This window comes from Streptomyces tendae (genome assembly GCF_008632955.1).
Taxonomy (GTDB): domain Bacteria; phylum Actinomycetota; class Actinomycetes; order Streptomycetales; family Streptomycetaceae; genus Streptomyces.
Genome location: NZ_CP043959.1, coordinates 6,446,445 through 6,503,517, shown reverse-complemented (window position 1 = coordinate 6,503,517; position 57,073 = coordinate 6,446,445). Strand labels below are relative to the sequence as shown.

The window sequence follows — 57,073 nt, the reverse complement described above, 5'->3', positions numbered from 1 at the left end:
CCACTACCGGCGCCAGCCGGTCAACATCGCCTGGCAGCTCGGCTTTCCGATCCTCTCCGTGCTGCTGTACGGCTATGTCTTCGGCAGTGCGATGCGGGTGCCGGGCGGCGGGGACTACCAGGACTTCCTGATGCCGGGCATGTTCGTGATGACCATGGCCTTCGGCTTCATCAACACGGCGACGGTCGTCGTGTACGACTCCACCAAGGGCGTCATCGACCGCTTCCGCTCGATGCCGATGGCGTCGTCGGCGGTGGTGGCCGGGCGCGGGGTGACCGACCTGATCGTCGCGTGCGCGGAGCTGGCCATCCTGATGCTGACGGCGCTGGTCATGGGCTGGCGCCCGGACGGCGGCTGGGGATTCCTCGCCGCGTTCGGACTGCTGCTGTGGCTGCGGTTCGCGCTGATCTGGCTGGGTGTCTGGCTGGGACTCCTCGTCCCCAATCCGGAGGCGGCGGGCGGCCTCTTCGCGGTGGCCTTCCCCCTGACGATGATCTCCAGCATCTTCGTCGCCCCACAGCTGATGCCCGACTGGCTCGGCCGGGTGGCAGCCTGGAACCCGATCTCCTCCACAGCCGCGGCGACCCGCGAACTCTTCGGCACCCCGGTCGGCGGCGGCGACGCGTGGGTCGAACGGCACGCGCTGCTGATGGCGGGCGTGTGGCCGGTGATCCTGACGGCGGTCTTCCTGCCCCTGGCGGTACGGAGGTTCCGGCGTCTGAGCAGGTGAGACGACGTGACAGGGCGCCCGGGGAGATCCACCGGGCGCCCTGTCCGTGTCGGGGGAGGGTGTGACTACAGCTGGTCGATGACGTAGTCGACGCACTTCGTGAGGGCCTCGACGTCCGCCGGGTCGATCGCCGGGAACATCGCGACGCGGAGCTGGTTGCGGCCCAGCTTGCGGTACGGCTCGGTGTCGACGATGCCGTTGGCGCGCAGCACCTTGGCGACGGCGGCGGCGTCCACCTCGTCGGTGAAGTCGATCGTGCCGATGACGGCCGACCGCTTCGCCGGGTCGGCGACGAACGGGTTCGCGAACTTCACGTCCTCGGCCCAGCCGTACAGGGTGCGCGCGGAGGTCGCGGTGCGGCGGACCGCCCAGTCCAGGCCGCCCTGGCCGTTGATCCACTCCAGCTGCTGGTTCAGCAGGAACAGGGTCGACAGCGCGGGGGTGTTGTACGTCTGGTTCTTGCGGGAGTTGTCGATCGCCGTCGGCAGGGAGAAGAACTCCGGGACGTGCCGGCCGCTCGCGTGGATCCGCTCGGCGCGCTCGATCGCGGCCGGGGAGAACACGCCGATCCACAGACCGCCGTCGGAGGCGAAGGACTTCTGCGGGGCGAAGTAGTAGACGTCCGTCTCGGCGATGTCGACCGGCAGGCCGCCCGCGCCGGAGGTGGCGTCCACCAGGACGAGGGAGCCCTCGTCCGCGCCGGCCACGCGCTTGATCGGCATCGCGACGCCGGTGGAGGTCTCGTTGTGCGTGAAGGCGTACACGTCCACGCCCGCCTCGGCGACCGGCTCCGGGTGCGTGCCCGGGTCGGCGGAGATGACGTCCGGCTCGGCGAGCCACGGGGCCAGCTTGGCGGCCTTGGCGAACTTGGAGCTGAACTCGCCGAAGCTGAGGTGCTGCGACTTGTTCTCGATCAGGCCGTGGGTCGCGATGTCCCAGAACGCGGTCGAGCCGCCGTTGCCGAGGACCACCTCGTACCCGTCGGGGAGCTGGAACAGCTCGCCGATGCCCTCGCGCACCTGGCCGACCAGGTTCTTCACCGGCGCCTGGCGGTGGGAGGTGCCCAGCAGGGACGTACCGGTCGCGGCCAGCGCGTCCAGCGCTTCCGTCCGCACCTTGGAGGGACCCGCACCGAAACGACCGTCGGCGGGCTTGATGTCAGCAGGAATCCGGATCTCAGCCACGACCCGGAGCCTAGCGGCTGGAGGAAACCCGGGCGCAACATCGTCCGTCCGCTGAGACGAGCCGCCGAGACGTGTCACCGAGACGTGTCACCGGGACGTGTCACCGGGACGGGTGGCGGACGGACCGGGGGGAGGTCCGTCCGCCACCCGCGTCACTCACCCGCCGAGCGTCACCGGCAGCTCGTACAGGTCGTTCTGGGTGACCACCGGCTTGTTGCGCAGCTCACCCGCCGGGACCGCCAGGTCCAGCTTCGGGAAGCGGGCGTACAGGGCCGGCAGGGCCACCCCCGCCTCCAGGCGGGACAGCGCGGCCCCGGGGCAGACGTGCGGGCCGTGCCCGAAGGAGATGTGCCGGTGGGGGCTCTCCCGGGTGATGTCGAAGTCACCGGCCGTCGGACCGTGCTCCTGCTCGTCCCGGCCGATCGCCGCGTACGACACGATCAGCGCGTCCCCGGCGGGCAGCACCTTGTCCCCGACGGGGACGTCCTCCGTGGCGAACCGGATCAGCACGTGCGACGTCGGCGTGGACCAGCGCAGCGTCTCCTCGATCACCGCCGACCAGTCGGCCTGCCCGGACAGCACCAGCTCCCGCTGGTCCGGGTGGGTGGAGAGGTTGACCACCGCGTTGACGATGAGGGAGATCGTCGTCTCGTGGCCGGCCGCCACCATCAGCTGGAGCGTGGCGACGATCTCCTCGTCGGTGAGCCGGTCCCCGTCCTCCGACGCCTGGATCAGCGCCGAGGTCAGGTCGTCGCCCGGGTGCTCCCGCTTGTACGCCACCGTGTCGCCCATGATCCCGGCGAGTTCGGTGAGCGTGGCGAGGACCTCCTCCGGCGGGGTCTGCGTGGAGAAGAACTTCTCGAACAGCTCCTTCAGCCGCGGCAGCCGCTCCTCCGCCAGCCCCATCAGGTCGGCGATCACGTACATCGGCAGCGGGTAGGCGAAGACCGCCTTCAGGTCCACGGTGTCGCCGGGCTGCGCGGCCACCTGGTCCAGCAGGGACCCGGTCAGCTCGGTGATCCGCTCCCGCATCCGCTCCACCCGTCTCGGGGTGAGCGCCTGGGCGACCAGCGTGCGCAGCCGCCGGTGGTCGGCACCGTCCACGGTGAGCATGGAGCGGGGCGGGTTGGCCAGCCCGATCAGCGGCCAGTCCGGGGCTATCTCCCCGCGCTGCCAGGCGCCCCAGACGTTGATGTCCTTCACCAGCCGCGGGTCGGTGAGCAGCTTCTTCGCCTCGGCGTGGTGGGTCACCGCCCACACGGGCACGTCACCGGGGAGGGTCACGGCGGCCAGCGGCCCGGCGGCCCGCAGCGCGGCGCTCTCCGCGTCCAGGTCGGAGACGAACGGGTCGAGGGGGATGCGGGTCTGTTCCGTGTCGGTCGCGGTGAGGTCCGTACCAGCCGTCATGCGAGCGAGCCTCCAAGGGCGGGAGTGGGTGTGAAGATGACCGGCAGCTCGGACAGGCCGCGCAGCCAGGGCGACGGGCGGCGGGAGAGGGCACCGGCCGGTACGGCCAGGTCGATGTCCGGCAGCCGGTCCAGGACGACCTCGATGCCGGTCCGGGCGATCACCTCGGCGATCTCCTGCGCCGGGAACGGGCAGCGGTGCTCGCCGTGACCGAAGGAGAAATGCGCGCTGTTGCCGCCGGTGAGCGCCGATCCGTCGGTGCGCACCTGCGGGTCGGAGTTGGCGCCCTGGAGCCCCAGCAGCACCATGTCGCCGGCCCGGATACGGCGCCCGCCGAGCTGCGTGTCGCGCGCCGCCCAGCGCGCCGCCACGTTCTGCGTGGGGGTGTCCTCCCACAGCACCTCGTTCATCGCCTCGGCGATGCTGTTGCGCCCGCCGAACAGCGAGGCGGCGAACCGGCTGTCGGTGAGCATCAGGTGCAGCGAGTTGCCGATCCAGTCGGCGCTCGGCTGGTGCCCGGCCGCCATCATCACCATCAGGTCCTGGACGATCTCCTCGTCCGTGAAGCCCGAGGTGTCGGCGAGCATCCGGGAGGCGACGTCCTGCGCGGGCTCCTTGCGGCGCTCCGCCACCAGCTCCGTCATCGACGTGAACAGGTGGGTCTGGCCCGCGAGCGCCCGCTCCCGCCCGTCGATCATGTCGTTGAGCGCGGTCACCAGCGCGGGACCCTTGTCGTCGGGGAACCCGTAGAGCCGGGCCAGCACGCGCACCGGCAGCAGCATCGCGAACTCGCCGATGATGTCGGCCGACCCGCGCGGGCAGATGGCGTCGATCAGCTCGTCCGCGAACCGCTCGGCGTGGCCGCGCAGTTCGGTCGGGTCGACCGCCTCCAGCGCGTTCACCATCATCGCGGCCCGCTCCCGGTGCCGCTCGCCGACGGTGTAGAGGATGGACGGCTGGCGGCGGCCGATCATCGGCAGCAGCGGCCAGTCGTCGGGGATGTTCTCCCACTGGTTCCACAGCTCGGAGTCGCGGCTGAACAGCACCGGGTCGCCGGTGATCTGGTGCAGCTCGCGGTAACCGAGGACCAGCCAGGCCGGGGCGTCGCCGTCGAGCACCACCGGCACCACGCTGCCGTGCTGCCGGCGCAGCTCGCGGTAGACGCGTGCCGGGTCGTCCTGCAGCAGGGGGCCGCTGAAACGGACGGCGTCGGGGACGGAGGCGGGACTCACACCAGCTCCTGACGGGGGGCTCGGGCCGGATCGGCGTACAGGGCCTGGATGTGCTCCACCAGCGTGATCAGCACGATCTTGCTGGACTCACGGGACCGCGCGTCGCAGTTCACCAGCGGGACGTGCGGGTCCAGGTCCAGGGCCTCGCGGATCGCCTGCGGGGTGAAGGTGGGCCCGCCGAAGTCGTTGCAGGCCACGATGAACGGCGTGCCGTGCCGCTCCAGCCGGTCGATGGCGTACCAGGAGTCGTCGATGCGCCGGGTGTCGACCAGCACCACCGCGCCGAGCGTGCCGGAGAACAGCCGGTCCCACAGGAACCAGAAGCGCTCCTGCCCCGGCGCGCCGAACAGGTACAGCACGTTGCGCTCGTCGAGCGTGATGCGGCCGAAGTCGAAGGCGACGGTGGTCGCGGTCTTGCCGCGCACCCCGCTGACGTCGTCGACGCCCTCCCCGGCCTGCGTCATCGTCTCCTCGGTGTTGAGGGGACGGATCTCGCTGACGGAGCGGACCATCGTCGTCTTGCCGGCGCCGAAGCCGCCCACGACCACGATCTTCAGGCCGTTGTCGGCCGACGCGCCCAGCGGGGTGCGCGTCTCGGACGCCGTGTGCGTCTCAGAGGTTGCGGAGTCCAACGAGCACCTGCTCCAGGATGTCGGGGTCGGGTACGGCGGCTCTTCGGGGGTGCCGGGCGCTGACCCGGCCCGCCGCGAGGAGGTCGGACAGCAGGATCCGGGTGATGCTCACCGGCAGCTTCAGCTCGGCCGCGATCTCCACGACCGCGGTGGGCCGTCCGGTGAGCCGCAGGATCGCCGCGTGCTCGGACTGCATGCCGGGCACCGGGTCGCACTCGGCGACGACCAGGGTCACCAGGTCGAAGGGGTTGTCGGGCCCGGACCGGCTGCGTCCTCCGGTGAGGGTGTACAGCCGGTCGGGGGCGTCGTCCCTGCCGGGCCGGCTCATGAGCTGCGCGGCAGCGCGGTCAGGTGCTCGCCGAGCTGCTCCACCAGTTCGCTCATGTTGTGCCCGATGAGCCCGGCGTCCGCGTCCTCCGTGGTGACGACGGCCAGGTGCGCGCCCTCGCCCGCCTCCACGATGAACAGCACACCGCCGTAGAACTCGGTCATCGCCGACCGCACTCCGCCGGTGCCGTCGCCGAACTCCACGGAGGCCCCGTGGGACAGCGACTGGATGCCGGCCGCGATGGCGGCGAGCTGGTCGGCCTGGTCGGCGGAGAGCTCGGGCGTGCGGCACAGTTTCAGGCCGTCACGGGACAGCACGAGCGCGTGCCGCGCGCCCGGCGTGCGCTCCAGCAGGCCCTCGATGAGCCAGGTGAGCTTCTCGTCCGCGGTGGTCGTGCCGGTCATGAGGTGGTGTCGCCTTCCGAAGTCACGGGGGTGGGTTGCGATACGGGGGTCGGGTCGGGGGTGGGGGCGTCCGAGGCGGTGACGAGGTCACGGGCGGCCGGTGTGCTGCCCGCGTCCGGGTCGGCCGTGTCGTCCGGGGTGGGGGTGCGCACGGCCTGGCGGAAGCTGTTGAAGCGGGCGGTGCGGGCCCGGGTCTCCTCGGCCGTGGGCGCCGGACGGGGCTCCGCGGCACGGCCGGCGGCGCCGCCCCGGCGCTCCGCCTCGGCGAGGGTGCGGCCGCGGCGCCGGCGGGGCAGCACCAGGGGAGGTGCGCCGTCCTCCGGGGACGGGGACTCGTGGGTGGGCACCGGGTCGGTGTCGAGGTCGCCGCCGGAGCGGGCCGCCGCGTAGGAGGGCGCGGGGCGGGTGGGGTCGGACGTGGGGGCCGTCGCGCGCTCCGTCTCCGTGCGGCCGGCGGGGGTGCCGGGAGCGGTGGTGGTGTCGTCGGCGGAGCCGTGACTGGTTTCGGGTTCGGCCGGGGGTACGACGTCGGCCTCGGGGCCGGCGTGGGTTCCGGCGTCGGCCTGGGTACCGGCTTGGGTTCCGGTGACGGCCTGGGGCCCGGTTCCGGCCTTGCTACCGGCCCGGGTCCCTGTCTCGGCTTGGGTTCCGGTGACGGCCTTGGTACCGGCCTGGGTTTCGGTTCCGGCCTTGCTGTCGGCCCGGGTCCCTGTCTCGGCTTGGGTTCCGGTGACGGCCTTGGTACCGGCCTGGGTTTCGGTTCCGGCCTTGCTGTCGGCCCGGGTCCCTGTCTCGGCTTGGGTTCCGGTGACGGCCTCGGTGCCGGTCTGGGTTCCGGTCTTCGCCTCGGGCGCGGTCCGGGACGCGGGCCCGGCGTCGGACGCGGCCTGGGTTCCGGTTCGGGCCCCGGCCCCTGCCTGGGTGCCGGTCTCGACGTCGGATACGGCCTTGGGCGCGGGTCCGGCGTCGGACGCGGCCCGGGTCCCGGCCCCGGTCCCGGTCTCGGGCCCGGCGCCGGTGTCGGGTCCGGCCTTGGTCTCGGGTCCGGCGTCGGTCTCGGTGTCGGCTTCGGGCCTGGGCCGGTCCGTGGGGCCGGTCCGGGACCCGGCTGCGGTCGCGCGTCCGGCCGCAGGCTGGGCCTGGGTTCCGGTTCGGGCCCCGGCCCCGGCTTCGGCCGGGGGCGCGGCCTGGCCGCCGGCCTCGGATCGGGTCCCGGTCCCGGCCCTGGTCGCGGACCCTGCCTCGTCGGGGCGCCCGCCGCGGTGCTGGGGCAGCTCCGAGGAGTCCGGGGCCGCCGCCCCGGACGCCGGGCGGCCGGCCTCGTCCTTCGTGACCTTCGTGCCGTTGACGGCGGCCGTGAGCGTGCGGGCCGCCGGGGCGGAGGCGCCGGCCGGGACCGCGGCCGCCCCCGGCTTCGCGGGCGCCGCGTCCGCCGGGACGAGGATGTCCTGCGGCAGCAGCACCAGGACGCCCGTGCCGCCGCGCGCCGACGGCCGGTACGACACCCGCAGCCCGTACCGCCGGGCGAGCCGGCCGACCACCGCGAGGCCCAGCCGGGTGCCGGTGAGGCCGCCCAGCCCGGTCGACTCGCCGGAGACGGCGCTCTCGGCACGGCGCAGCTGTGCCTCGCCCATCACGAGGCCGCTGTCCTCGACGGACACGATGACGCCGGCCGGGACCTCCTCGACGTAGACGTGGACCTCGGCGGTCGGCGGGGAGAAGTTCGCGGCGTTGTCGAGGAGCTCGGCGAGCGCGTGCATGACGCCCTCGGCGGCGTGCCCGGCGACGGAGGTGTCGCTGGCGGAGTGGACGCGGACCCGCTGGTAGCCGGCGATCCGGCCCATGGCGCCGCGCAGGATCGACTCCATCGGGATGGGCCGGGCCCAGCGGCGGCCGGAGCGGGCACCGGTGAGGACGGCGACGGAGTCGGCGAGGCGGCCCGCCTGGGCGGTGCGGTGGTCGAGGTGGAGCAGGTCGGCGAGGACCTCCTCGTCGTGGTGCTTCTCCTCCATCGCGCGCAGGTCGGCGAGCATGCCGGTGGCCAGCGCCTGCATACGCCCGGCCGCGTTGGCGGTGGCGGACAGCGCGGCCGAGCGGGCGCCCTCGGCCACCCGTAGCCGGCTGGTCAGCCGCGTGTTCTCCCCGGCCAGCCGTTCGCGTTCGCGCGCCAGCCGGTCGCGCTCCTCGCGCAGCAGATCACGCTCCCGTGTGTACTTCGCGGTCAACTGGGCCAGTGCGGCTTCGTGTTCGGTGGTGACGCGGTCCAGTTCGGCGGTGTGCCGTTCGGCCGACCGCGCCAGCTCCGCCGTGTGCGCGTCGTCGAGCCGGGACCGCTCCTCGGCCCGCTCGTGCGCCAGCCGGGCCAGTTCCGCCGTGTGCTGTTCGTCGAGGCGCTCACGCTCGGCGGCCAGGGTCTCGGCGAGGCGGGTCCGTTCCTGGTCGAGTTCGGCGGACAACCGGGCGCGCTCACGGTTGAGTTCGCCGGTCAGCCGCTCGTGCTGACGGCGGGACTCCTCGGTCGTCCGGGAGCGTTCCTGGAGCAGCCGGCCGACGTCCTGGGTGACGGCCTCGAGCCGGGCCCGGGCGGCGCGCGCCGACAGGGTGGCGTACGCGGCGGCCGTGGCGGCGGCGCACAGCAGCACGGAGGCGACCACGCCGGTCACCAGGACGGCGTGGAACGCGGCTTCCGGGACCAGGAGGAAGGACGCCACGACCGCGACCGCGCAGAACGCGGCGGTGAGCACGGGGACGGGCAGCAGACTGCGGGGGGTGGGGCGGTCGCCGGGGAGCAGGGGGGAGGTCATCAATCAGGGTCCTCGGTCGGGTCCTCGGTCGGGTCCGCGGGCGTGCACCGTCGTGGCTGCGCGGCCCTCGGCGGGTTCCACGGGACGACGCCGGACCTGATGCAGGGGTCGCTTTGCGAACGAGGTCCGACAACTGCGCGCAACTCGCGGTCACTATATGGGAGTTCGTGATCGGCTTGGGAAGATTCTGCTTCCGTTTTTGGTTAAACCATCACGGTGGGGCGTTCCGGACATGCTCCGGGGTGGTGTGCCGACGTCCGTGCCGCGCTCCGGCGGGGGCATCCTGAAGGCATGACGGATCACCGGGACCTGTCGGCGGCGCTGCGGGCGGCGGTGCGCGGCGAGGTCGACCTCGGGGTCACCGCGCGGGCGCTGACCACGATGGACGCCTCCAACTACCGGAGGGTTCCGCTCGGCGTGGTGGCGCCCCGGGACGCCGACGACGTGGCGGCGGTGCTGTCGGTGTGCCGGGAGCACGGCGTGCCCGTCGTGCCGCGCGGGGGCGGGACGTCGATCGCGGGGCAGGCGACCGGCACCGGCGTCGTGCTCGACTTCACACGCCACATGAACCGCCTGCTGTCCCTCGATCCGGACGCGGGGACCGCCGTGGTCCAACCCGGGCTGGTCCTCGACCGCCTCCAGGAGGCCGCCGCCCCGTACGGCCTCCGCTTCGGCCCCGACCCGTCGACCCACGGCCGCTGCACCCTCGGCGGCATGATCGGCAACAACTCCTGCGGCGCGCACTCGGTCGCCTGGGGCACCACGGCCGACAACCTGCGCACCCTCTCCGTGGTCACCGCACGCGGGGAGCGGCTGCGCCCGGGACCCGGCTGGGCGGGGGCGCCGCCGGGCCTGCGTGCCCTGGTCGACGGCGAACTCGCCCGCCTGCGCACGGGGTTCCCCGACCTGCCCCGCCGCATCTCCGGGTACGCGGTGGACGCCCTGCTGCCCGAGCACGGCGCCGACGTCGCCCGCTCCCTCTGCGGCTCCGAGGGCACCCTGGCCGTGCTCACGGAGGCCGAGGTCACCCTCGTACGGGCGCCCCGCGCGCAGGCGCTCGCCGTGCTGGCGTACGCGGACGAGAGCGGGGCCGCGCAGGCGGCGGCCGGGCTGCTGCCGTACCGGCCGCTGACGGTGGAGGGCATGGCGGCCGACCTGGTGCCGGCCGGCGCGGACCTGCCGCGCGGGGCGGCCTGGCTGTTCGTGGAGACGGGCGGGGACACGGAGGCGGAGGCCCGCGCCGCCGCCGAGGCGGTCGTGCGGGCGGCGGACGTCGTGGACGCGCTGGTGGTCACCGACCCGGCCCGGCAGCGCACCCTGTGGCGCATCCGGGAGGACGCGAGCGGGACGGCGACCCGCATGCCGGACAGGAGTGAGGCCTGGCCCGGCTGGGAGGACTGCGCGGTGCCGCCCGCCCGGCTCGGCGCGTACCTGCGGGACTTCCGGGCGCTGCTGGCCGAGCACGGCCTGCGGGGCACCCCCTACGGGCACTTCGGGGACGGCTGCATCCACGTCCGCATCGACTTCGACCTGCTGACCGGGCCGGGCGTCGCCCGCTTCCGGCGCTTCTCGGAGGAGCTGGCCGACCTGATCGTCGCCCACGGCGGCTCGCTCTCCGGCGAGCACGGCGACGGCCAGGCCCGCGCCGAGCTGCTGCCCCGCATGTACGGCGCGCGGACGGTCGCCCTCTTCGAGCGGGTGAAGGCCCTCTGGGACCCGGACGACCTGCTCAACCCCGGCATGCTGGTCCGCCCCGCCCCCCTCGACGCGAACCTCCGCTTCTCCGTCCTGCCGCGCGAACCGGTCGACGTCGCCTTCGGCTACCCCGCCGACGCCGGCGACTTCTCGGCCGCCGTGCGGCGCTGTGTGGGCGTCGCCAAGTGCCGTACGACGTCGGTGGCCGGGTCCGCGGTGATGTGCCCGTCGTTCCGGGCGACGGGCGAGGAGGAGCACTCCACGCGCGGACGCGCCCGCCTGCTGCACGAGATGCTCGCGGGCGAGGTGGTGACCGACGGCTGGCGCTCCACCGAGGTACGGGACGCCCTCGACCTGTGCCTGTCCTGCAAGGGCTGCCGCTCCGACTGCCCGGTCGGCGTCGACATGGCCACCTACAAGGCGGAGTTCCTGCACCACCACTACGCGGGCCGCCGCCGTCCCGCCGCCCACTACGCGATGGGGTGGCTGCCGGTGTGGCTGTCCTGGGCCGCCCGGACCCGGACGGCGGGGGTGGCGAACGCGCTCGCCTCGGTGCGGCCGCTCGCGCGGCTGGTCAAGCGGGTGGCGGGGATCGCGGGGGAGCGGGAGATCCCGTCTCTGGCGACGGAGCCTTTCAGCCGGTGGTGGCGGAGGAGGCGGACGCCTGCCGCGGGCGGTGGCCCGCTGGTGGTGCTCTGGCCGGACACCTTCACCGAGCACCTGTCGCCGTCGGTGGGACGGGCGGCCGTGCGGGTGCTGGAGGCGGCGGGACTGCGGGTGGCGCTGCCGCCGACGCTGCGGCCGGCGTCCGGCGGACGGGTGGGCGACGCGCGGTCACGTTCGGCGCTGTCCCTGCTCACGGCGCGGCGCGGCCGGGTCTGCTGCGGGCTGACCTACCTCTCCACCGGCCAGCTGGACCGCGCCCGTACGGTGCTGCGGCGCACCCTCGACCTGCTGGAACCGGTGCTGGCCACGGACGCGCCGCTGGTGGTGCTGGAACCGAGCTGTGCGGCCGCCCTGCGCACGGACGCCCCGGAACTCCTCCATGACGACCCGCGCGCGGCGCGACTCGCCTCCCGCGTCCTGACGTTCGCGGAGGTGCTGGAGCGGCACGCCCCCGACTGGCGCCCGCCCGCACTGAACCGTCCGGTCACCGGCCAGACCCACTGCCACCAGCACGCGGTCCTGGGCGACGGCCCCGACCGCGGACTGCGGGAGGCGGCCGGTCTCACCGGGGAGCTGAGCGGAGGCTGCTGCGGCCTGGCGGGCAACTTCGGCTTCGAGAAGGGCCATTACGACGTCTCCCGTGCCTGCGCGGAGGAACAGCTGCTGCCGTCGGTGCGGGAGGCGCCGGACGAGGCGGTGGTCCTGGCGGACGGCTTCTCCTGCCGCACCCAGCTGGAGCAGCTGGCGGGCGTCCGGGGACACCACCTGGCGGAGATCCTCGCGGCGGCGCTGGACGAGGAGGGATGACGCCGGTCCTCAGTCGAGGCAGAACTCGTTGTCCTCGATGTCCCGCATCACGATGCACGAGTCGGTGCCGTCGTACAGCAGCCGCTCGCGGACCGCGCCGAGCGGCAGCAGCCGGGCGCACTCGGCCTCCAGCGCGGCCAGCCGCTCCTCGCCGGACAGCCCGGAGCCGACCCGCACGTCGAGATGCACCCGGTTCTTGACGACCTTCCCCTCGGGCACCCGCTGGAAGAACAGCCGCGGCCCGGCGCCGGTGGGATCGCCGCACGCGCACCACGCCCCGTCCCCCTCGGGGAACCGGACCCGGTTGAAGTCGTCCCACGAGGCGAACCCCTCGGGCGCCGTGACGACGTACCCCAGCACCTCGCACCAGAACCGCGCCAGCCGCTCGGGCTCCGCGCAGTCGAAGGTGATCTGAACCTGCCTGATCGCTGCCATCGCGGCACCCTAACAAGCCCTGTGCTGTGCCGGCGGGAGCGTGCTCACGCCTCGTGGCGCTCCGGGTCGGCCAGTAGGAAGTCCCGGTGTTGCAGGGCAAGTTGTAACAGACCGGCTGCGGGGGACGACATGCGGTCGGCTGGAAGGTCCGCGACGCTGGCAGCGGTGAGCGGCAGACCCTTGATGATCCCGTTGGTTCGTGACCCGCTGATCACCGTGCCCTCTTCATTGTGCTTGACCGCCCCGGCGAAGATCCTGTCGAACGTTTCCGCCTCAAACACCGCCACGGTCAAAATGCACACAGCGAGGTGCAAGGGCTCCAGCGCCATTCCCATGCACCAGAGCCGTAGCGTGCCGTCAGTCACGGCGGCGTTGAGCGAACTGTAAGGGGGCTGGTCGTAGTCCACTTCGGTGCCCGAGTCCCCTCGCGCCTCGGGCGCTCCCAGCAGCTCTTCGTTGTACTCCCGCATCACGGTGCGCCACAGATCCAGGTCCTGGCGGTGTGCCAGTGGAGAGAGGGAAGCCGGCTGGACCATGCCTGCGGGCAGGGGGCCGTATGTCTCCCCGCCCGTGGCGACGCGGTCCGCCCCTCTGAGAAGCAGGAAGAACGTGCCCTGCCCGTCGGGCGTACGGCGCAGGGTCAGTGTGCCGACCGAGGGCAGGACGACACGTCTCGTGAGGGACAACGGGTCACGGGCCAGGAGTCCGCGCAGGGGCAGCGCCTTCCAGTGCGGCCTTGATGCGGGTGCCCGGCTCGCTGCCACCGCGAGCTCATGGGCGAGGGCCTCGTTCTGATCGACGAGGTCGAAGTAGTGACCTGTGCCGAACACCAGGCGAGGACCTTGTGGGCTGGCCCAGTCGGCTTCCACGAGGCGGAACGAGGGCCGGTTCTCGTACAGGGCTGGGCGTGCCAGCGCCCCCAGGGCGCCGGAGTAACGCTCGTATCGGCGTGCTTTGGTCTCCTTCGGCAGACAGCGCCGTGCCGCCTGGAGCAGGGGGTGATTGACGGGCGGCGGCGTATCCGACCATGCCACTCTCACCGCCGACAAGGGAACAGGGGCCGGCGGGCGCATGGCCGGTTCCCAGAGCAAGGAGCTCCCGCCGATCCGCTGCAGAGATGGGCGGGAGAGAAGCTGCATGTCAGCGGCCGTCTCACACAGCTGACCGTAGCGGTGAGAAAGATCCGCCCGCTGCTTCACGAAGGCATCCCGGGACTCCTCGACGACGGTTCGATCCAGTGCTCGCCACGCGAAATACACACCGCCCGCCCCGATCAGTGAGCCCAGCAGACCCAGCCACAGTTCCGCGTCCACGCGCATCCACCCCCGGCCCGTCGCGCATCCGGTGCAGCTCTACCCGCCCGAGCGACGCGACAGTCCCGGCAAGCCCACCCGGTATGGGTCGTTGGAGATGTCGGGGGCCGCAGGTGTTAAGAGCGCCGCATGCCTGGGTGGTCGGGTGGGTGGTCAGGGGGTCGTCTCGCCCCGGACCAGGGGGTGGCACACCGGTTGGACGCCTTCGGGGAGGGCGTCCGGTGCGCACCAGCGGCCCTCCAGGATCTCGAGGGGGTCCAGGCGCATCTCGCCGCCCAGCAGGCGGGCCTCGAAGGCCACCTCCATGCGGGTGCGCAGGCCGCTGTTCAGCATGACCAGGCGGCCGACCTCCACGTCGAGGCCGGTCTCCTCCTTGACCTCGCGCACCACGGTCGCCCGGAAGTCCTCGCCCTTGCGGGCGAAGCCGCTCGGCAGGCCCCACTGGCGGCCGGGCGGCCACATCCGGTGACGGAGCAGCAGCACCCGCCCCTCGTCGTCGCGCACCACACCCGTCACGCCGACCACGAACTTGGCGTGCAGCAGCCACATGATGCGGCTCTGCAGCGGGCGGAGGAGTCGCCAGACACGGACCAGGAGTCGTCGCACGGGGCCTCGGCTGTGTGGGGGAACGGACACGGGCGTCACCAGGGGGAACGCTACCGGGTAGGACGTCCGGCCCGTGGACGGAGTTGACCCGGACGGGACGCGGGCCGCATCGTCAGGTATGTACACGTCGCACGGTCCTGACGTAGTCCAATACGCTGGACTGGCGAGTCCATCAGGGTGCACACTCGGTGCAGTCGTGCATCCGCCTCCGTCCCGTACGGCTCCTACGTCCCTGGAAGGCACCGTGACCACCCCCAGCGCCGCCACCCCGTCCACCGCATCCGGGCAGGGCCACGGCCCCGCGACCGCGCCGGCCGGCGCCCCGACAGGGCGCCGGGGATCCCTCGGGCCGGTCGGGCTGGTGCTGGCCGGCGGGATCTCGGTGCAGTTCGGCGGGGCGCTCGCGGTGACGCTGATGCCGCGCGCCGGGGCGCTCGGGGTGGTGACCCTGAGGCTGCTGGTCGCGGCGGTGGTGCTGATGGTGGTGTGCCGGCCCCGGCTGCGCGGGCACTCGCGGACCGACTGGGGCACGGTCGTCGTCTTCGGCATCGCCATGGCGGCGATGAACGGCCTCTTCTACCAGTCCGTCGCCCGCATCCCGCTCGGCCCGGCGGTCACGCTGGAGGTCCTCGGCCCGCTCATCCTCTCCGTGCTGGCCTCCCGCCGCGCGGTCAACGTCGTCTGGGCCGCGCTGGCCCTCGCCGGTGTGTTCCTCCTCGGCGGCGGAGGCTTCAGCGGCCTCGACCCGCTGGGCGTCGCGTTCGCCCTGGCCGCGGGCGCCATGTGGGCGGCGTACATCGTGTTCAGCGCACGCACCGGCCGCCGCTTCCCGCAGGCGGACGGGCTGGCGCTCGCCATGGCGGTGGCGGCGGTGCTGTTCCTGCCGCTGGGCGTCCTGGAGTCCGGCACCAAGCTGCTCGACCCGACGACCTTCGCGCTCGGCGCGGCGGTCGCGGTGCTGTCGTCCGTCCTGCCGTACACCCTCGAACTGCTGGCGCTGCGGCGGCTGCCCGCGTCGACCTTCGCGATCATGATGAGCCTGGAACCGGCCCTCGCGGCCACCGCCGGCTTCCTCATCCTCGACCAGGCCCTCGCCGCCACGGAGGCGGCCGCCATCGCCCTGGTCATCGCCGCGAGCATGGGCGCGGTGCGGACCCAGGTGGGGCGGGGGAAGGTGAAGAAGTCCGGTCACTGACCGGCCCGGACAGGTTGCCGACCATGGCCGCGCGTCAGCACGCCCCGACGGCGTGCGGACGCGCGGCCATGGTCGAGGTGTCGAGGCGAGTCGCGCCACGCCGGACCTGACCGACCCGCCCCTGAGTGACGCCCATGGTCATGGACCATCTGAGCCCGGGTGAGGCTCTGAGTCTTCCGGAGTGATGCCGGCTCGTCGGTGAGCGGCGCCATGGCCCCGGAAAAAGACATGCAAGCACGCTTGCTTGTTTCCTGGCCCCCTGCCATGCTCCCCCCAACCGCGCCGCACACCGCCGTGTCCGCGTCCCGAGGGGAGCGACCTCGTGTCCGATCCGACGCCTGTGATCGACGATCTGCGTGAGGAGAGTGAGGAGCTCGACCGGCTGGTGGCCGGCCTCGGGCCCGACCGGTGGGCGCTGCCCACGCCCGCCGCCGGATGGACCGTCGCCCACCAGATCGGGCACCTCGCCTGGACGGACCGCTGCGCGTGGACCGCCGTCACCGACGCCGACGGCTTCCGGGCGCTGGTCGATCAGGCCCTCGCCGCCCCGCACAGCTACGTCGACGACGGCGCCGAGGAGTACGCCCGCGCCGAGCCCGCCGCGCTGCTCACCCGCTGGCGGGAAGGGCGCGCGGCACTGCAGAAGGCGCTGCGGGAGGCACCGGCGGGGGCGCGGTTCCCCTGGTTCGGGCCGCCCATGTCCGCCGCCTCCGTGGCCACCGCCCGCCTGATGGAGACCTGGGCGCACGCCCAGGACGTCGCCGACACGCTCGGCGTGACCCGCCCGCCCACCGACCGCCTCCGGCACGTCGCCTGGCTCGGCGTGCGCACCCGGGACTTCGCGTACGGCGTGCACGGGCTCACCCCGCCCGCCGACCCCTTCCGTGTCGAACTCACCGGGCCGGGCGGCGACATCTGGACGTACGGACCCATGGACGCCCCCCAGCGCGTCACCGGCCCCGCGCTCGACTTCTGCCTGCTGGTCACCCGGCGCGCCCACCGCGCCGACCTCGCGCTCACCGCCGACGGCCCCGACGCCGACCGCTGGCTGGACATCGCCCAGGCCTTCGCCGGGCCGCCCGGCGGTGGACGGGAACCGAAGGGGGAGGGCGCGCGGTGACGGCGGCCCCCCTGCGCATCGGCAACTTCTCCGGCTTCTACGGCGACCGCTTCTCCGCCCTGCGCGAGATGCTCGACGGCGGCGAGGTCGACGTCCTCACCGGCGACTACCTCGCCGAGCTGACCATGCTCATCCTGGCCCGGGACCGGCTGAAGGACCCGTCCGCCGGATACGCCCGCACCTTCCTGCGCCAGCTGGAGGACACCCTCGGCCTCGCGCACGAGAAGGGCGTCCGGATCGTCACCAACGCGGGCGGGCTCAACCCGGCCGGACTGGCGGCCGCGATCCGGGAGTCGGCGGGCCGCCTGGACATCCCCGTGCGGGTCGCACACGTCGAGGGTGACGACCTCACCGCCCGCCACCCCGGCAGCCTCGCCGCCCACGCCTACCTCGGCGGTTTCGGCGTCGCGGAGTGCCTGCGGGCCGGCGCCGACGTGGTCGTCACCGGGCGGGTCACCGATGCCGCCCTGGTCACCGGGCCCGCCGCCGCGCACTTCGGATGGAAGCCCGACGACCACGACCGGCTGGCCGGCGCGGTCGTCGCCGGGCACGTCCTGGAGTGCGGGGCGCAGGCCACCGGCGGCAACTACGCCTTCTTCGGCGAGCGCGACCCCCGCGACCTGCGCCGGCCCGGCTTCCCGCTCGCCGAGCTGCACGAGGACGGCAGCAGTGTCGTCACCAAGCACCCCGGCACCGGCGGCTTCGTCGACGTCGGCACGGTCACCGCGCAGCTGCTGTACGAGACGGGCGGCGCCCGGTACGCCGGGCCGGACGTCACCGCGCGGCTGGACACCGTCACGCTCACCCAGGACGGCCCCGACCAGGTGCGGATCGAGGGGGTGCGCGGGGAGGCACCCCCGCCCACCCTCAAGGTCGGCCGCAACCGGCTCGGCGGCTTCCGCAACGAGGTCGTCTTCGTGCTCACCGGGCTCGACATCGAGGCCAAGGCCGCACTCGTACGCGAGCAGATGGGGGACGCCCTCGGCGCGTCACCGCCCGCCGACGTGCGGTGGGAGCTCGCCCGTACCGACCGGCCCGACGCCGGCACGGAGGAGACCGCCAGCGCGCTGCTGCGTCTCGTCGTACGGGATGCGGACCAGCAGAAGGTCGGGCGGGTGCTCAGCGGGGCCGCGATCGAGCTGGCGCTGGCCAGCTACCCCGGGTTCCATGTGGTGGCGCCACCCGGGAAGGGCTCCCCCTATGGGGTCTTCGAGGATGTGTACGTGCCCCATGGTGACGTCGACCATGTGGCCGTCCTCCACGACGGGCGTCGGATCACCGTGGACCCGCCGCAGGACACCGCCGCCCTGGACGCCGTGCCGCCACCCGCCCTCCCGAGCCGCTGCCGCCGGGCCGGCCGCCCGCGCCCCCTCGGCCGGGTGGCCGGCGCCCGCAGCGGCGACAAGGGCGGCAACGCCAACGTCGGCGTGTGGGCGCGGACGGACGACGCCTGGCGGTGGCTCGCGCACGAGCTGACCGTCGAGCGGTTCCGCGAGCTGATCCCGGAGGCCCGCGACCTGCCCGTCAGCCGGCACGCGCTGCCGAACCTGCGCGCCCTGAACTTCGTCGTCGAGGGGATCCTCGGCGAGGGCGTGGCCGCGCAGGCCCGTTTCGATCCGCAGGCCAAGGCGCTGGGCGAGTGGCTGCGCTCCCGCCACGCCGACATCCCGGAGGTCCTCCTGTGACGGTCCTCGCGTCCGCCCTGAACCCGTCCGACCCGGACCACCAGGAGCACCGCGACGCCATGCTCGCCAAGCTGGCCGAACTCGACACCGAGCACGCCAAGGCCCTCGCGGGCGGCGGTGAGAAGTACGTCGAGCGGCACCGGGGGCGCGGCAAGCTGCTGGCCCGTGAGCGGGTCGAGCTGCTGCTCGACCCGGACATCCCGTTCCTGGAACTGTCCCCGCTGGCCGCCTGGGGCAGCGACTGGACCGTAGGCGCGTCCATGGTCACCGGCATCGGGGTCGTCGAGGGCGTGGAGTGCGTGATCACCGCCAACGACCCGACCGTGCGCGGCGGTGCCAGCAACCCCTGGTCGCTGAAGAAGGCCCTGCGCGCCAACGAGATCGCGCTCGCCAACCGGCTGCCCGTCATCAGCCTCGTCGAGTCCGGCGGCGCCGACCTGCCCTCGCAGAAGGAGATCTTCATCCCGGGCGGCGCGATCTTCCGCGACCTCACCCGGCTGTCGGCGGCCGGCATCCCCACGATCGCCGTCGTCTTCGGCAACTCCACGGCGGGCGGCGCGTACATCCCCGGCATGTCCGACCACACGATCATGGTCAAGGAACGCGCCAAGGTGTTCCTCGGCGGCCCGCCGCTGGTGAAGATGGCGACCGGTGAGGAGAGCGACGACGAGTCCCTGGGCGGCGCGGAGATGCACGCCCGCGTCTCCGGCCTCGCCGACCACTTCGCCGCCGACGAGCCGGACGCGCTGCGCCAGGCCCGCAGGGTCGTCGCCCGTCTCAACCACCGCAAGGCGCACCCCGATCCGGATCCCGCCGAGCCGCCCAGGTACGACCCGGAGGAACTGCTTGGCATCGTCCCCGGCGACCTGAAGATCCCCTTCGACCCGCGCGAGGTGATCGCGAGGATCGTCGACGCCTCCGACTTCGACGAGTTCAAGCCGCTGTACGGCACCAGCCTGGTCACCGGCTGGGCGGGCCTGCACGGCTACCCGGTCGGCATCCTCGCCAACGCCCAGGGCGTGCTGTTCAGCGAGGAGTCACAAAAGGCCGCGCAGTTCATCCAGTTGGCCAACCAGCGCGACATTCCGCTGCTGTTCCTGCACAACACCACCGGCTACATGGTCGGCAAGGAGTACGAGCAGGGCGGCATCATCAAGCACGGCGCCATGATGATCAACGCGGTCTCCAACTCCCGCGTCCCGCACCTGTCCGTCCTCATGGGCGCCTCCTACGGCGCCGGCCACTACGGCATGTGCGGACGGGCCTACGACCCGCGCTTCCTGTTCGCCTGGCCCAGCGCCAAGTCCGCCGTCATGGGCCCGCAGCAGCTCGCCGGCGTGCTGTCCATCGTCGCCCGCCAGTCCGCCGCCGCGAAGGGCCGGCCGTACGACGACGAGGCGGACGCGGCGCTGCGCACCATGGTGGAGCAGCAGATCGAGTCCGAGTCCCTGCCGATGTTCCTGTCCGGGCGGCTGTACGACGACGGCGTCATCGACCCGCGCGACACCCGCACCGTCCTCGGCCTGTGCCTGTCAGCCGTCCACACCGCCCCCTACGAGGGCGCGCGTGGCGGCTTCGGCGTCTTCCGGATGTGAGGCACCAGTGATTACTTCCGTCCTTGTCGCGAACCGCGGTGAGATCGCCTGCCGCATCGCCCGCACCTGCCGTGACCTCGGCATCCGGACCGTCGCCGTGCACTCCGACGCCGACGCGGGCGCCCTCCACACACGCGTCGCCGACACGGCCGTACGGCTCCCCGGCTCCGCGCCCGCCGACACGTATCTGCGCGGCGACCTGATCGTGAAGGCCGCCCTCGCGGCCGGCGCGGACGCCGTGCACCCCGGCTACGGCTTCCTCTCCGAGAACGCCGGCTTCGCGCGCGCCGTCCAGGACGCCGGCCTGGAGTGGATCGGGCCGCCGCCGGAGGCGATCGAGGCGATGGCGTCCAAGACGCGCGCCAAGCGGCTCATGGGCGTCGAACCGCTCACCGACGTCACCGAGGCCGACCTGCCGGTGCTGGTGAAGGCCGCGGCCGGCGGCGGCGGACGCGGCATGCGCGTGGTGCGCCGTCTCGCCGATCTGGACGGCGAACTCGCCGCCGCCCGCGCGGAGGCCGCGAGCGCCTTCGGCGACGGAGAGGTGTTCGTCGAGCCGTACCTGGAGGACGGCCGGCACGTCGAGGTGCAGGTGCTCGCCGACACCCACGGCACGGTGTGGGCGCTCGGTACCCGCGACTGCTCCCTGCAGCGCAGGCACCAGAAGGTGATCGAGGAGGCCCCGGCGCCCGGCCTCTCCGACGCGCTCACCGAGGAACTTCACACGCTCGCCGTACGCGCCGCCCGCGCCGTCGGCTACGTCGGCGCGGGCACCGTGGAGTTCCTGGTCGCGGGGGAGCGGGCACACTTCCTGGAGATGAACACCCGGCTCCAGGTCGAACACCCCGTCACCGAGGAGGTGTTCGACCTGGACCTGGTCGCCGAGCAGATCCGGGTCGCCGAAGGACACGCGCTGGACGCCGAGCCGCCGGCCCCGCGCGGCCACGCCGTCGAGGCCCGCCTCTACGCCGAGGACCCCGCCCACGACTGGGCCCCGCAGACCGGCCGCCTGCACCGCCTCGCCGTCCCCGGCGCCGTCCGCCTCGACACCGGCTACACCGACGGCGACGACATCGGCGTCCACTACGACCCGATGCTCGCCAAGGTCGTGGCCCACGCCCCGACCCGCGCGGAGGCGGTCCGCAAACTTGCGGCCGCCCTGGAGCGCGCCGTGATCCACGGTCCCGTCACCAACCGTGACCTGCTCGTCCGCTCTCTGCGCCACGGGGAGTTCACCCAGGGCCACATGGACACCGGCTTCTACGACCGTCACCTGACCGCCCTCACCGCGCCCGCCGCCGACCCGTACGCCCCGCTCGCCGCCGCCCTCGCCGACGCGCACGGCCGTTCCCGCTTCGGCGGCTGGCGCAACGTGCCGTCGCAGCCGCAGGTGAAGAGGTACGCGACGAACGGCGAGGAGCACGAGGTGCGTTACCGCCACACCCGCAGTGGCCTCGCGGCCGACGGCGTGACGGTCGTCCACGCCGACGCGGCCCTGGTGATCCTCGAGGTCGACGGCGTACGACGGCGCTACGAGGTGAGCCGCTACGGCGACCGTGTGTACCTCGGCGCCACCGCGCTCACCGTCCTGCCCCGCTTCCCCGACCCGGAGCCCGACCACGCCCCCGGCTCCCTCCTCGCCCCGATGCCCGGCACGGTCGTCCGCATCGCCGAGGGCGTCACCGAGGGAGCGAGCGTGGAGGCCGGCCGGCCTCTGCTCTGGCTGGAGGCGATGAAGATGCAGCACAAGATCACCGCCCCCACCACGGGCACCCTCACCGCCCTCCACGCAACCCCCGGCCGGCAGGTCGAAGTGGGCGCCCTCTTGGCGGTGGTGCGGGAAGCCCCCTGAGGGGCGCGGGGGAACTGCGCGACCAGCCGCGCGAACCCGCAGGGAGCGCACGTCCCAAGGACACCCCCACAGGGGCGCGGGGAACTGCGCGACCAGCCGCACACGACCCGCACCGCCCCTACGACTCAAGCCCCTGCCTCCCAAGGAGCCCACATGCCGGTGATCGAGTCAGAAGAACACAAGGCCCTCCGCGCAGCGGTATCCGCCCTGGGTCACAAATACGGCCGCGCCTACTTCACCCGCACCGTGGAGGAAGGCAGGCCCGCCACCGAACTCTGGGCGGAGGCCGCCAAACTCGGCTACCTCGGCGTCAACCTTCCGGAGGAACACGGCGGAGGAGGCGGCGGCATCTCCGAACTCTCCATCGTCCTGGAGGAACTCGGCGCCGCCGGCTGCCCCCTCCTCCTCATGGTGGTCACCCCGGCCATCTGCGGCACGGTGATCGCCCGCTTCGGCACCGAGGAACAGAAGCGGGACTGGCTGCCCGCCCTCGCCGACGGCACCCGCACCATGGCCTTCGGCATCACCGAGCCCGACGCCGGCTCCAACTCCCACCGCATCACCACGACCGCGCGCCGCGACCCCGCCACCGGCGACTGGCTCCTCACCGGCCGCAAGGTGTTCGTCTCCGGCGTGGACATCGCCGACGCCACCCTGATCGTCGGCCGCACCGAGGACGCCCGCACCGGGCGCCTGAAGCCCTGCCTGTTCATCGTCCCGCGCGACACCCCCGGCTTCCGGCGCCACAAGATCGACATGGAACTCAACGCGTCGGAGAAGCAGTTCGAGCTGGTCCTCGACGACGTGCGGCTGCCCGCCGACGCGCTCGTGGGCGACGAGGACGCCGGTCTGCTCCAGCTGTTCGCCGGGCTGAACCCCGAGCGCATCATGACGGCCGCGTTCGCGATCGGCATGGGCCGCTTCGCGCTGTCCCGCGCCGTCGAGTACGCCCGCGACCGCACCGTCTGGAAAGCGCCCATCGGCTCCCACCAGGCGATCGCGCACCCCCTCGCGCAGGCCCACATCGACCTCGAACTGGCCCGCCTGATGATGCAGAAGGCCGCCCACCTCTACGACGCCGGCGACGACATCGGCGCCGGGGAGGCCGCCAACATGGCGAAGTACGCGGCGGCGGAGGCGTGCGTGAAGGCCGTCGACCAGGCCGTGCACACCCTCGGCGGCAACGGCCTCACCCGCGAGTTCGGGCTCGCCTCGCTGATAACGGCCGCACGCGTGTCTCGTATTGCCCCGGTGAGCCGGGAGATGATTCTCAACTACGTCTCCCACCAGACCCTGGGCCTGCCCAAGTCGTACTAGGCAGGCCTCCCGGCCGTCTTGGAGGAACCATGTTCCGCAGCGAGTACGCAGACGTCACGCCGGTCGACCTCCCCATCCACGAGGCGGTGCTCGGGCGCGCCGCCGAGTTCGGGAACGTCCCGGCGCTGATCGACGGCACCGACGGCACCACCCTCACCTACGAACAGCTGGACCGCTTCCACCGGCGGGTCTCCGCCGGGCTCGCCGGGGCGGGCGTGCGCAAAGGGGACGTGCTCGCCCTGCACAGCCCCAACACGATCGCCTTCCCCACCGCCTTCTACGCGGCGACCCGCGCGGGCGCCTCCGTCACCACCGTGCATCCCCTCGCCACGCCCGAGGAGTTCGCGAAGCAGCTGACGGACAGCGCGGCCCGCTGGATCGTCACCGTCTCGCCGCTGCTGGACTCCGCACGCCGGGCCGCCGAACTCGCGGGCGGGGTCGAGGAGATCTTCGTCTGCGACAGCGCGCCCGGACACCGCTCGCTGATCGACATGCTCGCCTCCACGGCCCCCGAGCCGGTCGTCGACATCGACCCCGCCGAGGACGTCGCCGCGCTGCCGTACTCCTCCGGGACGACCGGCATCCCCAAGGGCGTGATGCTCACCCACCGGCAGATCGCCACCAACCTCGCCCAGCTCCAGCCGGCGATCACGGCGGGTCCCGGCGACCGCATCCTCGCCGTGCTGCCGTTCTTTCACATCTACGGCCTCACGGCCCTGATGAACGCCCCGCTGCGGCACGGCGCGACCGTCGTCGTGCTGCCGCGCTTCGACCTGGAGCAGTTCCTCGCGGCCGTCCAGAACCACCGCATCACCGCCCTCTACGTCGCCCCGCCGATCGTGCTGGCCCTCGCCAAGCACCCCCTCGTCGCCCAGTACGACCTCAGCTCGCTGAAACACGTCATCAGCGCCGCCGCGCCCCTGGACGCGAGCCTCGCCGCCGCCTGCGCGCAGCGGCTCGGCCTGCCCCCGGTCGGCCAGGCGTACGGCATGACGGAGCTGTCGCCCGGCACCCACGTCGTACCGCTGGACCTCATGGAGGAGGCCCCGCCCGGCACCGTCGGCAAGCTCATCGCCGGCACCGAGATGCGGATCGTGTCCCTCGACGACCCCGGCAAGGACCTCGGTCCGGGCGAGTCCGGGGAGATCCTCATCCGCGGCCCGCAGGTGATGAAGGGCTACCTCGGACGCCCCGACGCCACCGCCGCGATGATCGACGAGGACGGCTGGCTGCACACCGGCGACGTGGGTCATGTGGACGACGACGGGTGGCTGTTCGTCGTCGACCGGGTGAAGGAGCTCATCAAGTACAAGGGCTTCCAGGTCGCGCCCGCCGAGCTGGAGGCGCTGCTGCTCACCCACCCCGGTGTCGCCGACGCGGCCGTCATCGGCGTCTACAACGACGACGGCAACGAGGTCCCGCACGCCTTCGTCGTCCGCCACCCCTCCGCCCCGGAACTCACCGAGGGCGAGGTCATGATGTACGTCGCCGAGCACGTCGCCCCGTACAAGCGGGTCCGGCACGTCACCTTCATCGACGGCGTGCCCCGCGCCGCCTCCGGAAAGATCCTGCGCCGCGAACTCCGGACGGCGCACAAGGAGCCCTCGTGACCCTGATAGGCCGCAGTCGCACCCGGGGCGTCGAGACCCTGTCCCTCGACGCCCCGGAGCGCCGCAACGCCCTGTCCGCCGCACTCGTCGGCGACCTCGCCGCCGCGCTCACCGACGCCGGGAAGGACCCCGGCGTCCGCGCGGTGGTCCTCACCCACACCGGCAACACCTTCAGCGCCGGCGCCGACCTCAAGGACCCGCCCGCCCCCTCCGCGCTGGTCGGGCTGCTCCGGCAGATCGTCGAGCTGCCCAGACCGGTCGTCGCCCGGGTCACCGGGCACGTCCGCGCGGGCGGCCTCGGACTGCTCGCCGCCTGCGACGTCGCCGTCGCCTCCCGCGCGGCCACGTTCGCCTTCACCGAGGTGCGCATCGGGGTCGCCCCCGCGGTGATCTCCCTGCCGCTGCTGCCCCGCACCGACCCCCGTGCGCTGGCCCGCTACTACCTCACCGGGGAGCGGTTCGACGCCGACGAGGCCGCCCGCGTCGGCCTGCTCACCGCGGCCGGTGACGACGTCGACGACACCCTCGCCCCCGTCCTCGACGGGCTGCGCCGGTCCGCCCCCGAGGCCCTGGCCGAGACGAAACGGCTGCTCACGGCTAGGGTGCTGGAGACCTTCGACCGGGACGCGGGCGCCCTGACCGCGCTCTCGGCCCGCCTCTTCGCCTCCGCGCACGCACGCGAGGGCATGACGGCGTTCCTCGAACGACGGGATCCGGAATGGGTGGTGTGAGCGCGGCATGGGTGGTGTGAGCACGGCCGACCGGGCCGGACGCGTCCCCAAGCAGGACCGCAGCCGGGCCACCCGGCAGCGGCTCCTGGAGGCCGCCGTGGCCTGCCTCGCCGAACACGGCTGGGCGGGCTCCACGGTCTCCGTCGTCGCCGAACGCGCGGGCGTCTCCCGGGGGGCGGCCCAGCACCACTTCCCGACCCGGGAGGACCTCTTCACGGCCGCCGTGGAGTACGTCGCCGAGGAACGCTCCACGGCCCTGCGCGCCCTCTTCCCCGAAGGGGCCGCCGCCTCCGACCGCCGCGCGGTGGTCGCCGCCCTCGTCGGCCTCTACACCGGCCCGCTGTTCCGCGCCGCCCTGCACCTGTGGGTGGCCGCCTCCAACGAGGAGCAGCTGCGCCCGCGCGTGACCGAGCTGGAGCTGCGCGTCGGGCGCGAGTCGCACCGCATCGCGGTGGAGCTCCTCGGCGCGGACGAGTCCCGCCCCGGCGCCCGGGAGACCGTGCAGGGCCTCCTGGACATGGCCCGCGGCCTGGGCCTCGCCAACCTCCTCACCGACGACACCGCCCGCCGCGAACGGGTGGTCGCCCAGTGGGCGGACCTCCTGGACGACGCCCTGCGCTGAGGACGCCGCCGACGGCACCGCCTACGGCGTGCGCACGGGTGGGTGACCACTTCCAGACGCTCGTCGACCTCGACGCCGCCCCCGGCGAGGCGGCGGAGTAGGCGGACCGTGGGCCGGCGTGGCTGGTGACCGAAGGCATCGTCCCGGCCGACCGGAACCCTTGCTTCTGGGGCGTGCCGCTCGGGCATCCGCCCGGTCCGCACCGGCGTCGCACGGGCGGGGTCGGACTGCCGCCTCCTGCGGCGAAGGCGTTGCGGACCGCCCGCCCGGCCGGGCTGTTCGGCGGTCGGTCGGCCTGGCGGTTCGGCGGGCGTCGCACGGTGTGCCCCGGGGATGCCCTGACGAGCCCCGCGGGGGAACTCACGGAGCGAGTCGCTCCACCCTCCAGCCCCCGCCGGGCACGGCGACGTAGCGCAGGCGGTCGTGGAGGCGGTTCTCGCGGCCCTGCCAGAACTCCACCGTCTCCGGCACCACCCGGAAACCGCCCCAGTGCGGCGGCACCGGCACCCGCTCGGGCTCCGGGTAGCGCGCCGCCAGCTCGTCGTACGCCGTGTCGAGCACCTCGCGGGACGCGATCACCGTCGACTGGCCGCTGGCCCACGCGCCCAGCTGCGAGCCGTGCGGCCGGGTGCGGAAGTACGCGGCCGTCTCGTCGCGGCCGGTGCGCCGCGCCGTGCCGGTGACGATGACCTGCCGGGCCACCGGGTGCCACGGGAACAGCAGTGAGACATGCGGGTTCTCGGCGAGGTCACGGCCCTTGCGGGAGGCGTAGTTCGTGTAGAAGACGAACCCGGCCTCGTCGAACTGCTTCAGCAGCACCGTGCGCGAGCTGGGCCGGCCCGCCGCGTCCGCCGTCGACACGATCATGGCGTTCGGCTCGAACAGCCCGCCCTCCCGTGCGGCCTGCGCGAACCAGCGCGCGAACTGCTCGACGGGGGTGGCGGCGAGGTCGGTCTCGGAGAGCCCTTCGGTCCGGTACTGCTTGCGCATCGAGGCGAGATCGAGGGGAACGGCGTCTCGGTCGGTCACGCCGTCATCCTGCCGCATCCGCGTCACCCCCGAGGGCCCACGGTGGCCTGGGTCACAAACGCGCGGTGCCCAACGTCACGGGTGGCACTCAGTGCCGCGAACCCTCCCCAAAACTGGCACTCAGGGATATCGTGCTCGCACTGATCCGGTTGGGTGACCGCCAGCCGGGCATCACAGGGGTGACGTCCACGACCGCGAGTCCTCCCGAGCCGACCGCGGATCCCACGGACCCACGCCGACCGCGCCACGACACATGGTCGTCCCACCCCACAACACCATCTGTCACCCACCTCAGAAGGAGCCGCCTGATGTCCGACTTCGTACCCGGGCTCGAAGGAGTCGTCGCGTTCGAGACGGAGATCGCCGAACCGGACAAGGAGGGCGGCGCCCTGCGCTACCGGGGCGTCGACATCGAGGATCTGGTCGGTCACGTCTCCTTCGGCAACGTCTGGGGACTGCTCGTCGACGGGGCGTTCGCCCCCGGACTGCCGCCCGCCGAGCCGTTCCCCATTCCCGTGCACTCCGGTGACATCCGCGTCGACGTGCAGTCCGCGCTCGCCATGCTGGCCCCCGTCTGGGGCCTGAAACCGCTCCTCGACATCGATGCCGCCCAGGCCCGCGACGACCTCGCCCGCGCCGCCGTGATGGCCCTGTCGTACGTCGCCCAGTCGGCGCGCGGCCAGGGGCTGCCGATGGTGCCGCAGAGCGAGATCGACAAGGCCGAGTCGGTCGTCGAGCGCTTCATGATCCGCTGGCGCGGCGAGCCCGACCCCAAGCACGTCGCCGCAGTCGACGCGTACTGGACGTCGGCCGCCGAGCACGGGATGAACGCCTCCACGTTCACCGCCCGGGTCATCGCCTCCACCGGCGCGGACGTCGCGGCCGCCCTCTCCGGGGCCGTCGGTGCCATGTCCGGCCCGCTGCACGGGGGCGCACCCTCGCGCGTGCTGGGCATGATCGAGGAGATCGAGCGCACCGGGGACGCCGAGGCGTACGTCAAGCAGGCCCTCGACAAGGGCGAGCGCCTGATGGGATTCGGCCACCGCGTCTACCGTGCGGAGGACCCGCGCGCCCGCGTCCTGCGCCGCACCGCCCGCGAGCTGGGGGCGCCGCGTTTCGAGGTCGCCGAGGCGCTGGAGAAGGCCGCGCTGGCCGAGCTGCACGCCCGCCGCCCGGACCGGGTGCTGGCCACGAACGTGGAGTTCTGGGCCGCGATCGTGCTGGACTTCGCCGAGGTGCCGGCGCACATGTTCACGTCGATGTTCACCTGTGCCCGGACCGCCGGCTGGTCGGCGCACATCCTGGAGCAGAAGCGCACGGGCCGTCTGGTCCGGCCGTCGGCCCGCTACGTGGGCCCGGGTTCGCGCGACCCGCGGGAGATCGAGGGGTACGCGTCCATCGCGCGCTGACCGCGCGCCGGGATCCTCGGAGCCCCCCGGGGGGATCCCCGGAGAACGCAGCGACCCGCGAGTCTGGTTCCCCCTGGGGGGAGCCGGCCGGACGATACCGGCGACTCGCGGGTCGGGTGACTGCGTTGGATTGGGCCGGTTGCGTGCATCACTCGCACGCCGGTCCGGCGCCGAACCGAGTACGGCGGCGGGCCACTAGCCCGCAGCCACCTCTTCCGTCCGGTTGTCATACATCTGCCGAACCACCTCCTTTCCGAAGTACCGCCACCTTAAGAACCGCTCGCCGCAGGATCAACCACTTTTTTTCCGGACCGTCCGCGGAGCCTTCCTCCGGGCGGCAGCGCGACACGTACACCCCGGCGCGCGGCGGCCCGCGCCGGATTTCCGTTGACCTCCGGGGCGGGCCACGGTTGGCTGCGCGGATGAGCGATCTCCGTATTCAGGCCGTGGACGGCGCGACCATGCTGGAGCAGTGGCGGCACGTCCACAACGTGGTCGTCCCGCCGGCCGCCATGTCGCCCGAGGAGGCCCGCGAGCGCCTCGACCGCGGGTACCGGCTGGACAACGCCTACGACGGCGACGAGCTGGTCGGCTGCTCGACGGTGCGGCCCCCGACGGGCGCGGACGCCGTCGCCACCGTCATCGCCCGGGTGCTGCCCGGGCACCGGCGCAAGGGCTTCGGGTCCGCGCTCCACGAGGCCGGGCTGGAGCAGGCGCGGGCGGCGGGCGCCGGGGCCGTCGAGACGGTGGTGCTCGCCGCGAACGAGGACGGCGTCCGGTTCGCCCGCGCGCGGGGATTCGACGAGACCGAGCGGTACGTCCTGCCCGGGGAGACCGATCTCTGGCTGACGCTGCGGCTCAGGGCTTGGCCGAGGACTTTTCCCTCGTGAAAGCGTGGGTACGAGGTCGGCGGACAACAATTCCCACAATCTTGTCGAGAACTCGATGTGCGCTGAGTCACGTTCAAGTTGAATGATTGCAAGTGAGCGAACCGTCGTGCCGTACGGGCGGACACAGCCTGCAGGGGGTCCAGGTGAGTGCATCCCGGCGTAGTGGGGCCACCGACGAGCTCGGGCCGGAAGGGCCCGAGCCCGAGCGGGAGGGGCCGTCCGGCTCCGATCTGCTCGCGGCGCTGCTCGACGGCATGGACGCGGCCCTGTGCGCCTTCGACGCGGACGGTGTGGTGACGCACTGGAACCGTGAGGCCGAGCGCATCCTCGGCTGGACCGCCGCCGAGGCCGTGGGCCGGGCCGGGTTCGCCGGGTGGGCCGTGCGCAGCGCGGACGCCGAGGAGGTCGAGGCGCGGCTGATGTCGGCCATGGACGCGCCGGGCCGCCAGGTGAACGAGTTCGCGCTGCTGACCAAGGAGGGCGGCCGGGTGCTGGTGCGCACCCAGTCGGCGGCCGTGCGCGGTCCGGACGGCAAGCCCGCCGGGGTGTACTGCGCGTTCAGCGAGGTGCACGCGCAGATCGACCTGGAGCGCTCGATCGCGCTGAGCGAGGCGCTGCTGGAGGACGCGAGCTGGGGTGTCGTCCTGGTCGACGCCGACCTGCGGCCCGCCGTGGTGAACGCGCACGCCGCGCGGGCGCTGGGCGCCGGGCGCACGTCCGTGCTGGGGCGCCCGCTGGGCGAGCTGCTGGCGCAGGGCGTGGAGGAGCTGGAGAGCGCCCTGACGCATGTGCTGGCGGAGGGCGCGCCGCCCGCGCCGGCCGAGTTGTGGGTGAGCGTGCGCACACCGGAGGGGGAGCGCCGGCGGTGCTGGCGCAGCGGGTTCGTGCGGCTGGCGTCGCCGCTCGCCGAGGAGCCGGTGCCGCTCGGGGTCGGCTGGCTGTTCCAGGACGTGACCGACTCGCGGCAGGGCGAGCAGGAGGCGTCGCTGCTGCGGTTCCGCGCGCAGCAGCTGCACCGCGCGGCGCGTGCGGCGGCCGAGTGCGAGGACCCGGCGGAGGCGGCGACGGTCCACCTGGACTTCGCGCTCGCCGGATTCGCCGACCACGCCCTGATCGACCGCGTGGCGGGCGGCGGCGAGGACACCGACCGGGTGCGGCTCGTGCGGATCGCGGCCACCCCTTCCGGGGCGCCGGGGCCCAGCAGGCTGGACGGCCGGGCGGGGCTGCCGACGCGCTACGCCGAGGGGCATCCGGCGCTGCAGTGCGTGGAGCGGGCCGGGTCGGTGCGGGCCGGCGCGGGCTCGCTGCCGGCGGAGGCGGCCCGCACCTGGGCGCTGGCGCGGCAGTGGCCCGAGGACGCGGTGCACGCGCTGTGCACGGTGCTGCGCAGCAGGGGACGCACGCTCGGTGCCGTGACGTTTCTGCGGACCGCGAACCGCACGACGTTCGAACGCTCCGACGCCATGTACGCGGAGGACGTCGCCGCCCACATCGCCACGGCCCTGGACCTGGCGGCCCTGCTGCCCGAGGACCACTGACCCGGGGGCCCTGGAGGGTTTCGGCCACGCGTCGGGGGCCGTACGGGCTTGAGGCACGTACGGAGGAGGGTCAGAGACGTACGCGCGCCAGGTCCGTGTGAGGGCCAGGCCCGTACGGGCGTCAGTGGCGGTAGAAGATGCGGTCGCCGTACTCGGACATGACGCGGGCGTTCCAGTCGTGTCCGCCGTCCACGTTGCCCGAGCGCAGCAGCGGCGGCTCGATGCCGCGGTCGGCGAGGGCGGCCGCCGCGGTGGCCATGACCGCCTGCAGCAGCGCCGAGGTGACGACCGTGGACGCGGGTGCGAACGGCGCGGGCACGCCGTCCCAGGTGAGCTCCGCGTCGCCGACCGCGATGCCCGAGTCGAGCACCAGATCGCAGTGGTCCTTGAGGAACGTCCCGGAGGAGTGCCGCGAGGAGGTCTCGGACGCGTACGCCACCGACGTCACGCCGATCACCCGCACGCCCATCGTGCGGGCCTTCATCGCCATCTCCACCGGCAGCGCGTTGCGCCCGGACAGGGAGATGATCACCAGCACGTCGCCCTCCCGCAGGGGCGAGGACTCCAGCACCACGCTCGCCAGCCCGTCCACCCGCTCCAGCGCGGAGCCCAGGGTCGCCGGCATCACGTCGACGCCCACCATGCCCGGCACGGTCAGCAGGTTCATCAGGGCGAGGCCGCCCGCCCGGTAGACGAGGTCCTGCGCGGCGAGCGAGGAGTGGCCCGCGCCGAAGGCGAAGAGCCGTCCGCCGTCGGCGACCGCGTCGGCGAGCAGGGTGCCCGCGGCCGCGATCGGCTCGGCCTCCTCGTCGCGCAGCCGCCGCAGCAGCCCGATCGCGGCGTCGAGGAACTGACCGGCGGGCGTGCGGTCGCTCATGCGGTTTCCCTTCGGGGCGGACACGTCGCCGATCACCGTGCGGTCTGGACCACTGCCGTGTCAATACGGTGGTGGTGCGGGCCGGTTTCCGACGGCCGGGCCCTCTCGTTTTCGGGGCGCGGCCCGGTTGTCGGCCGTATGCGTAAGAATTGAAGCTCGGGCCAGCGCACACGCCGGTGAGCAGTCCAGCCTCCGGCAGAGCCAATCCGCAGATCTCATCGAGGGGCACGTATGTCCGGACTGATCGACACCACGGAGATGTATCTCCGCACCATCCTCGAGCTGGAGGAGGAAGGTGTGGTCCCCATGCGCGCCCGGATCGCCGAGCGGCTCGACCAGAGCGGGCCGACGGTCAGCCAGACGGTGGCCCGGATGGAGCGCGACGGTCTGGTGTCCGTCGCCCCGGACCGTCATCTGGAGCTCACGGAGGAGGGTCGCCGGCTGGCCACCCGCGTGATGCGCAAGCACCGCCTCGCCGAGTGTCTCCTGGTCGACGTGATCGGCCTGGAGTGGGAGCAGGTGCACGCCGAGGCGTGTCGCTGGGAGCACGTGATGAGCGAGGCCGTCGAGCGCCGCGTCCTGGAGCTGCTGCGGCACCCCACCGAGTCGCCGTACGGCAACCCGATCCCGGGGCTCGAGGAGCTGGGGGAGACGGACGGCGCCGACCCCTTCCTCGACGAGGGCATGGTGTCGCTGGCCGACCTGGACCCGGGCGCCGAGGGCAAGACGGTGGTCGTGCGCCGGATCGGCGAGCCGATCCAGACGGACGCGCAGCTGATGTACTCGCTGCGCCGGGCGGGTGTGCAGCCCGGCTCGGTGGTGAGCGTGACGGAGTCGGCGGGCGGGGTGCTGGTCGGCAGCAGCGGCGAGGCGGCCGAGCTGGAGTCGGAGGTCGCCTCGCACGTCTTCGTCGCCAAGCCCTGACCCCCGGCCCGCGGGGGCGAAGGCCTCACGCCCGCCGGTGCGAACGCGCCGAATCCGGGGTCCGTTGCGCCGAATCGCAGCGCCTCCCCGGCCGGCGTGCGAGGCTGTCGCGTGAGGCATATGACCTGAGGGGTTCTTGGCCGGACGACGTGGACGCCCGGCCGGGGAGGGGCGGGACGATGTGCCGTGACCACGTGAGGAGCCCCGGCGCCGTGCGGCGCCGGGGCCTGTCCTCCCCTGTGCTGACCCGGAGCCCCGAGCTCTCAGGGTCATTCCCCTCGGACCGTTTTCCCCGAGCGGTCCGCCTCCCGCTGAAGATCTCCCCCGGGCCACGACGGTCAATCCCCGAACGGGGTCACTCGAACGAGGGGTGTTGCCGGGCAGACGGGCATTTTCGAATGCTCATTCGATAACGTGCGGCAGTGGTGACAGGCAGGAGCCGGCGGACCGACGGGTCCGGTGGACCGGCGGCAGGCAGTGGGCAGGCAGCGAGCTTGGGGGGTGCCAGACCATGGCGCGACGCATCGACGTGACGGGGGCGGACGGCGTACGTCTGGCCGCCTGGGAGTTCGGCGACCCGGCCAAGAACGGGCCCGGCCCGGTGGCGGACACCGCCGCGGACGCGCCCGGCGTGCTGTTACTGCACGGCCTGATGGGCCGCGCCTCGCACTGGGCGTCCACCGCCCGCCGGCTTTCCGCGCGCCACCGCGCGATCGCCCTCGACCAGCGCGGCCACGGCCGCAGCGAGAAGCCCTCGGACGCCTCCTTCACCCGCGGCGCCTACGTCGACGACGCGGAGGCCGCCCTCGAACAGCTCAGGCTCGGGCCCGCCGTCCTCATCGGCCACGCGATGGGCGCGCTGACCGCCTGGCAGCTGGCCGCCAGACGCCCCGACCTGGTCGGCGGCCTGATCATCTGCGACATGCGGGCCTCGGCCCTCGGGGGCGCCTCGCAGCGCGAGTGGGCGGAGTGGTTCGCCTCCTGGCCCGTGCCGTTCGCCACCCTGGCCGACGTGCGCAAGTGGTTCGGTGAGGACGACCCCTGGGTGGAGCGGCCGAACCCGGCCCGCGGCGAGTTCTACGCCGAGGTGATGGCCGAGTCCCCCGACGGCTGGCGCCCGGTCTTCGACCCGGACCAGATGCTCCGCTCCCGCGAGACCTGGGTGTACGACGCGCACTGGGAGGAGCTGGCGCAGGTCCGCTGCCCCGCCCTGGTGGTACGCGGCCTGGACGGCGAACTGGGCCGCGCGGAGGCTCAGGAGATGGTCCGGGTCCTGCCCCGCGGCCGGTACGCCGAGGTCGCCGACGCCGGCCACCTGGTCCACTACGACCAGCCCGACGCCTGGTTCTCCGCCATCGAACCGTTCCTGGAGTCCCTCGACGAGACGTGAGGGCCCCCGGGAGCCCGAGCCGCCGCCCGCGGCCCGGGCTCCCCCGGGAAACCGGCGTCAGGCGGCCTTCAGATGCCGTGCGAGGAACCGGGCCGCGGCGTCCCCCGCGTGCTCCGGGACGCCGGTGTGGCCGCCCAGGTGGGCGTGCAGCGACTTCTCCCCGGAACCGAAGGCGTCGAACAGGTCCAGGGCCGCCTGCCGCTCGTTCCCCTCGTCGTCCCACTGGAGCAGGACGTGCAGCGGAACGGTCACCCGCCGGGCCTCCTCGAACATGACCCGGGGCACCAGGCTCCCCGCGAACAGGACGGCGGCCTCGATGCGCGGGTCGGCCACCGCCAGCCCGATGCCGACGGAGATCAGCCCGCCCGAGTAGCCGACCGGACCGCCGATCCCGGGCAGCGCCAGCAGGGCGTCCAGGGCGGACCGCCATTCCGGGACCGCCCGCTCGACCAACGGGAGGACGAGCGCGTCGACGATCTCGTCGCCGACCGGACCGCCCGCCCGCATCGCCCGCCGGAGACCGGCGCGGGCCTCGTCCAGGGCCGGCCACGCGGGCCGGTCGCCGCTGCCGGGGAGCTCGACGGTGGCCGTCGCGAAACCGTCCGCCGCGGCCCGGCGGGCCCGGGCCACCAGCCGGGGATACATCGCGCGCAGGCCCAGCGGGGGGTGGCCGAGCAGGATCAGCGGCACCGGCGCGGCAGCGGACGCGGCCGGCGGCGTCCACAGCAGGCCGGGAACCTCGCCGAGGGTGAACTCGCGTTCCAGGAGACCGTCGTCGAGGTGCTTCTCGGAGATGACATGCATGGTCGTGCCTTTCGGGAGTGCGCTGGAACGGCGCTCCCGGACGACCTGCCTATCGCCCGACCGTGACCCCGGAGGGGAGCACCCATGTCAGTACGGCGTTCACGGGTACCACCTCCTCGCTCTCTCGCACGGCCTCCGGGACCGTAGCAGCGGCCACCCCGGCCGCCAACCGGTTTTCCCACGCGGCGGCGGGGCGCGCTCAGCCCTTGCTGACCGCCGCGATGATCTCCGGGAGCCGTCCGGCCGTCCGGGGCGCGGCCAGACGCAGACCGCCGAGGGCCAGCAGCGCCCCGTAGACCGTGCCCACGGGGAGCAGGAGCCACCGGAGGTCCTGGCCGCTCTCGCCGAGGTTCAGCCCGATGGTCGCGGCGATCACCGGCAGGCACAGCAGGGCCGCCGCCATCATGCCGCCGAAGATCGAGATCCAGGCGAGCCCGACCTGGCCGGGGGCGACGTTCTTGTAGCCGTCCTGCGGCACCGAGTACGGGAAGCGGGCCGAGGTCCACGCGCCGGTCGCGAGCATCGCACCGAGCAGCGCGAAGGACAGTCCCAGCGCCTCCGGCAGTCTCGCCCAGTCGTCCAGCATCGCGGTCGTCAGCACGGTGACGAGCGTGGCGTACGGCAGGGTGATCAGCAGCAGAGCCAGGGCGCGGGCGCGCAGTTCGACGTAGGCGTCACGGGTGGAGGAGATGGTCGTCGCGACCATCCAGAACGCCGAGGTGTCCTGCCCGAACTGGTTGTACATCTGGATGCCGAGCATCCCGGCGGCGAAACAGGCGAAGTACACCGAGCCGGTGCCCTGCCAGGCGTTGAACACCGGCACGATCAGGCCGATCGCCAGCGACGTCACCCACGCGGCCTTCGTCTTCGGGTCGCGCCAGATGTAGCGCAGGCTGCGCTCCATCACCGTGCCGGTCCTGCCCTGCGGCAGCAGGCGTCCGAGTCCGGCCGAGGGGCGGTCGCGCACCGCGGAATCGCCCGCCTGGAGCGTGGAGCCGTCCGGCGAGGTCATCAGCCGGGTCAGGGAGCGCGACCACAGCACCAGCAGCGCCGCGAGCGCCGCCGCGCTCACCGCCAGCTGGGCCGCCGCTGCCCCGTACGACCCCTCGCCGGCCGTGTGCACGGCGCCGACCGCCGACGCGGCCGGGAGCCAGCGCAGCACGTCCGCCACCGGGTCCAGCTGCTCCAGGCCGGACGAACCGAGCCGCTGCACACCGAAGTTGACCACCTGCGCGCCGATCGCGATGACCAGACCGCTGAGCACCGCGAGGTCGCGGCCCTTGCGGCTGGTGAGCAGCCGTACGTTCGCCGCGGCCACGGCCCGCGCGAGGGCCACGCACACCAGCAGCGCCAGCGGGACGGCGAGGACGCCCACCGCGAAGGCCGCCGCGCCGTGCGCGACGGCGATCACCGAGCCGGTCAGCAGGCACAGCGAGAAGAGCGGCCCGATGCCCACCAGGGAGGCCGCCAGCAGAGCCCGGACCAGGGGCCGCGGGCGCAGCGGCAGCATCACCAGGCGGGTCGGGTCGAGGGTCTCGTCGCCGCCGGGGAAGAACAGCGGCATCACCGCCCAGCCGAGGGCCAGCACCGCCACCAGCAGCACGACCAGCGACTCGACGTGGTCGAAGCCGCGCAGCGCGACGAGTCCGAGCACCTGGAGCGCGGCGAACAGCAGCGCGAAGACGGCGGAGGCGATGTACGCGGCGCGGCGGCCGCCTGACTGGCGCAGGCCGTTGCGCAGCAGCGACAGCTTCAGCCGTACGACGACGGGGGTGATCGCGGGCGCGCTCACCGGGCCCCGCCGCCCAGCCAGTCGAGGTGGGACCCGGCGTCGCGGCTGTCGGCGCCGACCAGTTCGAGAAACGCCCGCTGGAGGGTGGGGGCGTCGCCGCGCACCTCGGCGAGCGGGCCGTGGGCACGGATGCGGCCCGCGGCCATCACCGCCACCCAGTCGCACAGTGACTCCACGAGCTCCATCACGTGGGAGGAGAACACCACCGTGGCGCCGGACGTCGTGTAGCGCTCCAGCACGCCCCGGATGGTCTGCGCGGACACCGGGTCCACACCCTCGAACGGCTCGTCCAGGAACAGGACTTCCGGATTGTGCAGCAGGGCGGCGGCCAGGCCGATCTTCTTGCGCATGCCGGTGGAGTAGTCGACGACGAGCTTGTGCTGGGCACCGGCCAGGTCGAGGACGTCGAGCAGCTGCGTGGCGCGCTTGTCGACCTCCTCACCGGGCAGCCCGCGCAACCGGCCGCTGTAGGCGAGCAGTTCGCGCCCGGAGAGCCGCTCGAAGAGGCGGAGTCCCTCCGGCAGGACGCCGATCCGGGCCTTGACCGCGACCGGGTCCCGCCACACGTCGTGCCCGGCGATCTCGACGGTGCCCTGGTCCGGGCGCAGCAGCCCGGTCACCATGGACAGCGTGGTGGTCTTCCCGGCGCCGTTCGGCCCGACCAGCCCGATGAACCGCCCCGCGGGCAGCTCGAGGTCGATCCCGCCGACGGCGACCTGCTCCCCGAACCGCTTCCACAGGCCCCGCACACGTACGGCAACAGTCCCCACCACGTCTCCCTCCGTCGGCCCCGAGCCTAAGGGGAACGGACCGCGGGATCACGGCGCGGGGGCGGGCGGTGCTCCGGTCACCGGTCCCGGCCGCACGCGTACGCCAGCGCGGACGCCAGCTCCTCCGCGTCCGGCAGCCAGCGGTTCTCCCGGGTCGGCCGGCGGACCCACTGCACGGCTCCGCGGCATCCGACCCGGGTCGGCGGGGCGGCCACGTACGCCCCCTCGCCCAGGACGGCCAGGTCGAGCGACGGCAGCGCCCACCCCAGCTCGCGCACCAGCTCCGGGAGCTTCGCCGCCGCGCCGGGCAGGACGAAGAACTCCGTGCGCCGGTGCGGTGTCCGGGTCACCGGGCCCGGCGTGAGCCCCATCCGCTCCATCCGCGCCAGCGCCAGGAGTCCGGCCGTCTCCGGCACGGAGATCGCGTCGAAGGTGCGCCCGGTGGGCAGCAGGATCGAGGCGTCGGGCCGCTGCTGCCACATCCGGCGCGCGACGGTGGCGCTGCCGGTGGACTGCGCCGCCCAGTCGGGGCGGCCCGGGTGCGCGCCCGGCGCGGAGCACGCGAGGTCACCGCACGAGCAGACGTGCACCCCGTCGACGACCTCGGTCCAGGTGCCCGGCACCACGTCCCAGTGCCGCTCCTCGGCATAACGCACGGCGGTGTCCAGCAGCGATTCCCCGCGCTGCGTCGGGATCTGTACGGCGTCGGCGCCCGCGATCGTCTCTTCCACGATGAACACAACTACAGCCGTCACCAGGGGTTACGCCCGTCCCTGTGCGCGGGGGAGGGGCATCGGGTCCGTGTCCGGGGCGCATGGGTGCATCCGCGGGGGCGCGCGGGGGGATCCGCCACCGCGACGGGGTAACCAGGAGGGGGGCCGGCGACCGCCGTTACCCCGGCAATTCTCACATGTCCCGCATTGTCGGTATGTCGACGGGGCATTGATTCTCCCGGCCGTACGTCTCGCCGGGACGACGTGAGACGTACGGCCGCGGACAACACGTCAACCCGGTGCGTGGGCAGGCACCGCAGCCTCAGGGGGTACGCCATGGCCGCAAGGCCGCTCGTCGCCCGGCAGCCGAACGAACGGCTGCAGGCGCTCATCCAGGAAGCCGGATGCTCCAACGCCGGACTGGCCCGCAGGGTCAACATGTGCGGCGCGGAGCACGGCCTCGACCTGCGCTACGACAAGACGTCGGTGGCGCGCTGGCTGCGGGGCCAGCAGCCGCGGGGCCGGGCACCGGCGATCATCGCGGAGGCGCTGGGCCGCAAGCTGGGCCGTACGGTCACGATCGACGAGATCGGCATGGCCAACGGCAAGAACCTCGCGTCGGGGGTCGGCCTGCAGTTCTCGCCGACGGTGCTGGGAGCCGTCGAGCAGGTCTGCGAGCTGTGGCGCAGTGACGTGGGGCGGCGGGACTTCCTGTCCGGGTCCTCGGTCGCCGCCTCGGCGCTGGTGGAGCCCAGCCGGGACTGGCTGATCTCCGCGCCCGACGGGCAGGTGGCGCGCTCCACCGGCCCGCGTGTGGGCCAGTCCGACGTGGCGGCGGTGCGGTCCATGACGGAGGCGCTGGTCGCCCTGGACCACCAGTACGGCAGCGGGCACGTCCGCCCGGTCGTGGTGCACTACCTCAACAGCGTCGTCTCGGGGATGCTGGCCGGGTCGTACCGCGAGGCGGTCGGGCGCGACCTGTTCGCCGCCGTCGCCCGACTCACCGAACTGGCCGGGTACATGGCCGTCGACACCGGCCAACCGGGCCTGGCGCAGCGCTACTACATCCAGGCGCTGCGGCTGGCGCAGGCGGCCGGGGACCGCGGCTACGGCGGATACGTGCTCGCCGCGTCCATGAGCCACCTCGCCGCGCAGCTCGGAAACCCGCGTGAGATCGCCCAGTTGGCGCGGGCGGCGCAGGAGGGCGCGCGGGGGCGCGTGACACCCCGCGCGGAGGCGATGTTCCTCGCGGCGGAGGCTCGGGGGCACGCGCTGATGGGTGACGCCCAGGCCGCGGAGGCCGCCGCGGGCCGCGCGGTGAGCGCCCTGGAGGCCGCGGAGCCGGACTCCGGGGACGACCCGCCGTGGATCGCGCACTTCGACGAGGCTTACCTCGCCGACGAGTTGGCGCACTGCCACCGTGACCTCGGCCGGCCGGAGGCCGCCGCGCGGTACGCCCAGGCGTCGCTGGACGGCCACCCGCCCTCGCGGGCCCGGCGCCGGGCGATCGGCTATGTGCTGCTGGCCACCGCCCAGGTGCAGCAGCGCGAGATCGAACAGGCCTGCAACACCGGCCTGAAGGCGGCGGACCTGCTGGGCGGGCTGCGCTCCAACCGGGGCGCCGAGTACCTGGAGGACCTCCAGCAGCGCCTGGAGCCGTACCGCGAGGAGCCGGTGGTCAGGGAGTTCGGGGCCCGCATGGAGCTCCAGACGGCGGCGTGACGTACGTGACACCCCGTGCGGCACATGAGGCGGACGGGGCGGAAGGGGAGGTAATCAGCGTGCGGTGACGTGGTTTTGTTACCGCGCTCACAGGGCAGGAGGTCCGGTTCTGTGCTGCGTGGCACCGGGCTCCGGGGACCCGGTAGCGTGAGCCGACGATTCACAAGGTCCCCCATTAGTAGGAGTCCCGGTGACGCAGAGTGGACAGGGCGAGGAGCCCTCGGCGCGCCCCGCGCGCGAAGGCATCGTGCTGCCCTCCGACGGTGGTGAGCCCCTGCTGCCGGGCATGACGTCCGGTCCAGTGGCGCCCGGCGGCACGGCCGGCCGGTCGCCCGCCGGCGGGTTCCCCGCCTCCGCGCCGCCCGGCGGCCAGACCTGGGGGACCCCCTGGGGCCCCGAGCAGCAGCAGGCCGCCCCGGCGCCGGGCCAGGAGTGGCCGGCCGCGGGCGACGGGTCCTGGCAGCAGCAGCCGCAGCAGCAGCCCTCCTGGGACGCCGGCGGCCAGACCCCGGCCGGCCAGGGCCCAGGCCCCCTGCCGCCCGAGGGCACCCCGTCCCAGGGCGGCTACCCGGCCGCGAACGGCACCCCGGACGCGTACGGCCACGGCGCGCACGCCGGCCAGCAGGGCGCCGGCTACGGCACACCGGCACGGACGGCTACGGCACACCGGACGGCTACGGCACGGCACGGACGGCTACGGCACCGGCGGCACGGACGGCTACGGCACCGGCGGCGCGGGGGCGTACGGCGGGCACGGCGCGGGTTACGGCACTCCGGACGGGGGAGGCTACGGCTACCCGGCCGCCCAGGGCGCGCCGCTGCCGCCGCCCGCCCCGGACGGGGCCGAGGGCGCCACGCAGTTCCTCCCGCCGGTCGCCGCGGGCGGTCCCGACGAGGGGGCGACCCAGTACATACCGCCGGTCGCCCGGGCGCGCTGCCGCCCGAGATGCCCGCCGCGCACGACGCGGAGGCCACCCGCAACCTCGCCATGCCCCGCAGCCCGCGGCCGGCCCCGGCCCGCTGCCGCAGCACGGCAACCCGGACGCCGAGCCCACCCAGTTCATCGCCCCGATCACCGACCAGGGGCCGCCGCAGCCCTACGGCGCCGCGCCCGACGACGGCAGCCGGCAGCCGCCGGCCGAGTTCGACAACCTCTTCCGCACCGACGACGGCGGCGCCGCGGGGTCCACCCAGCAGCTTCCGCGCATGGAGTACGGACGTCCCGCCCGGGCCGACCGCACCCCGCCCGGACCGCCCACGCCTCCCGCGCCGCCCGCCCCCCGTGGCGGACGCGGCGGCGGTGGTGGCCGTGGCGGCGGCCCGCGGTGGCCGCTGATCGCCGCGGTCGGGGTCGGTATCGCCGTCGTCGGTGTCGGCGCGGGCGCCCTGCTCGGCAGCGGCGGCGGGGACGACGACTCCGGGAAGAACCAGCCGGTGTCCGCCACCGCGCCCGCGAGCGAGGAGGCCTCGGCCTCACCGTCCGTCGACCCGGCCCGGGAGCAGGCCGTCGAGCTGGACAAGCTGCTGGCGCACAGCGGCGACAGCCGCAGCACCGTGATCAGTGCGGTGGAGGACGTGAAGGCGTGCCGTGACCTCGGCAAGGCCGCGTCCGACCTGCGCGAGGCCGCGAAGCAGCGGAACCAGCTGGTGACGGACCTGTCCCAGCTGTCCGTGGACAAGCTGCCCGAGCACCAGACGCTGACGGAGGCGCTGAAGAAGGCGTGGAAGGCGTCCGCCTCGGCCGACGACCACTACGCGCGCTGGGCGGAACAGACGGCGGGCAAGAAGGGGTGCAAGAAGGGGCAGGCGCGGTCGACCCGTGAGACGGAGGAGGGGAACCGGGCGAGCGGGACGGCTACGGAGCAGAAGAAGAAGGCTTCCGAGTTGTGGAACGAGATCGCTCGTCAGTACGGGCTGACCGAGCGGGCGCCGACCCAGCTGTAGGGCTGGGTCGACGGCGGCGCCCCACGGGGTGGGGGCTTCGGGCCGGTGGCGGGGTGCCGGTGCGTGGGGGTTGATCGCGCAGTTCCACGCTCCCCCCGGGGGTGCCTACAGGGAGGCGTCGCGGAGGGTGGAGGTGACGTCGGTGAAGCCCTTCGAGGCGGAGACCAGACGGCCCTGGTCCACCACCTGGAGGGTCACGTTCGCGTTGACCAGGCGGGGAAGGCCGACGGCGGCCAGCTTGTCCTGGAACCGCCAGCGCAGCGTCGGCGTGAGGTCGCCGGTGGAGACCTTCAGACCGTCGTCCAGGGCCCCGCTCACCGTGTCCGCGCTGACCTCGCCGTCCCCGAGCGACTCCACGGCCTGCCGGAGGACGGTGTAGGCGATCCACGTGGTCTGCACCCCGGCGTCCGCCGGGTCGATGCGGTTGTCGCCGAACGCCTCCGCCCGGATCACCTCCTTCATCGGCTTCCAGCGCGCGTCGCCCGCCTCCGGGTACCAGCCGGTCACGTACGCCCCCTCGTACGGCCCCGACGCCCCGCCGGAGGCGTCCAGCACCGTCTGGTCGACGCTGCCCAGCACGGTCGCGGTGCGCACTTCGGGGTGCTCGGTGCGGGCGCGCCGGAAGGAGTCCATGAACGTGCCGGTGCGGTCCCCGAGCGCCGGCACCACGCAGCCCTTCTCCCCGGAACCGGCGGCGTGCTCCAGCGCGCGCTCGGCGGTGTCGCCGTAGGAGGTCGCGGCCTCGGCGGCGCGCAGGTCTCCGGCCGGGTCGTGCCCGCCCGCCGTCAGGCCCGAGTCCAGCAGCGGGGGCAGCTGGTCGCCCGCGATGGTGTCGGGCCGGACCAGGGCGACCGGCCCGCACGCGTCGGCGAGGGTGCGGCCGAGACCGGCCAGCAGCGCGGGCTGACCGCCGTTGACGGGGTAGGACAGCGGGCTGGTGAACTCGTCGTGGGTGATGCCGTAGCCGCCGATGTACGGGATGCCGGCGGTCTCGAGCGTGGGCAGGAAGGCGTCGCCGTGCTGGCTGTAGGAGCCGACCACCGCGACGGCGTTCTCCGCGACCGCCCGCCGGGCGCAGCGCGCGGCGGCCAGCGGGTCGTCACCCTCGTCGCAGGTCAGCACCTCCAGCCGGCGGCCGTTGATGCCGCCCCGGGCGTTGACCCAGCGGGCGTAGGCCTCGGCGAACGCGGGCATGCCGGCCCTGTCGGTGGCCCCGGCGTCCTCGGTGTTCTCGGGCGCCCACGTCATCACGGTGATCGTGTCGTCCCCGGAGCCCCCCGTGACCCCGGGGACGATCCCGCACCCCGCGACCAGCGCGGCGGACGCCGCCAGGACGCCCGCGGCGAGGGCGCCGGCACGGGCGGTCCGGGCGAGGGGGTGGGGGAGGACGGTGCTGCGGATGCGTCGCCTGCCGGTCATGTCCCCGCACGATTCCCTCACACGGCGAACCCGGGAGTGACCCTCGGTCGACGGACGGTGACGCGGAGGTGAATTGCGGGGTCCCGTCCGACCGGTGCGGGAGGGAAACGTACGATCGACGACCGTGCAAGGTTCGGAGAACTCTTCCCGTCGCGGCCGTCGCTCCTCCACCATGGGCGGCATGCCACTCAACGACATGCCGTGGTGGCGCTGGCGCAGCAATGTGCGCTCCGCGCTGCACATGCTCTCCGACCCCGGCTTCCAGCGGGACGTCTGGCTGGCCGGCGTGCCCGGTTACGGGGACGTCACCGACGCCGTGTACCGGCTGGTCGAGGACACCTGGCTGGACAACTGGTCGGCGGAGAAGTACGTCGGCACGATCTTCCGTGACTCGCAGGAGGCCGCACTCGTCGACACCGCGGTGCTGCGCGTGCTGCGGATCATGCACCAGGTCGGCCCGGACGCCCAGGTGACCGCCTACCTGGAGCACGAGGGCTGGCCGGAGGCGGTCCGCGCGGCGCGCGACGCGCACGTGCGGATGGCGGCGAGCGACGGCGACGACCCTGACGCACCGCCCAGCACGCTCGAGGTGCTGCGCATCCTGACCCGGTCCGCGTAGCGGAACGGCAGGCCGGGCGCGGGCCCGGGTGTGCGACCCTTTCCCCCATGAGCGAGCAGTCCACCCGAGCCGCGGCCCCGGCCGACCAGTACGTCCTCACGCTGTTCTGTCCCGACAAGCAGGGCATCGTGCACGCCGTGTCCAGCTACCTGTTCATGACCGGCTGCAACATCGAGGACAGTCAGCAGTTCGGCGACCACGACACGGGTCTGTTCTTCATGCGCGTCCACTTCTCCGCCGAGGCGCCGGTCACCGTGGAGAAGCTGCGGGCGAGCTTCGCGGCCATCGGTGACTCGTTCCAGATGGACTGGCACATCAACCGGGCCGACGAGAAGATGCGCATCCTGCTCATGGTCAGCAGGTTCGGGCACTGCCTGAACGACCTGCTGTTCCGCGCGCGGACCGGCGCGCTGCCGGTGGAGATCGCCGGGGTGGTGTCCAACCACACCGACTTCGCCGAGCTGGTGGCCTCCTACAACATCCCCTTCCATCACATCCCGGTGACGAGGGACTCCAAGCAGGAGGCGGAGGCCCGGCTGCTGGAGATCGTGCGCGAGGAGGAGGTCGAACTCGTCGTCCTCGCCCGCTACATGCAGGTGCTCTCCGACGACCTGTGCAAGCAGTTGTCGGGGCGGATCATCAACATCCACCACTCCTTCCTGCCGAGCTTCAAGGGTGCGAAGCCGTATCACCAGGCGCACGCGCGGGGTGTGAAGCTGATCGGTGCGACCGCTCACTACGTCACCGCGGATCTTGACGAGGGGCCGATCATCGAGCAGGAGGTCGAGCGGGTGTCGCACGACGTCACGCCGGATCAACTGGTCGCCGTCGGGCGGGACGTGGAGTGCCAGGCGCTGGCGCGGGCGGTGAAGTGGCACGCTGAGCGGAGGATCCTGCTGAACGGCCGCCGCACCGTGGTGTTCGCCTGAGAGGCGGAGCCTTTCCGCCCGTTGGCGGCTGCGGGCCGTCGGGGGCCGTTCGCGCAGTTCCCCGCGCCCCTGAAGGGGCGCGGGGAACTGCGCGAGCAACCACGGATCACCCGCAGGTGTCCTACATACGGCTCAGGCTCGCCGCGGCGAAGAGGACGTCCCTGATCGCCTCGCGGTCCCCCTCCTGCCCGGCCGCAGCCTCCGGCGGAGGCACATGCCCCGCCGCCAGCCGGCAGAACTCCGCCCCGTCCAGGGCGACATGAGCCACCTCATGCTCCGCCGACCCCTTCGCCGCCGCCGAGTCCAGCGGGATCAGCCACTCCCCGCCGCCGGAACCCTCGATCTCCAGCCGCACACTGCGCCCCGGCTCCCCGGCCGCCACCAGCCGGCGTTCCACAGGGGCGGCCAGCCCGTGGTGGCGGCGGTTCTCCAGGACCACCGGCAGCAGCCGGGCCGCGAGGTCCACCATGTCGTGCAGGTGGCGTCCGGAGGGCGGGGCGTAGGGGTAGTCCACCGCCTCGGCGATGTCCTCCGCGTGCACCCAGCACTCGAAGGCCCGGTCCAGCATGGCGTCGTGCAGCGGCAGCGCGAAGTCGCCGTAGGGGACCGTCATACGGCCGGTGCCGCTGCCGGTGAAGGAGACCGTGCGGATCAGCCGGTGGCTCTGCTCCCGCCAGGGGCCGCGGACGGCCCGGGTGGGCGGGAAACGGGCGGCGTGCCAGTAGGCCTCGGTGCGGTCCGACGGCGTGGGGCGGGCGGGCCGGACGTCGCCGAGCGGGTCCTCCAGGCCCAGGGCGACCGCGACCAGCCCGTCGACGGTCAGCAGGTGGGCGATGACCCCGGCGACCGTGGTGCGGCGGGTGCTCGCCTCGTCGCCCTCGTACCAGCGCAGCCGGACCGGCGCGTGCCACTCGGAGTCCCCGAAGTCCTGGAGCAGCGCGTCGAGCCGGGCCGTCTCGGCGTCGTAGGCGGTGGCCCACTCGGGGACCGGGATGCGCGGCGGGCGCCGCTCCAGGCAGGCCTCCAGGACGCGGGTGCGCAGCGCCGGGTCCAGGTCGAGGCTCTCGGGCCGGTGGAGCAGGCCGACCGCCTCGCGCAGCCGCAGGGCCTCGTCCGCGCAGGGCCCGCAGTCGCCGAGGTGCTCCTCGACGGCCTCCGCCTCGGCGGGTGCGCAGGCGGCCAGCGCCCAGGCGCCCAGCAGCGACTTCAGCACATGGTGCTCCCGTCCCGGGGGCGGGCCGTCCGTCCCGGGGGCGAGAGGTACGCGGTCGCCGTACGGCTCGGGTCGGCGCCCGCTCACGCGGCACCTCCGATCCCGGGCGGGGCGCCCGGCGCCTCGGTGTCGTGGGCGGTGGCCAGCAACTGCAGGCCCAGGCGCAGCCGGCGGCGGGCCTCCTCGTCGGTCACGCCCAGGTCGGCGGCGGTCTGGCGGTAGTCGCGGCGCTGGAAGTACGCCAGTTCCAGCGCGGCCCGCAGCGGTGCGGGCATGGACTGGACGATGTAGTCGGCGCGGGCGGCCACCGTGGCGTGCCGCACCGTGCGTTCCAGGTCCTCGGTGGTGCCGGGGCCGCCCCGGGCGAGCGCGGCGGTCTCCGCGGTGCGCAGCCGCTGCACGGCCAGCCGGTTGGTCAGGGCGGCGAGCCAGCTGCGCAGGGGGCCCTGCCGGGGGTCGTAGGAGTCGGGGTGCTGCCAGACGTGGGCGAAGACGTCGCGGGTGACGCCGTCCGCCGCGTGTTCGTCACCCAGGACGCGGTGGGCGAGGCCGTGCACCAGGGAGGCGAAGCGGTCGTAGAGCTCGCCGAGGGCGGCCGCCTCCCCGCGGGCGAGCCGTTGCTGCATCTTGCGGTCCCAGCGGGGCGGTGCGTCCCTTTTCGGCATGCTGCCCCTCACCCCCTGTTCGTCCCCCGGAGCCCCGGGGTGGTCGGTGCCCGGGGCCGGTGTGTGACCGGCGACGCCACGAATGTAGTCGCCACGGACACGCGTGCACGCCCCTTTGTGGCAATGTGCGCCCCTCGCGAAGCCCTCCGTGGTAAGAGGCCGCCGGTGCAGGTCGGTTGCCGTACGGATCACACCTTCCCTACCGTGAGTCGATCGGAACCGACCGAATCAGATCGAAGGCGACCAAAACAAGCCCTTTCTGTTCGGTAACCGTTTCTGGGGCTGTGTTTCAGGGAACGGCCGGTGGGCAGCCGCGCTGCAAGGAAGCGTAGGTACTGCTTCCGTTTCGGCGAGCGAGGGGCGTGGTGGTGACCTTCAAAGTGACCGACCAGGAGAACGGCTCATGGGCCGTCCTCCGGGTCTCCGGCGAGCTCGACCTGGTGACCTCCCCGGTGCTGCGGCAGCGGGTGCACGACGTGGTGGCCGAGGGGCGGCACTCGCTCGTCCTCGACCTCTCCGAGGTGTGGTTCTGCGACTCCAGCGGGGTGGGCGTGCTCATCGCCTCCCGCCGGCTGCTGCGCTCCTGCCAGGGCCGGCTGCGGCTGATCCTCCCGGCGCGGGGCGCCGCCGACGGCAGTCACGTCAACAAGGTGCTCGGCGCGCTGGGCGTGCGCCGACTGTTCGAGATCCACCCGGACGTCCCGTCCGCCGTCGACGAGGACGCCCGCCCGCTCTCGGCCTGAGCCGCCCGCACGTCACCCCCGCCCGCGTGTGGTCCCCCTCACCTGTGTCACACGCGTGTCCCGTTGTTCCCCCGGTCTTGGTCCGAGCACCGCTTTCCGGCTCCCCCCTGCCCCCATACCCCGTACGCTCCCAGCGAGACGACCCTCCGACCTAAGGCGGCCTGAAGAAGACATGGTCACCAGCGAGTACGAGCGCAGGATCGCGGCCCGCTTCGCCGGCTTCGACCAGGACGGCAACGGCTACATCGACCGCGAGGACTTCAGCGCCGCGGCCAAGGCGCTGCTCGCCGAGTTCGACACCGCGGCCCGTTCCGACCGGGGCCAGGCCCTGTACGTCGGGGCCGAGGCGTTCTGGCAGGGCATGGCCGGCATCGCCGACCGCGACGGCGACCAGCGCATCACCCGCGAGGAGTTCGTGAACGGCGCGGTCAAGCGGCTGCGCGACAACCCCGAGCGCTTCGCCGAGATCGCCCGCCCCTTCCTGCACGCGGCGCTCGCCGTCGCCGACACCGCCGGGGACGGCACGGTCGGCGTGGACAACACCGCGCGCGTGCTCACGGTGCTGGGGGTCGCCGAGAACCTCGCCGGTCAGGTCGCCGGCGCGCTGGACACGGACGAGGACGGCCGGATCGGCGAGGAGGAGGTCGTCTCGGCGTTCGCCCGCTACTTCACCGTGCCCGAGTGACGCACCGGACGTCCGTGTCGCGGATCGTGGCATTCTCCTGATCACGGAGCGTCGGGAGCGGCGCCCGTCCGGCGGGTTCCCCGTCACCGCCCGGAGTCGGAGGTCCGCTCCGGTACCTTGGGTGGGATGCGAGTCGTCGTGCGCGCGCACCGCGGCCGGGCCGCCCCGTCGGCGGCGGCCCTCCGGCCGGTTCTCGCGGGTGCTCGCCGGGTGACCGGGCCGTCCGCGGCCGTCCGTTCGACTCCCCGTGGCGAGCGTCGCACAGTATGCCGCACGGGTACTCCTTCGCGCTGGAATATGCCCGAAGCGCTTGTTGAGGTGACTCAACGTCAACCATGCTGTGCCGTAAGGGAGTCACGGACCGTGATCCCTTTCCCAGTCGTTGTTCTGGTCATGCAGAAAATGGCTAGGATCGTGGCCCTCGTGAGGCGCGAGTCCAAGTGTCCGCCGGTTCGGATGGTGTGAGCGGTGCAGGTGCTTCAAGTGCAGCTGGAGATCCGGCCCGACCCCGCTGAGGTGGGGCGGGCCCGGCGCTGGGCCCGCTCACGGCTGGCCGGGTCCGGCATAGGGGTGGACGAGCCGCTGGCCGAGACGCTGATCCTGCTCGTCTCCGAGCTGGTCACCAACGCCGTGGTGCACACCGGCTGTCCTGCCGTCCTGAGGCTGTGCCTGCCCGGGCGGGACGCGGCCGAGGAGGTCACCGTCCGGCTGGAGGTCGCCGACCGCAGCGGCCGGGCGCCGGTGCCGCGCTGTGTGGACGGCGACGCGACCGGCGGGCGTGGACTGGCCCTCGTCGACGGCCTCGCCGACCGCTGGGGCTGGAGCACCGAGGGCACCGGCAAGCGCATCTGGTGCGAACTGGACCGCTGTGGTGGGACGTCCGGGTCCGCCGCTTCCTGTGGCGGCGGTGCGGCGACGTACGACGGACTCGCTTACGAGGCGGTCTGAGGGCGCCCCCATACCCAGGGTTGCCGCGTCTCCGGGAGAGCACGGAGGCACAGGGCGACGGCCGCGCGGTGCCGTGTGTGATCCGGTGCGCCGGGTGTGCTCCCGTGCGCCGAGCCGACGAACAGGGCAATTGCGACGAGTCGCACATGATCACCCGAAACGGTGTTGACGTGCCGTGACGAGGTGATCACGCTGGTCGTCAGCGATTCGCGGCGAGGGGACGGCGAGGGCCCTGACGGGAGTCCTCGACGAGTGCGGGTCGTGATCCGGCGTCTGCTCCCGGGGCCGGGGGATCCTCGGGAGCGCCGGAACCGAAGGGCGGTGCGGCGCTGCCGTGCTCGGGGCGCACAGCGCCGCACCGCCACCGACCGCGTGTCCACAGCCTGTGGACAAGTGGTCCGGTCTGCGCGGTTCAGGCTCCGGCGTGGACCGCCGGCGCTTCCTCCCCGTGCTCCGCGGCCGCGTGGAAGGTGCGGCGGTAGGCCGTGGGCGTCACGCCGAGCGCCGTCTGGAGATGGGCCCGCATCGACTGCGCCGTGCCGAAGCCCGACTCGCGGGCCACCTGGTCCACCGTCAGGTCGGTGGACTCCAGCAAGTGGCGCGCCCGCTCCACCCGTTGACGGGTCAGCCACTGCCCCGGACTGACCCCGGTCTCCTCGCGGAAGCGGCGGGTGAAGGTGCGTACCGACATCGACTCCCGCTCGGCCATGTCGCGCAGCTGGAGCGGCTCGTGCAGCCGGCCCAGCGCCCAGGCGCGTGCGCCGCTGGTGGACGCCTGCTGCGGATCGGGGACCGGCCGCCGGATGTACTGCGCCTGCCCGCCGTCGCGGTGCGGCGGCACCACCGTGCGCCGGGCCACGTCGTTGGCGACGGCGGCGCCGTGGTCGCACCGCACCATGTGCAGGCACAGGTCGATCCCGGCCGCGACGCCCGCCGAGGTCAGGATGTCGCCGTCGTCGACGAACAGCACGTCCGGGTCGACGTCGATGCGCGGGAACAGCCGCTGCAGGCGCTCCGCGTCGGCCCAGTGGGTGGTGGCCCGGCGCCCGTCCAGACGGCCGGCGGCGGCGAGGACGTACACCCCGGTGCAGATGGAGGCGATGCGTGCGGACGGCGGGATGCGGCCGAGCGCGGCGGCCAGTTCGTCCGTCAGCTCGCCCCGCTCGAACAGCGGGCCCCGCTCGTAGCAGGCGGGGATGATCACCGTGTCGGCGGTGGCCAGGGCCTCCGGGCCGTGCGGCACGTGCACCGTGAAGTCGGCGTCCGTCTCGACCGGGCCGGGCGGCCGGACCGAGCAGGTGACCACCTCGTACAGCGGGCGCCCCCGCTCGTCCCGGGGGCGGCCGAAGACGCGGTGCGGGATGCCCAGTTCGAACGGCAGCAGGCCGTCGAGGGCGAGGACGACCACGCGGTGCGGCCCGCGTCCGGCGGGGTGGGGCGGCGGCTCGACCAGATCCATGCGCATGGCCCGATCCTAGCGAATGCTGTCCTCCCGGCCACTCGTTGAAGCGGACATGCTTCCCCGAAGCTGTACCGCGTGACCACGACCAGCAAGACCGCCGCCGTCGGGCCGCCCGCGAGCGGCCGGAAGCCGGCCCGCCTCCGGGTGCACCGCGCCTGGTTCGTCGCCGCCGTCACCTTCGTGACGATCATCGGCGCCGCCGCCTTCCGCGCCGTACCGGGCCTGTTCATCGACCCGCTGAACGAGGAGTTCGGCTGGTCGCGCGGCACCATCGGCGCCGCGGTCTCCGTCAACCTGGCGCTGTACGGGCTCACCGCGCCGTTCGCGGCGGCGCTGATGGACCGCTACGGCATCCGCCGGGTCGTCGCGGTCGCCCTGACCGTGATCGCCGTGGGCTCCGGCACCACCGTGTGGATGAGCGCCGCCTGGCAGCTGATGCTCTGCTGGGGCCTGCTGGTGGGCCTCGGCTCCGGCTCCATGGCGCTCGCCTTCGCCGCCACCGTCACCAACCGCTGGTTCACCGAGCGGCGCGGCCTGGTCAGCGGCATCCTCACCGCCGCGTCCGCCTCCGGGCAGCTGATCTTCCTGCCGCTGCTGTCCTGGATCGTCGACCGCCACTCCTGGCGGCCGGCGGCCGTGACGGTGGCGCTCGCCGCGCTCGCGGTGGTGCCGTTCGTCTGGCTGCTGCTGCACGACCACCCGGCCGACGTCGGCCAGAAGCCGTACGGGTCCAAGGAGTTCGTGCCCAAGCCGGCGCCGGTGCCAGGCGCCGCCCGGCGGACGCTGAACGTGCTGGCCGCCGCCGCGCGCACCGGCCCCTTCTGGCTGCTCGCCGGCACGTTCGCGATCTGCGGCGCCTCCACCAACGGGCTGATCCAGACCCACTTCGTGCCCGCCTCGCACGACCACGGCATGCCGATCACCACCGCCGCGTCCCTGCTGGCCGTCATCGGCGTCTTCGACGTGGTCGGCACGGTGGCCTCCGGCTGGTTCACCGACCGTTTCGACGCGCGGCGGCTGCTGGCCGTCTACTACGCGCTGCGCGGCATCTCCCTGCTCTTCCTGCCGCTGCTGCTGGCCCCGTCCGTGCACCCGCCGATGCTGCTGTTCATCGTCTTCTACGGCCTCGACTGGGTCGCCACCGTGCCGCCCACCCTCGCGCTGTGCCGCGAGCACTACGGCGACGACAGCCCCATCGTGTTCGGCTGGGTGCTGGCGTCGCACCAGGTGGGGGCCGCCGTCGTGGCCTTCGTCGGCGGGCTCGCCCGGGACGCGTTCGGCAGTTACGACGTGATGTGGCTGGGCTCGGGCGCCCTGTGCGCGGCGGCGGCCCTGATGGCCCTGACCATCCGCAAGCGGTCGGCCGCGTGACGGGAAGGCGCGACTGCGGCAGTCCGCCTCCGAGGGGTGCCACCCGCACGGGCCCGCCCCCCGTGGTCACGCCCCCGGCAGCCGGGACGCCCGTCCGGTGCGGGCTATCGCGCGGGCGATGCGGTGGGCGTCGAGGGACAGTTCTCTGAGGTTGCCGCTGATCGGGTTGGTGAAGCCGGTGAAGTGGAGGCCCGGGGCGCCGTCGGGGGTGCGGGCGCCGTGGACCACGGGTCTGCCCCGGTCGTCCAGCACACCGAGGCCGCCCACCAGGCCCTCCAGGCCGCGTTCGTAACCGGTGGCCGCGACGACCGCGTCCGGCGTGATCCGCTCGCCGTCGGCCAGCAGCACCCGGTCCTCCTCGAAGCCCTCGACGGCGGCCACCACCTCCACCGTCCCCTTGCGCACGGCGTCGACCAGGCCGACGTCCTGCACCGGGATGGCACCCTCCCGCACCCGGGTGTAGAGGCCGGACTCGGGGCGGGGCAGGCCCCGGTCGGACAGGTCCGGCAGCGCGATCCGCGCCTGGACCCGGCTGATCCGGTCCACCAGGCCCACCGGCAGCCGGCGCACCAGCACCCCGGAGTACTGCGCGGGCCAGCCCGCGGTCGAACGGCGCACGATGTGCGGTGGGGTGCGCACCGCGAGCCGCACCCGGGAGGCGCCCCCCTCCACCAGGTCCACGGCGATCTCGGCGCCCGTGTTGCCGACGCCCACCACCAGCACGTCCCGCCCGGCGAAGGGCTTCGCGTTGCGGTAGGCCGACGCGTGCAGGAACTCGCCGGTGTACGTGTCCCGGCCGGACCAGTCGGGGACCCGCGGGGTGTGGTTGAACCCCGTGGCGACGACGACCGCCGCGCCGGTCAGCTCCCGCCCGCCCGTGGCACGCAGCAGCCAGCCGCCGTCGGCGGTGCGCTCGACCCGGGACACCTCGACACCGGTGACGATCTCCAGGCGGTGGTGCTCGGCGTACTTCTCCAGGTAGCGGACCACGTCGTCGCGGGACGGCCAGCGTCCGAAGCGGCGGGGCATCGCCAGGCCGGGCAGGGCCGACAGCCGCCGGGTGGTGTGCAGGTGCAGCCGGTCGTAGTGGCGGCGCCAGGAGTCGCCGACGCGGCCGGACCGCTCCAGCACGACGGCCCGTACCCCGCGCTCGCGCAGGGCGTACGCGACGGACAGTCCGCCCGGGCCGCCGCCGATGACGTAGACGGGGCGGTCCGCCCGGTGGGGCGCGGTGGGCTGCGCGGACGTGGTGGAGTCGGCCATGACCGCGAGCGTAATCCGGCACATGCTTGATGGGTCTCGGTCAAGACCGGAATTGGTTGCGGAATGATCACATGGTTTCACCGCGATCGCGGGCTTGAATGTCCCCATGCCTTCTCGACAGCGCACCCGACCCCGCCCGCCGGCCGGACTCCGCGGCCACGGCCTGCTCCTGCGCCCCTGGGACCCGGCGTCCGACGACGACGTCCGGACGTGGCTGCGCGGCACCACCGACCCGGAGTTCCGGCGCTGGAACACCCCGCTGCGTCCGGCCGTCGACCTGGACGGCGCCCGGAATTCGCTGCGCACCCGGGCCGCCCTGGCCGCGGAGGGCAGCACCGTCTCCTTCCACGTCGCGGACGAGGCCGACGGCACACCGCTCGGGCACATCGGCATCGAGGACATACGCCCGGTCATGGGCGCCGGCCGGGTCGGCTACTGGGTGCTGCCCGAGGCCCGCGGCCGGGGCGTGGCCACCCGCGCGCTGATGCTCACCGCGCACTGGGCGCTGACCGGACTGGGCCTGCACCGGCTGGAGCTGGGCCACGCTGTGGGGCACGAGGCGTCCTGCCGGATCGCGGAGCGGTGCGGCTTCCGTCACGAGGGGACGATGCGCGGGGCGATGTTCGCCGCCGACCGCCACGACGCCTTCCGCGACGCCCACCTGCACGCCCGCCTGGCCACCGACCCGCCCCCCGCGCCCCCCGCGGGACCCACGGGGACCGGAGCCGCCGGGGGCTCATGACCGGCGCCGCTCACGGCCGGGGCGGTTTCCGTCATCCGGCCGCGCGCTCCCGTGAACGGCCGGAGCGGCGGCCCCGCCCGTTCACGGCCAGAGCAGCTCCGTGGTCCAGCCGTCGGCGGTGCGGCGGTAGCGCAGGCGGGTGTGGCGGCGGTGCGGGTCGCCCTGGAAGAACTCGGCCTCCTCGGGGCGCAGCCGGTACAGCGTCCAGGACGGCGCCGGCGCCTCCGGCTCCCGCCGCGCCCGCTCCCATGCCTCCTCCGAGGCCCGGGCCAGCTCGTCCGCCGAGCCGACGACCTCGCTCTGCCTGCCGGTCAGGGCGGAGGCCAGCGCCCCGGTGGAGCGGGCGTGCAGGTCCGCCTGCGCCTCCTCGGCCGGCGCCGTCCCGACGGACCCGCGCACCCGCACCTGACGTCCCAGCGCGGGCCAGTAGAAGGCGACGGCGGCCTGCGGGCGGGCGGCGAGCTGCCCGCCCTTGCGGCTGTGCGCGTGCGTCGCGAAGGACCAGCCCCGCTCGTCCGCGCCGTGCAGCATCACGATCCGTACGTCGGGCGCCCCCGTGGCGTCCGCCGTCGCCAGCGACATGGTGTGCGGCTCGGGCTGCCCGGCCGCCGCGGCCTCCGCCAGCCACCGCGCGAACAGCGTCAGCGGCTCGGCGGGGGCGCCCTCCGGGTCGAAGGGGCGCAGATCGGTGACCGCCGGGTCCCACACCCGCAGGGACCGCAGCAGCTCGTGGAGATCGGGTTCCATGCAGCGATTGTCGGCCCCCGGGCGCCCGCCGGCGCGCGGGCCCTCAGATCGATCCGAGGTCCGACGACACCCACCGCTCGGGACGCATCCGTACGACGACCTGCTCGCCGTGGTTCTTCCACGCGAACTCGACGTAGCCGTCGACCTTCTCGGCCGGCAGGTAGCGGGCGGAGATCTCCCGCAGCAGTTCGACCGTGGCGGGGGAGGTGTCGACGACCGGGCCCTCGACGGACACGTAGCGGATCGTCGGGTCGACCCGCTCCACCAGCAGCGAGAACCGTCCCGCGGCCTGCAGCAGCCGGTTCTTGCGCGAGTGCCGGCCGGTGAGGATCCACACGTCCCCGCCGGGCGCGTACTGGTACCAGAGGGGCACGGTGAGCGGGGCGCGCCCCTCGCCCGCGTCGACCGCGAAGGCGGCCACGCGCGGCTCGGACAGGAACTGTTCGCGCTCTTCGGGGGTCAGGGCCATGACGGGTTCCTCCTGCGGCGTCGGGACGTGCACTGTCACTGGGGTCAGCGGCCGGCCGGTACAACACCGGCCGCGCGGGGACGTGTTCCGCACGTCGCACCCCCACCATCGGAACCGGACCGGCCCGGGACACGCGACAGGCGGCGGTCCACCGGAGTGAACCGCCGCCCGGATGACAGGACGTGCGAGGTCGCGTGGGGTGTGCGCGCCGCGGGGCGGCTACTTGGTCGGCTTGCGGCCGGTGACTCCCAGGTGCACCAGCAGCGCCAGGTTCGGCTTGATGTCGGCCTGCTTGACGCCCCGCGAGGAGAAACCTTTCTGGTGCGAGGCGACGGCCGCCAGCATGGCGACCAGGGACCCGGCGACCGCACCGGGGTTGACGTCCTTGTCGATCCGCCCCTTGGCCTGGAGCTCGGTGACGGACTCGGCGAGCGAGGACTCGACCGCGCTGAGGACCTTCACGCGGATTTTGGAGAAACGTTTGTCCCCCTCGGCGGCGCCGAGGTCCACGACACGCAGGATCGCGTCGTTGTGCCGCCAGAAGTCCAGGAAGCCGTCGACCAGTTCCTGTGCCGTCTGCCAGCCGGCCCGCCCGCTCCAGGAGCGCCCCTCGACCAGTCCGGCCAGGGAGCCGCTCTCGGCGGCCATGGTCTCGGCCAGCTCCAGGACGGCGCCCTCGACGTCCGGGAAGTACTGGTAGAAGGTGGCCGGCGAGGTCCCCGCGCGGCGGGCGACGTCGATGACCTTGACATCCCGGTACGGGGACGAGCTGAGCATCTCGCTGAGGCAGTCGAGCAGCTTCTGCCGGGTCTCCTGCCCACGCCGGCCGGCCACCCGGCCGTCGACGGTACGCACTTGTCCTGTCATGCCGTCAGCTTACCGACGGGTGATCGGAGCGCGATTCGGCCGACTGCAAATGGGGTGCGGAGCCTCCGGAACCCTGGTGTGCCTGGTCGGCGGCGTGCGGGCGGCCCGGCTACGTTGTCGGCATGGCCGAAAATGGGGCATCGGAGTACACGGAGGGCACCCCTTGCTGGGTGGACGCGCAGCTGCCCGACCTGGAGGCGGGCAAGCGGTTCTACGGTGAGCTGTTCGGCTGGACCTTCGAGGACCAGCCCACCGGGACGGTCCGGGCGCTCAAGGACGGCGAGCCGGTCGCCTCCCTCGCGCACAAGACGGACGGAAGACTGCCCACGGTGTGGACGGTGTCCTTCGCCACCGCGGACGCCGAGGCACTGTGCCGGCGCATCCTGGCGGCCGGCGGGCAGGTGGTCGCCTCCCCGGCGCCCTTCGGCGACCTGGGCCGCACCGCCCTGGTCACCGACCCCGAGGGCGCCGTGTTCTCGCTGTGGCAGCCCGGCACGGCGGCCGGCTTCGGACGCCGGCACGAGCCGGGCACCTTCGCCTGGGTCCAGCTGTACGCACGGGACACGGAGACGGCCAACACCTTCTACGGCGACCTCTTCCACGAGGCGCTGTTCGGCGAGGGCGCCGACCCGGACTTCGGCCGCACGCCGGTCTCCGAGGTCTTCGCCCCCGAGATGCCGCCCCACCTCCTGGTGCACTTCGCTGTGCGGGACCTGGAGGCCGCGCTGCGCGAGGTGACCCGGCTCGGCGGGCGGACGCAGGTCCCGCCCTTCGGGACGTCGTACGGGACGGCGGCCGTGGTCACCGACAATCAGGGGGCGTCCTTCGCGTTGCTGCACCGCTGAGCCGTACCCTCGGTGCGCCGTCGCGGTCCGCGGCGCCGGTCCGTCCCCCCGTACACCGTCCGTGGATCCCCCGTGTCATATGTAAACCTGGACACCCGATTTGTCGGCCGGTTCGCAACCGGGGGCCCGGACAGGAAGAATCGGGGTGCGTGCCGCCACGGCGGTGCGGTGGTGAGACGCTGCACTACGGTCGCGCCCAGGTGGTGGCGCGACGCGTACGGGGAGGTGGCAGGCAAGTGGTGGATCAGCTGACGCAGCACGATCCGCGGCGTATCGGGCCGTTCGAGGTGCTGGGACGGCTGGGAGCCGGCGGC

The 57,073-nt window shown here is 73.6% G+C and carries 50 protein-coding genes and 1 pseudogene (2 of these 51 only partly in view); 27 read left to right on the top strand and 24 right to left on the bottom strand.

The annotated features are described in order from the left end of the window. A protein-coding gene (locus tag F3L20_RS29735; RefSeq protein ID WP_150156908.1) for an ABC transporter permease crosses the window boundary here: on the top strand, positions 1 to 730 show its 3' portion. Its footprint begins 92 nt before the window's first position; the window shows 730 of its 822 coding nt (coding positions 93-822); the start codon falls outside the window, past its left edge; it ends in the stop codon at positions 728 to 730. A gap of 65 nt (positions 731 to 795) precedes the next feature. Here F3L20_RS29735 and serC read toward each other — a convergent pair whose 3' ends face one another. The 7 genes and pseudogenes from serC to F3L20_RS35750 all read right to left on the bottom strand — a co-directional run. After that, positions 796 to 1,914 (bottom strand): phosphoserine transaminase, encoded by a 1,119-nt coding sequence (gene serC, locus F3L20_RS29730; protein WP_150156907.1) that lies wholly within the window; start codon positions 1,912 to 1,914, stop codon positions 796 to 798. Positions 1,915 to 2,070: 156 nt separating this feature from the next. Then, positions 2,071 to 3,321, bottom strand: a complete 1,251-nt coding sequence (locus F3L20_RS29725; protein ID WP_150156906.1) for a cytochrome P450 family protein — start codon at positions 3,319 to 3,321, stop codon at positions 2,071 to 2,073. Further along, positions 3,318 to 4,553, bottom strand: coding sequence for a cytochrome P450 (locus F3L20_RS29720; protein ID WP_150156905.1), 1,236 nt, complete (start codon positions 4,551 to 4,553; stop codon positions 3,318 to 3,320). Before F3L20_RS29720 ends, F3L20_RS29725 begins: the two co-directional genes overlap by 4 nt. After that, positions 4,550 to 5,185, bottom strand: coding sequence for a GTP-binding protein (locus F3L20_RS29715; RefSeq protein WP_024884218.1), 636 nt, complete (start codon positions 5,183 to 5,185; stop codon positions 4,550 to 4,552). Before F3L20_RS29715 ends, F3L20_RS29720 begins: the two co-directional genes overlap by 4 nt. Beyond that, the gene (locus F3L20_RS29710) at positions 5,166 to 5,513 is read right to left on the bottom strand and encodes a DUF742 domain-containing protein (protein WP_048460105.1); all 348 of its coding nucleotides are present in this window, start codon (positions 5,511 to 5,513) and stop codon (positions 5,166 to 5,168) included. The genes F3L20_RS29715 and F3L20_RS29710 overlap by 20 nt, the downstream gene beginning before the upstream one ends. After that, a complete protein-coding gene (locus tag F3L20_RS29705) occupies positions 5,510 to 5,917 on the bottom strand; it encodes a roadblock/LC7 domain-containing protein (protein ID WP_024884220.1) in 408 nt (135 codons plus the stop codon). Before F3L20_RS29705 ends, F3L20_RS29710 begins: the two co-directional genes overlap by 4 nt. A 1,373-nt stretch (positions 5,918 to 7,290) precedes the next feature. Then, positions 7,291 to 8,721, bottom strand: a pseudogene (locus F3L20_RS35750) (ATP-binding protein); the annotation flags it as partial. Positions 8,722 to 9,012: 291 nt separating this feature from the next. On the opposite strand from F3L20_RS35750, the gene F3L20_RS29690 reads away from it, so the two are divergent. Next, entirely contained in the window at positions 9,013 to 11,889 is a 2,877-nt protein-coding gene (locus F3L20_RS29690; protein WP_150156904.1) for an FAD-binding and (Fe-S)-binding domain-containing protein, read from the top strand. 9 nt (positions 11,890 to 11,898) lie between these two features. Here F3L20_RS29690 and F3L20_RS29685 read toward each other — a convergent pair whose 3' ends face one another. From F3L20_RS29685 to F3L20_RS29675, 3 genes are all read right to left on the bottom strand, one after another. Beyond that, positions 11,899 to 12,324 (bottom strand): VOC family protein, encoded by a 426-nt coding sequence (locus F3L20_RS29685; RefSeq protein WP_145826779.1) that lies wholly within the window; start codon positions 12,322 to 12,324, stop codon positions 11,899 to 11,901. Positions 12,325 to 12,368: 44 nt separating this feature from the next. Beyond that, complete coding sequence (locus F3L20_RS29680; protein WP_240810786.1) at positions 12,369 to 13,643, bottom strand: transcriptional regulator; 1,275 nt, start codon at positions 13,641 to 13,643, stop codon at positions 12,369 to 12,371. 147 nt (positions 13,644 to 13,790) lie between these two features. Further along, positions 13,791 to 14,243 carry an NUDIX hydrolase gene (locus F3L20_RS29675; RefSeq protein WP_150156902.1) on the bottom strand — a complete coding sequence of 151 codons (453 nt, stop codon included), beginning with the start codon at positions 14,241 to 14,243 and terminating at the stop codon, positions 13,791 to 13,793. Positions 14,244 to 14,487: 244 nt separating this feature from the next. On the opposite strand from F3L20_RS29675, the gene F3L20_RS29670 reads away from it, so the two are divergent. The 9 genes from F3L20_RS29670 to F3L20_RS29630 all read left to right on the top strand — a co-directional run bounded on the left by F3L20_RS29670 (position 14,488) and on the right by F3L20_RS29630 (position 25,970). Then, entirely contained in the window at positions 14,488 to 15,438 is a 951-nt protein-coding gene (locus tag F3L20_RS29670) for an EamA family transporter (RefSeq protein ID WP_150156901.1), read from the top strand. 322 nt (positions 15,439 to 15,760) lie between these two features. Then, complete coding sequence (locus tag F3L20_RS29665) at positions 15,761 to 16,558, top strand: TIGR03084 family metal-binding protein (protein WP_150156900.1); 798 nt, start codon at positions 15,761 to 15,763, stop codon at positions 16,556 to 16,558. Next, complete coding sequence (locus F3L20_RS29660) at positions 16,555 to 18,243, top strand: acyclic terpene utilization AtuA family protein (RefSeq protein WP_150156899.1); 1,689 nt, start codon at positions 16,555 to 16,557, stop codon at positions 18,241 to 18,243. Before F3L20_RS29665 ends, F3L20_RS29660 begins: the two co-directional genes overlap by 4 nt. Continuing rightward, the gene (locus tag F3L20_RS29655) at positions 18,240 to 19,838 is read left to right on the top strand and encodes an acyl-CoA carboxylase subunit beta (protein ID WP_150156898.1); all 1,599 of its coding nucleotides are present in this window, start codon (positions 18,240 to 18,242) and stop codon (positions 19,836 to 19,838) included. The genes F3L20_RS29660 and F3L20_RS29655 overlap by 4 nt, the downstream gene beginning before the upstream one ends. 7 nt (positions 19,839 to 19,845) lie before the next feature. Further along, on the top strand, positions 19,846 to 21,690 hold the full coding sequence (locus F3L20_RS29650) for an acetyl/propionyl/methylcrotonyl-CoA carboxylase subunit alpha (RefSeq protein ID WP_150156897.1): 1,845 nt from the start codon (positions 19,846 to 19,848) through the stop codon (positions 21,688 to 21,690). 153 nt (positions 21,691 to 21,843) lie between these two features. Then, positions 21,844 to 23,007, top strand: a complete 1,164-nt coding sequence (locus F3L20_RS29645; protein WP_150156896.1) for an acyl-CoA dehydrogenase family protein — start codon at positions 21,844 to 21,846, stop codon at positions 23,005 to 23,007. 29 nt (positions 23,008 to 23,036) lie between these two features. Beyond that, a complete protein-coding gene (locus F3L20_RS29640) occupies positions 23,037 to 24,617 on the top strand; it encodes a 4-coumarate--CoA ligase family protein (RefSeq protein WP_150156895.1) in 1,581 nt (526 codons plus the stop codon). Beyond that, on the top strand, positions 24,614 to 25,348 hold the full coding sequence (locus F3L20_RS29635) for an enoyl-CoA hydratase family protein (protein ID WP_150156894.1): 735 nt from the start codon (positions 24,614 to 24,616) through the stop codon (positions 25,346 to 25,348). The genes F3L20_RS29640 and F3L20_RS29635 overlap by 4 nt, the downstream gene beginning before the upstream one ends. A gap of 7 nt (positions 25,349 to 25,355) precedes the next feature. Further along, the gene (locus F3L20_RS29630) at positions 25,356 to 25,970 is read left to right on the top strand and encodes a TetR/AcrR family transcriptional regulator (RefSeq protein ID WP_206338833.1); all 615 of its coding nucleotides are present in this window, start codon (positions 25,356 to 25,358) and stop codon (positions 25,968 to 25,970) included. Positions 25,971 to 26,330: 360 nt separating this feature from the next. On the opposite strand, the gene pdxH is transcribed toward F3L20_RS29630, so the two are convergent. Continuing rightward, positions 26,331 to 27,017, bottom strand: a complete 687-nt coding sequence (gene pdxH, locus F3L20_RS29625; RefSeq protein WP_150156893.1) for a pyridoxamine 5'-phosphate oxidase — start codon at positions 27,015 to 27,017, stop codon at positions 26,331 to 26,333. 290 nt (positions 27,018 to 27,307) lie between these two features. Here pdxH and F3L20_RS29620 point away from each other — a divergent pair, with 290 nt between their 5' ends. From F3L20_RS29620 to F3L20_RS29610, 3 genes are all read left to right on the top strand, one after another. Continuing rightward, positions 27,308 to 28,408, top strand: coding sequence for a citrate synthase 2 (locus F3L20_RS29620; protein ID WP_150156892.1), 1,101 nt, complete (start codon positions 27,308 to 27,310; stop codon positions 28,406 to 28,408). Positions 28,409 to 28,830: 422 nt separating this feature from the next. After that, entirely contained in the window at positions 28,831 to 29,298 is a 468-nt protein-coding gene (locus F3L20_RS29615) for a GNAT family N-acetyltransferase (RefSeq protein WP_150156891.1), read from the top strand. Between the two features lie 143 nt (positions 29,299 to 29,441). Continuing rightward, positions 29,442 to 30,836 (top strand): PAS domain-containing protein, encoded by a 1,395-nt coding sequence (locus tag F3L20_RS29610; protein WP_150156890.1) that lies wholly within the window; start codon positions 29,442 to 29,444, stop codon positions 30,834 to 30,836. Between the two features lie 121 nt (positions 30,837 to 30,957). Here F3L20_RS29610 and F3L20_RS29605 read toward each other — a convergent pair whose 3' ends face one another. Next, a complete protein-coding gene (locus F3L20_RS29605; RefSeq protein WP_150156889.1) occupies positions 30,958 to 31,713 on the bottom strand; it encodes an SIS domain-containing protein in 756 nt (251 codons plus the stop codon). Positions 31,714 to 31,944: 231 nt separating this feature from the next. On the opposite strand from F3L20_RS29605, the gene F3L20_RS29600 reads away from it, so the two are divergent. Further along, the gene (locus F3L20_RS29600; RefSeq protein ID WP_024884243.1) at positions 31,945 to 32,637 is read left to right on the top strand and encodes a metal-dependent transcriptional regulator; all 693 of its coding nucleotides are present in this window, start codon (positions 31,945 to 31,947) and stop codon (positions 32,635 to 32,637) included. Between the two features lie 511 nt (positions 32,638 to 33,148). Continuing rightward, a complete protein-coding gene (locus F3L20_RS29595) occupies positions 33,149 to 34,027 on the top strand; it encodes an alpha/beta fold hydrolase (protein ID WP_150156888.1) in 879 nt (292 codons plus the stop codon). A gap of 57 nt (positions 34,028 to 34,084) precedes the next feature. Here the strand turns inward: F3L20_RS29595 and F3L20_RS29590 are convergent, their stop codons facing one another. The 4 genes from F3L20_RS29590 to F3L20_RS29575 form a co-directional block, all read right to left on the bottom strand. Then, positions 34,085 to 34,831, bottom strand: a complete 747-nt coding sequence (locus tag F3L20_RS29590; RefSeq protein WP_145826796.1) for an alpha/beta hydrolase — start codon at positions 34,829 to 34,831, stop codon at positions 34,085 to 34,087. 199 nt (positions 34,832 to 35,030) lie between these two features. Then, a complete protein-coding gene (locus F3L20_RS29585; RefSeq protein ID WP_150156887.1) occupies positions 35,031 to 36,623 on the bottom strand; it encodes a transporter in 1,593 nt (530 codons plus the stop codon). Further along, positions 36,620 to 37,396, bottom strand: coding sequence for an ABC transporter ATP-binding protein (locus tag F3L20_RS29580; RefSeq protein WP_150156886.1), 777 nt, complete (start codon positions 37,394 to 37,396; stop codon positions 36,620 to 36,622). The genes F3L20_RS29585 and F3L20_RS29580 overlap by 4 nt, the downstream gene beginning before the upstream one ends. Positions 37,397 to 37,470: 74 nt before the next feature. Continuing rightward, the gene (locus tag F3L20_RS29575) at positions 37,471 to 38,133 is read right to left on the bottom strand and encodes a bifunctional DNA primase/polymerase (RefSeq protein WP_150157542.1); all 663 of its coding nucleotides are present in this window, start codon (positions 38,131 to 38,133) and stop codon (positions 37,471 to 37,473) included. 309 nt (positions 38,134 to 38,442) lie between these two features. On the opposite strand from F3L20_RS29575, the gene F3L20_RS29570 reads away from it, so the two are divergent. Together F3L20_RS29570 and F3L20_RS34990 are read left to right on the top strand one after the other, a co-directional pair. Further along, positions 38,443 to 39,828 (top strand): transcriptional regulator, encoded by a 1,386-nt coding sequence (locus F3L20_RS29570; protein WP_150156885.1) that lies wholly within the window; start codon positions 38,443 to 38,445, stop codon positions 39,826 to 39,828. A 1,206-nt stretch (positions 39,829 to 41,034) separates the two neighbouring features. Further along, positions 41,035 to 41,772, top strand: a complete 738-nt coding sequence (locus tag F3L20_RS34990) for a hypothetical protein (protein ID WP_240810785.1) — start codon at positions 41,035 to 41,037, stop codon at positions 41,770 to 41,772. A gap of 105 nt (positions 41,773 to 41,877) precedes the next feature. On the opposite strand, the gene F3L20_RS29560 is transcribed toward F3L20_RS34990, so the two are convergent. After that, positions 41,878 to 43,191, bottom strand: coding sequence for an ABC transporter substrate-binding protein (locus F3L20_RS29560; protein ID WP_150156884.1), 1,314 nt, complete (start codon positions 43,189 to 43,191; stop codon positions 41,878 to 41,880). A 172-nt stretch (positions 43,192 to 43,363) separates the two neighbouring features. Between F3L20_RS29560 and F3L20_RS29555 the strand changes: the two genes are divergently transcribed. Next, a complete protein-coding gene (locus F3L20_RS29555; RefSeq protein ID WP_024884252.1) occupies positions 43,364 to 43,810 on the top strand; it encodes an SCO4402 family protein in 447 nt (148 codons plus the stop codon). 47 nt (positions 43,811 to 43,857) lie between these two features. Continuing rightward, complete coding sequence (gene purU, locus F3L20_RS29550) at positions 43,858 to 44,739, top strand: formyltetrahydrofolate deformylase (RefSeq protein WP_150156883.1); 882 nt, start codon at positions 43,858 to 43,860, stop codon at positions 44,737 to 44,739. 121 nt (positions 44,740 to 44,860) lie between these two features. Here purU and F3L20_RS29545 read toward each other — a convergent pair whose 3' ends face one another. Both F3L20_RS29545 and F3L20_RS29540 read right to left on the bottom strand, forming a co-directional pair. Next, complete coding sequence (locus tag F3L20_RS29545) at positions 44,861 to 46,039, bottom strand: maleylpyruvate isomerase N-terminal domain-containing protein (RefSeq protein ID WP_150156882.1); 1,179 nt, start codon at positions 46,037 to 46,039, stop codon at positions 44,861 to 44,863. Beyond that, positions 46,036 to 46,617 carry a sigma-70 family RNA polymerase sigma factor gene (locus tag F3L20_RS29540; protein WP_150156881.1) on the bottom strand — a complete coding sequence of 194 codons (582 nt, stop codon included), beginning with the start codon at positions 46,615 to 46,617 and terminating at the stop codon, positions 46,036 to 46,038. The genes F3L20_RS29545 and F3L20_RS29540 overlap by 4 nt, the downstream gene beginning before the upstream one ends. Before the next feature lie 362 nt (positions 46,618 to 46,979). On the opposite strand from F3L20_RS29540, the gene F3L20_RS29535 reads away from it, so the two are divergent. From F3L20_RS29535 to F3L20_RS29520, 3 genes are all read left to right on the top strand, one after another. Beyond that, complete coding sequence (locus tag F3L20_RS29535) at positions 46,980 to 47,360, top strand: STAS domain-containing protein (RefSeq protein WP_145826804.1); 381 nt, start codon at positions 46,980 to 46,982, stop codon at positions 47,358 to 47,360. A 172-nt stretch (positions 47,361 to 47,532) separates the two neighbouring features. Continuing rightward, positions 47,533 to 48,045, top strand: a complete 513-nt coding sequence (locus F3L20_RS29530) for an EF-hand domain-containing protein (protein ID WP_150156880.1) — start codon at positions 47,533 to 47,535, stop codon at positions 48,043 to 48,045. 483 nt (positions 48,046 to 48,528) lie between these two features. After that, the gene (locus F3L20_RS29520; RefSeq protein WP_145827027.1) at positions 48,529 to 48,993 is read left to right on the top strand and encodes an ATP-binding protein; all 465 of its coding nucleotides are present in this window, start codon (positions 48,529 to 48,531) and stop codon (positions 48,991 to 48,993) included. Between the two features lie 412 nt (positions 48,994 to 49,405). Here F3L20_RS29520 and F3L20_RS29515 read toward each other — a convergent pair whose 3' ends face one another. Continuing rightward, positions 49,406 to 50,452, bottom strand: a complete 1,047-nt coding sequence (locus F3L20_RS29515) for a GlxA family transcriptional regulator (protein WP_150157541.1) — start codon at positions 50,450 to 50,452, stop codon at positions 49,406 to 49,408. A gap of 78 nt (positions 50,453 to 50,530) precedes the next feature. On the opposite strand from F3L20_RS29515, the gene F3L20_RS29510 reads away from it, so the two are divergent. Beyond that, positions 50,531 to 51,826, top strand: a complete 1,296-nt coding sequence (locus F3L20_RS29510; protein ID WP_150156878.1) for an MFS transporter — start codon at positions 50,531 to 50,533, stop codon at positions 51,824 to 51,826. A 66-nt stretch (positions 51,827 to 51,892) separates the two neighbouring features. Here the strand turns inward: F3L20_RS29510 and F3L20_RS29505 are convergent, their stop codons facing one another. Beyond that, positions 51,893 to 53,089 carry a flavin-containing monooxygenase gene (locus tag F3L20_RS29505; protein WP_150156877.1) on the bottom strand — a complete coding sequence of 399 codons (1,197 nt, stop codon included), beginning with the start codon at positions 53,087 to 53,089 and terminating at the stop codon, positions 51,893 to 51,895. Between the two features lie 106 nt (positions 53,090 to 53,195). On the opposite strand from F3L20_RS29505, the gene F3L20_RS29500 reads away from it, so the two are divergent. Beyond that, positions 53,196 to 53,831: a GNAT family N-acetyltransferase gene (locus F3L20_RS29500; RefSeq protein ID WP_150156876.1), complete on the top strand. Its 636-nt coding sequence runs from the start codon at positions 53,196 to 53,198 to the stop codon at positions 53,829 to 53,831. Positions 53,832 to 53,912: 81 nt separating this feature from the next. On the opposite strand, the gene F3L20_RS29495 is transcribed toward F3L20_RS29500, so the two are convergent. The 3 genes from F3L20_RS29495 to F3L20_RS29485 all read right to left on the bottom strand — a co-directional run bounded on the left by F3L20_RS29495 (position 53,913) and on the right by F3L20_RS29485 (position 55,902). Then, positions 53,913 to 54,578 (bottom strand): pyridoxine/pyridoxamine 5'-phosphate oxidase, encoded by a 666-nt coding sequence (locus F3L20_RS29495; protein WP_150156875.1) that lies wholly within the window; start codon positions 54,576 to 54,578, stop codon positions 53,913 to 53,915. Between the two features lie 43 nt (positions 54,579 to 54,621). Further along, the gene (locus tag F3L20_RS29490; RefSeq protein WP_150156874.1) at positions 54,622 to 55,047 is read right to left on the bottom strand and encodes a pyridoxamine 5'-phosphate oxidase family protein; all 426 of its coding nucleotides are present in this window, start codon (positions 55,045 to 55,047) and stop codon (positions 54,622 to 54,624) included. 219 nt (positions 55,048 to 55,266) lie between these two features. Continuing rightward, entirely contained in the window at positions 55,267 to 55,902 is a 636-nt protein-coding gene (locus F3L20_RS29485; RefSeq protein ID WP_150157540.1) for a TetR family transcriptional regulator, read from the bottom strand. A 134-nt stretch (positions 55,903 to 56,036) separates the two neighbouring features. On the opposite strand from F3L20_RS29485, the gene F3L20_RS29480 reads away from it, so the two are divergent. Together F3L20_RS29480 and F3L20_RS29475 are read left to right on the top strand one after the other, a co-directional pair. Beyond that, positions 56,037 to 56,759 (top strand): VOC family protein, encoded by a 723-nt coding sequence (locus F3L20_RS29480; RefSeq protein ID WP_206338832.1) that lies wholly within the window; start codon positions 56,037 to 56,039, stop codon positions 56,757 to 56,759. Between the two features lie 236 nt (positions 56,760 to 56,995). Continuing rightward, positions 56,996 to 57,073, top strand: partial view of a PQQ-binding-like beta-propeller repeat protein gene (locus tag F3L20_RS29475; protein ID WP_150156873.1) — the beginning only. The gene runs 2,274 nt beyond the window's last position; 78 of the gene's 2,352 nt are visible here — the first part of the coding sequence; its start codon is at positions 56,996 to 56,998; its stop codon lies beyond the right edge, outside the window.

Bases quoted from the DNA above. Each gene is read 5' to 3' on its own strand.
- F3L20_RS29725 (WP_150156906.1), bottom strand. From the start codon at position 3,321: ATGACGGCTGGTACGGACCTCACCGCGACCGACACGGAACAGACCCGC.
- F3L20_RS29710 (WP_048460105.1), bottom strand. From the start codon at position 5,513: ATGAGCCGGCCCGGCAGGGACGACGCCCCCGACCGGCTGTACACCCTC.
- F3L20_RS29705 (WP_024884220.1), bottom strand. From the start codon at position 5,917: ATGACCGGCACGACCACCGCGGACGAGAAGCTCACCTGGCTCATCGAG.
- F3L20_RS29690 (WP_150156904.1), top strand. From the start codon at position 9,013: ATGACGGATCACCGGGACCTGTCGGCGGCGCTGCGGGCGGCGGTGCGC.
- F3L20_RS29685 (WP_145826779.1), bottom strand. From the start codon at position 12,324: ATGGCAGCGATCAGGCAGGTTCAGATCACCTTCGACTGCGCGGAGCCC.
- F3L20_RS29680 (WP_240810786.1), bottom strand. From the start codon at position 13,643: ATGCGCGTGGACGCGGAACTGTGGCTGGGTCTGCTGGGCTCACTGATC.
- F3L20_RS29645 (WP_150156896.1), top strand. From the start codon at position 21,844: ATGCCGGTGATCGAGTCAGAAGAACACAAGGCCCTCCGCGCAGCGGTA.
- F3L20_RS29640 (WP_150156895.1), top strand. From the start codon at position 23,037: ATGTTCCGCAGCGAGTACGCAGACGTCACGCCGGTCGACCTCCCCATC.
- F3L20_RS29630 (WP_206338833.1), top strand. From the start codon at position 25,356: ATGGGTGGTGTGAGCACGGCCGACCGGGCCGGACGCGTCCCCAAGCAG.
- pdxH (WP_150156893.1), bottom strand. From the start codon at position 27,017: ATGCGGCAGGATGACGGCGTGACCGACCGAGACGCCGTTCCCCTCGAT.
- F3L20_RS29620 (WP_150156892.1), top strand. From the start codon at position 27,308: ATGTCCGACTTCGTACCCGGGCTCGAAGGAGTCGTCGCGTTCGAGACG.
- F3L20_RS29615 (WP_150156891.1), top strand. From the start codon at position 28,831: ATGAGCGATCTCCGTATTCAGGCCGTGGACGGCGCGACCATGCTGGAG.
- F3L20_RS29605 (WP_150156889.1), bottom strand. From the start codon at position 31,713: ATGAGCGACCGCACGCCCGCCGGTCAGTTCCTCGACGCCGCGATCGGG.
- F3L20_RS29600 (WP_024884243.1), top strand. From the start codon at position 31,945: ATGTCCGGACTGATCGACACCACGGAGATGTATCTCCGCACCATCCTC.
- F3L20_RS29595 (WP_150156888.1), top strand. From the start codon at position 33,149: ATGGCGCGACGCATCGACGTGACGGGGGCGGACGGCGTACGTCTGGCC.
- F3L20_RS29590 (WP_145826796.1), bottom strand. From the start codon at position 34,831: ATGCATGTCATCTCCGAGAAGCACCTCGACGACGGTCTCCTGGAACGC.
- F3L20_RS29570 (WP_150156885.1), top strand. From the start codon at position 38,443: ATGGCCGCAAGGCCGCTCGTCGCCCGGCAGCCGAACGAACGGCTGCAG.
- F3L20_RS34990 (WP_240810785.1), top strand. From the start codon at position 41,035: ATGGAGTACGGACGTCCCGCCCGGGCCGACCGCACCCCGCCCGGACCG.
- F3L20_RS29560 (WP_150156884.1), bottom strand. From the start codon at position 43,191: ATGACCGGCAGGCGACGCATCCGCAGCACCGTCCTCCCCCACCCCCTC.
- F3L20_RS29555 (WP_024884252.1), top strand. From the start codon at position 43,364: ATGGGCGGCATGCCACTCAACGACATGCCGTGGTGGCGCTGGCGCAGC.
- purU (WP_150156883.1), top strand. From the start codon at position 43,858: ATGAGCGAGCAGTCCACCCGAGCCGCGGCCCCGGCCGACCAGTACGTC.
- F3L20_RS29540 (WP_150156881.1), bottom strand. From the start codon at position 46,617: ATGCCGAAAAGGGACGCACCGCCCCGCTGGGACCGCAAGATGCAGCAA.
- F3L20_RS29530 (WP_150156880.1), top strand. From the start codon at position 47,533: ATGGTCACCAGCGAGTACGAGCGCAGGATCGCGGCCCGCTTCGCCGGC.
- F3L20_RS29515 (WP_150157541.1), bottom strand. From the start codon at position 50,452: ATGGATCTGGTCGAGCCGCCGCCCCACCCCGCCGGACGCGGGCCGCAC.
- F3L20_RS29505 (WP_150156877.1), bottom strand. From the start codon at position 53,089: ATGGCCGACTCCACCACGTCCGCGCAGCCCACCGCGCCCCACCGGGCG.
- F3L20_RS29500 (WP_150156876.1), top strand. From the start codon at position 53,196: ATGCCTTCTCGACAGCGCACCCGACCCCGCCCGCCGGCCGGACTCCGC.
- F3L20_RS29495 (WP_150156875.1), bottom strand. From the start codon at position 54,578: ATGGAACCCGATCTCCACGAGCTGCTGCGGTCCCTGCGGGTGTGGGAC.
- F3L20_RS29490 (WP_150156874.1), bottom strand. From the start codon at position 55,047: ATGGCCCTGACCCCCGAAGAGCGCGAACAGTTCCTGTCCGAGCCGCGC.
- F3L20_RS29480 (WP_206338832.1), top strand. From the start codon at position 56,037: ATGGCCGAAAATGGGGCATCGGAGTACACGGAGGGCACCCCTTGCTGG.